Genomic DNA, 56,388 nt, shown 5'->3' on the forward strand with positions numbered 1-56,388 from the left:
AGGCCGGGGATGTCAACATATCTGGCGTTGACTTTTGGCACGCTGTTGAGTTCTCAAGGAACGGACGCTTCCTTCGAGCCGCCTTCCAGCAGGCCGTCCGGGCTTCGTTCTTCCGTGTTTCCAGCTTATCAGATGCTTTCCGCCCCGTTTTCCGGAGTTTCATTCATCGGATTCGCTTTCCGCTTTGCCGCCCCGGTCTCCCGCGGCGACTCCGGAACTGTACGGGGACCGGCCCGCCACATGCAAATCGTCCCGCCCTGCTGTCGCAGGGCGGGACGATCCGTTGTTCGAGCACCGTCAGGCGCGGCCCATCTCCTCGGCGATGGCCGCCGCGAAGGCGTCGATGTCGGCCTCCGTGGTGTCGAAGGCGCACATCCAGCGGACCTCGCCGGTGTGCTCGTTCCAGAAGTAGAAGCGGTAGCGCTTCTGCAGCCGCTCGCTCACCTCGCGCGGGAGGATCGCGAACACCGCGTTCGCCTGGACCGGGCGGACCACCTCGACGCCGTCGATCTTCCGGACCGCGGCCTCCAGGCGGCTGGCCATCGCGTTGGCGTGGCCGGCGTTGCGCAGGTAGAGGTCACCGGAGAGCAGGGCCTCGAACTGGACCGAGACGAAGCGCATCTTCGAGGCGAGCTGCATCGAGGTCTTGCGCAGGTACTTGATGTTGCGCACCCGCTCGGGGTTGAGCACCACCACGACCTCGCCGAGCAGCAGGCCGTTCTTCGTCCCGCCGAAGGAGAGCACGTCCACGCCCACGTCGGTGGTGAAGGCGCGCAGCGGCTGGCCGAGCGAGGCGGCCGCGTTGGCCAGGCGGGAGCCGTCCACGTGGACGAGCATGCCCAGCTGGTGGGCGTGCTCGGTGATCGCGCGGATCTCGTCGACGGTGTAGAGGGTGCCGAGCTCGGTGCTCTGGGTGATGGAGACCGCGAGCGGCTGCGCGCGGTGCTCGTCGCCGAAGCCCCAGGCCTGCTGGTCGAGCAGCTCGGGGGTGAGCTTGCCGTCCGGGGTGGGGACGGTGAGCAGCTTGATGCCGCCCATCTTCTCCGGGGCGCCGCCCTCGTCCACGTGGATGTGGGCGGACTCGGCGCAGACCACCGCGCCCCAGCGCGGGAGCAGCGACTGGAGGGCGACCACGTTGGCGCCGGTGCCGTTGAAGACGGGATAGGCCTCCGCCTTCTCGCCGAAGTGGCGGCGGAAGACGTCCTGGAGGTGGGCCGTGTAGTCGTCCTCGCCGTAGGCGATCTGGTGACCGCCGTTGGCGAGGGCTATCGCGGCGAGCACCTCCGGGTGCACGCCGGCGTAGTTGTCGCTGGCGAAGCCGCGGACGGCGGGGTCGTGCCGCCGTACCGCGTCCGTACGGTTGGAGTCGGTCATCGGGCTGTCAGCCACAGGTGCTGTCCGTTCAGTTCCGCTGCGGGGCGGTCCCAGAGGGCCGCCAGGTGTCCGGCGAGGTCGGCGGTGTCGGTGAAGCCGGCGAACTTCGCCTCCGGCTTCTCGGCCCGCATTTCGGGGCTGACCAACGCCTTGATGACCAGGATCGCAGCCGCCGCGGTGGGCTCGCCCTCGGGGTCGGTGGTCTCCTTCTTGAAGGAGTCGGCCATGGCGAGGGTCCACGCCTCGGTGGCGGCCTTGGCGGCCGCGTAGGCGGCGCCGCCGGCGGTGGGCTTGTGCGCGGCCGAGGCGGAGATCATCGCGTAGCGGCCGGCGGTGCTGCGGACCAGCGCGGGCTGGAAGGCCAGCGAGGTGTGCTGGAGGGTGCGCACGACGGTGTCGTGCAGGAAGTCCCAGTCGTCCAGCCGGGTGTCGAAGAAGGTCTTGCTGCCGCGCCAGCCGCCCACCAGGTGGAACAGGCCGTCGACGTGTCCGTGCTCGGACTCCAGGTGGTCGGCCCAGTCGTGGACCTCCTGCGGGTCGAGCAGGTCGATCACCTGGCCGCTGACCTTGGCCCCGCGGACGGCCACCCGGGTGGCGTCCAGGGCGGACTCCAGCCGCTGGGCGTCGATGTCGGCGCCGATCACGGTGGCGCCGTCGGCGGTGAGACGGCGCAGGACGGCGCGGCCGGCCGGGCCGCTGGCTCCGGCGACGGCGATGACCTTGCCGGCCAGCGGGGCGTTGGTGGAGGTGGTCACGCTGCGGCTCCCTGGGCGGTGTTACCGGTGATGCCGGTGGTGGAGGCGATGACGCCGCTCAGCTTCTTGTTGAGGGCCTCGTAGAACATGCTCAGCGGGAACTCGTCCGGGAGCACGGCGTCGCACAGGGCCTTGTTGAGGGCCTTGCCGTCGGTGATGCCGAGCGGGAGGGCCTCGGGGCCCTTCGCCCACGTCGAGGCGGGGTGCGGGGTGAGGTACCGGGAGACCAGCTCGTAGGCGGCGATCCAGTGGGCCGGCTTGGGCCGGTCGATGCCGTCGCGGTACAGCTTCTCGATCTCGCCGCAGAGCGCGTTGGTGACCTGCGGGGCGCGCTCCCAGTCGATGCTGAGGCGGTTGTCGCGCCAGCGCAGGGCGTCGTGCTTGTGCAGGTAGGCGAAGAGCAGCTGGCCGCCGAGGCCGTCGTAGTTGCGCACCCGGTCGCCGGAGACCGGGAAGCGGAACAGGCGGTCGAAGAGGATCGCGTACTGGACGTCGCGGGCGTGCGGGTTGCCCTCGGTCTCCAGCTTCACCGCCTCCTTGAAGGTGGTGAGGTCGCAGCGGAGCTCCTCCAGGCCGTACATCCAGAACGGGCTGCGCTGCTTGATCATGAAGGGGTCGAAGGGCAGGTCACCGTGGCTGTGGGTGCGGTCGTGGACCAGGTCCCACAGGACGAAGGTCTCCTGCGCGCGCTGCTGGTCCTGGAGCAGGCCCTCGGCGTCGGCCGGGATCTCCAGGCCGAGCTGCTGGACGGCGCTGGTGGACACCGCGCGGAAGCGGGCGGCCTCGCGGTCGCAGAAGATGCCGCCCCAGGTGAAGCGTTCCGGCGCCTTGCGCACGGCGACCGTCTCGGGGAAGAGCACGGCGGAGTTGGTGTCGTAGCCGGCGGTGAAGTCCGTGAAGGTGATCGGCACGAACATCGGGTTGTCGAAGCGGGTGCGCTCCAGCTCGGCCAGCCAGTCGGGCCACACGACGCGCAGCAGGACGGCTTCCAGGTTGCGGTCCGGGTTGCCGTTCTGGGTGTACATCGGGAAGACGACCAGGTGCTCCAGGCCGTCCTCGCGCTGGTCGGCGGGCTGGAAGGCGAGCAGCGAGTCCAGGAAGTCGGGCTCGCGGTAGCCGGTGTCGGCCCACTTGGCGAGGTCCGCGTCGACGGCGGCCAGGTAGGCGGCGTCGTGCGGGAAGTTCGGTGCGAGCTCCTCGACGGCGGCGCGGACGGTGGCGACCAGCGGGTCGACCGTGTGCCGCTGGACGGCGGACAGGTCGATCGAGCCGTCCTTGGACTGGAGCGGGCGCAGCGTCTCGACGGCCTCCTTCAGGCGCAGCCAGGCCGGGTGGCCGGCGAGGGTCGAGACCGGGGCGTCGGCCGCCACAGCGAGCCTTGGCGAAAGATTCTGCATCGGGGACTCACTTCGACAGGAGTTATTTCAACGGGAACACCATAAGTACGAAAGGTTCTCCCGTTCAAGAGGGCAAGGACCGGCAAAGCTCCGGCGCACCGCCCCTCCGACGCCGAAACCTTCGGCGGGAGACGGGTTGTCCGACATGTGGACACTGATCTGGATGTTCTGGACAGATGCGCCGTTCTGATGCGAACCTCCCCGCATGCTCCCGGCGGTGATCACGGTGGCCGTACGCCACGACAGCCCGTTCCGGGTGCCCTCCCGTCGGCAGGTGCGCCGTAGCTGTCGCGCGCGCGGCCTCCGCTGCCGCTGTCGCCGCTGTTGTTGACCGGTCCGCCGCCGACCCGGCTGCCGCCGATCCGACTCGGGGGGCACCGCGGACGCGGCCCCGTACGCCGACGATGCCGCGTGTGTTCCGGCGCCGCCACCGGGGGGAAGTGACCCGCCGGGACGCGGGCCGCCCCTCGCGGCCTCCCGTACCCCTCCTTCTCGTTCCACCGTCCCGCCGGTCCTTCCCTGGAGCCCCGTCATGACCCTCCGCAAGCCGTCCGCCGTACTGCCCGTCGCCGCGCTGGTCGCCGCCGCGGCCGTGCTCACCGCCTGCGCGCCGCAGGACTCGACGTCCGACGCCGCCTCCGGCGCCCCGGGCGCGGCCGGGTCGGCGGCGGGCTGCGCGCCGGGGGCGCTGGCCACGCGCACCGCCGGGACGCTGACCGTCGGCACGGACAAGCCGGCGTACGACCCGTGGTTCTCCGAGGACAAGCCGGAGAACGGCAAGGGCTTCGAGTCCGCCGTGGCCTACGCCGTCGCCGAGAAGCTCGGCTACCCCAAGGAGAAGGTCAGCTGGGTGGTCGCGCCGTTCAACAAGGCGACCGCGCCGGGCGCCAAGGACTTCGACTTCGACATCAACCAGGTGTCCGTCAGCGACGAGCGCAAGCAGGCGGTGGACTTCTCCTCCGGCTACTACGACGTGCGCCAGACCGTCATCGCGCTGAAGAACTCCAAGGCGGCCGGCGCCAGGAGCATCGCCGACCTCAAGGGCACCAAGCTCGGTGCGCAGGTCGGCACCACGAGCCTGGACACCATCACCGGCACCATCAAGCCGACCACCCAGCCGGCCGTCTTCGACTCCAACGACCTGGCCAAGGCCGCGCTGAAGAACGGCCAGATCGAAGCCCTGGTGGTGGACCTGCCGACCGCCTTCTACATCACCGGCGCCGAGGTGCCGGAGGCCCAGGTGGTCGGCCAGTTCGAGGCGACGGCGAAGGCCGAGCAGTTCGGCCTGGTGCTGGACAAGGGCTCCAAGCTGACCGGCTGCGTCTCGCAGGCGGTGGACGCGCTGCGCGCCGACGGCACGCTGGCGAAGCTGGAGAAGCAGTGGCTCTCCGACGCCGTCTCGGCACCGGTGCTGAAGTGAGCGCTGACCTGGGCCCCGAACCGAGCGGGGAGGCGTCGCAGGGCGCGGGTCCGGTGGAGCTCGCCAAGGCTCCGGGTGACCGGAACGACACGCCGGGCATGCGGACCGGAGGTCCTGACGCGGGCGCCGGGACGCCGGCACCGCGGTCCGGGACGGCGGCTTCGCCAACCGGCGCGCCGGTGGCGGAGGACGACTACCGCCCGTCCGAGCGGCGGCTGGCGCACGAGGCCTACCGGCGGGCCCGGGCCCGGCGCTCGGCGCTGATCGCCACCGCGTCGACCCTGGCCACGGCCGCCGTGCTCTACCTGCTGGTCGTCAACTCCCCGGGCTGGGAGGTGACCCGGCGGACCTTCTTCAACCTCGACTACGCCCGGCAGGCGCTGCCCGAGGTGCTGAGGGGGCTGCGGCTGAACCTGGAGCTGATGCTCGGCTGCGGGGCGCTGATCCTGGTGTTCGGACTGCTGCTGGCGGTGCTCCGGACGTTGCGCGGGCCGGTCTTCCTGCCGGTGCGGCTGCTGGCCACCGCGTACGTGGACTTCTTCCTCGGGCTGCCGATGATCATCTGCCTGCTGGTGATGATCACCGGGGTGCCCGCGCTGCGCCTGACCGGGGTGACCACCGATCCGCTGCTGCTGGGCGGGGCGGCCCTGGTGCTGACGTACTCGGCGTACGTGTCGGAGGTGTTCCGCTCCGGCATCGAGTCGGTGCACCCGAGCCAGCGGGCCGCGGCCCGGTCGCTGGGCCTGACCAACGCGCAGGCGATGCGTTACGTGGTGCTTCCGCAGGCCGTCCGCCGGGTGGTGCCGCCGCTGCTCAACAACCTGGTGAGCCTCCAGAAGGACACCGGGCTGGTCTCGATCGGCGGCGCGATCGACGCGGTGTACGCGGCGAAGATCATCGCGGCCCGGTCCTTCAACTTCACGCCGTACCTGGTGGCGGGGCTGGTGTTCATCGTGCTGACCATTCCACTGACCCGGTTCGCCGACTGGCTGACCACCCGGACGAACCGCCGCCAACTCCAGGGAGGTGCGGTGTGACCTCGAACGAGGTGCTCCGGCTGGAGTCGGTGCGCAAGACCTTCGGCGGCCACGTGGTGCTGCGCGACGTGGACCTCGCCGTGGCCGACCACTCGGTGACGGCGCTGATCGGGGCCTCCGGCTCCGGCAAGTCCACGCTGATGCGCTGCGTCAACCTGCTGGAGGGGATCGACGACGGGGCGATCTTCCTGGACGGCGAGGAGATCACCGATCCGCGCGCGGACGAGGACGCCGTGCGGCGCCGGATCGGCGTGGTGTTCCAGTCGTACAACCTGTTCCCGCATCTGACGGTGCTGGAGAACATCACGCTCGCGCCGCGCCGGGTGCACCGGGTCGCCCGGGGCGAGGCGGAGGCCCGGGCGCTGGAACTGCTCGACCGGCTCGGGCTGGCGGCCAAGGCGAAGGAGTACCCGGACCGGCTCTCCGGCGGACAGCAGCAGCGGGTCGCCATCGTGCGCGCGCTGGCCACCGGGCCGCGGCTGCTGCTCCTGGACGAGATCACCGCGGCCCTCGACCCGGTGCTGGTCGGCGAGGTGCTGTCGGTGGTGCGGGACCTCAAGGAGCAGGGGATGACGATGGTCCTCTCCACGCACGAGATGGGGTTCGCCCGCGAGGTCGCCGACCAGGTCTGCTTCCTGGACGGCGGGGTGGTGCTCGAACAGGGGCCGCCGGAGCAGGTGTTCGGCGATACGCAGGAGGAGCGGACCCGGCGGTTCCTCAGCCGGGTGGTCGCCTCCGGACGGCTCCAGGGCTGAGCCCGGCCCTCCGCCGACGGCGGGCGGGGAGGTGTCCTCGACCGGGCGTGCGGCCAGCCAGGCACATACGGCCGAGGCGTGCGGACGTGGCTTTCGCGACGACCGGCACCACTGTGCGCCCCTGTACGCGCCTGGCTGCGCCCGGCGGGGTGCGGTGATCGTGGAGCGGATGTCCGTCGCCGCGCGCGGGGGCGGCGAACAGGTGACAGCCGACGGCTAACAGATGACAGATGACAGATTTCATCATCTGTCATCTGTCCGCTGTTCGTCGCCCTCTGTCCGTCGTCACCTGTTCGCCTCCCCGGCGCCCACCCCCGGGAGGCCGCCGTTGCACGGACCCGTCCTGGTCAACTGGCTCCTCGCCCTCCTCGCCGCCGGCGCCGGCACCTCCTGCCTGGTCCGGCTGCGCCACTCCCCCTGCACCCCGGGCGGCACGCACGGACCGCTCACCCGCGAGTCCGACGCCGCCGAGGCGCTGATGGGGCTGGGGATGGCCGCGATGGCCGTCACCGGAGCGGCCGTTCCGCCCACCGTCTGGGCCGGCCTCTTCGGCCTCCCCGCCGCCGGCTTCCTGCTCGCCGCCGCCCACGCCCCGGCCGGGCGGACCCACCGGCTGCACCACGCCGTCGGCGCGCTCGCCATGACGTACATGGCCGTGGCGATGGCGGCCGCCTCCGGCCACGGGCACCACCGGGCCGCCGCCCTGGGCCTTCCGGCGCTGACCGGGGCGCTCCTCCTCTACTTCGGCGGGTACACCCTCTGGACCGGCAGCCGGCTGCTGCGCACCCCGGCGGGCACCCTCGCGATCGGCACCGCCGGGCTGCCGCAGGCCTGTCGGCTCACCATGGGCATCGGCATGTTCGCCATGCTCCTGACCATGTGACGGCCGGGCGGCCCCGCCCGGCACCGCCAAGGCGTTCGTCGGCACCCCAAGGCGCCTGCCCGGGCGTGGCGTTGGTCACTGGCCGGCCGAAAGCCGTTCCACCGCGCCTCGCCGGCACATAGGTTGGCAGGGAGCGCGTTGTCGCGTTCCGTGCGTACTCGGGGAGCCCATCGATGCCTGCCCTGATCGTCCTGCTGCTGCTCGGACTGCTGCTCTCGACCGTCGCGCCCCGGCTGCTGGCCCGGGCCCGCTGGGTGGAGCGCGAACCGGTGCTGGCGCTGCTGGTGTGGCAGTGCCTGGTGGTGGCCGTGCTGCTCTGCTGCGCGCTGGGACTCCTCCTGGCCGCCTCCGCCGCCCTGCCGGAGCTGCGCGCGATGGTGTTCGCCGGCGCACCGCACGGCGTGGAGGCGGCGTACGGCCTCCAGGGCGCCGAGGGCTGGGGCCGGCTGTGCGCCGCGGTGCTGGCCGCGGGCGGGGTGCAGACGGTGCTGGCGCTCACTCGGGAGGTCCGTACGGCCAAGGCGCTGCGCAGTCGGCGCCACGCCCAACTGGCCAGCCGCGCGCCGGAGTTGCCGGACACGATCGAGACGGCCCGGGCCCGCCGGGAGCGCCTGGTGGTGCTGGAGAACGTCCGCCCGGAGGCATGGTCGCTGCCCGGGCCGGACTCCCGGCTGGTGGTCACCACCGGCGCCCTCCAGCAGCTGACCGACCGGGAGCTGGCCGCCGTGCTGAGCCATGAGCGCGGCCACGTCCGGGCCCGTCACCACTGGCTCCAGCAGTTCGCCCAGGCGCTCGCCTCCGGCTTCCCCGGGGTCGGCGTGTTCAGCGCCTTCCGGGACCAGGTGGCGGAGCTGGTCGAGCTGGCCGCCGACGACCGGGCCGCCCGTCGGCACGGTCGGCACACCACCGCCCTCGCGCTGGCCGAACTCAACCTGAACCGCGGGGTGTTCGGCTCCTGCCCGCCCGGCCTGGCGCAGTCGCCGAAGCGGGTGGACCGGCTGCTCGCGGGCCGTCCGCGGCTCTCCGTCCCGCACCGGCTGCGGCTCACCGTCGCGGCACTCGCCACGCCCGCCGTGGTCGTCCTGCTGGCTGCCGCACCGGGACTGCGGACACTGTTCTGAGGCAACCCCGCACCGCTGCCGACCGGCTGGCGGACCGTCAGCCCGAGGAGGGCGGCCCGCCGACCGGGCCGAGGCCGTCGCCGAGGGTCAGGTCCAGCACCTCGCGGTGGAGCGGCCTGGCCTGCTCGTAGCGCTCCCGGCCGGCCTCGGTGAGGGTGAGCAGGACGCCCCGCCGATCGCTCTCGCACATCGCCCGGGTGACCAGTCCGGCCTTCTCCAGGCGGGCGATCAGCCGGGAGAGCGCACTCTGACTCAGGTGCACGGTGTGGGCCAGCTCGCTCACCCGCACCGCGTGCCCGCCGCCACCCCCGCACTCCTCGACGAGGCGCTCCAGCACCTCGAACTCGCTCATGCCCAGCCCGTACCGCTCGCCCAGCTCGCGGTCGAGCAGGCAGGCCGTGGCGGCATGCCGCGCCAGCAGCTCGCGCCACCGCGCGACGAGACCTGCCTCCGCCGGGGAGTCGAGTTCAGCCACGCCGCCACCCTAGCACGTGCATCGGCAATTATTGCGTTCACATCTAATTCACTTGCATTGGATGCACGTGCATGTACTGTCCTCCCCATGACCACCGCGACCGTCACGTCACCCGACGCCCCGTCAACCAGCGGGCCGCACTGGACTCCCCGCCTCTGGGGCACCCTGATCGTGCTCTGCGCCGCCATGTTCCTGGACGCCCTGGACGTCTCCATGGTGGGCGTCGCCCTTCCGTCCATCGGCTCCGACCTGCACCTGTCCACCTCCACCCTGCAGTGGGTGGTCTCCGGCTACGTGCTCGGCTACGGCGGCCTGCTGCTGCTCGGCGGACGCGCCGCCGACCTGCTCGGCCGCCGCCGGGTGTTCCTGGTGGCCCTGGGCGTCTTCGCCGCCGCCTCACTGGTCGGCGGTCTGGTCGACGACGGCGGCCTGCTGATCGCGGCCCGCTTCCTCAAGGGCGTCAGCGCCGCCTTCACCGCCCCGGCCGGCCTGTCGATCATCACCACGACCTTCGCGGAGGGCCCGGCCCGCAACCGCGCGCTGTCCATCTACACCACCTGCGGCGCCAGCGGCTTCTCGCTCGGCCTGGTGCTCAGCGGCCTGCTCACCTCGGTCGGCTGGCGCTGGACCTTCCTGATGCCCGTCCCGGTCGCGCTGCTCGCCCTGGCCTTCGCCGTCCGGCTGCTCCCCCGCCCGGTCGAGGAGCCCGCCAAGGGCGGCTACGACGTGCTGGGCGCGATCACCGGAACCGCGACCGTGCTGCTGCTGGTCTTCACCGTCACCGAGGCCCAGGGCGCCGGCTGGCTGAGCCCGCGCACCCTCGGCTCGCTGCTCGTCGTCGCCGTGCTGGCCGCCGCCTTCGTACGGGTGGAGAGCCGCACCGCGCACCCGCTGGTCCGGCTCGGCATCTTCCGCAACGGCTCCGTCGCCCGGGCCAACGTGGTCGCCTTCGCGATGACCGGCGCGTACGGCGGGTTCCAGTTCGTGGTCACCCTCTACCTCCAGCACCTGCTCGGCTGGTCGGCCCTGGAGATGGCCCTCGGACTGCTCCCGGCCGCGGCCCTCATCGCGCTCTCGGCGCCCTTCATGGGCCCGATCGTGGACCGCTTCGGCACCGGACGGCTGCTGCCGATCGGTCTGCTCTCGCTGGTCGCCGCCTTCGCGCTGTTCCTGCGGCTGGACGAGCACAGCTCGTACCCGGGCCTGGTGCTGCCCTCGATGCTGCTGCTCGGCGTGGGCTTCGCGTTCGCCTTCCCGTCGGTGAACATCGCCGCCACCGACGGCGTGGCCGACGAGGAACAGGGCCTGGCGTCGGGCCTGGTGAACACCGCCATCCAGGTCGGCACCGCGGTGGTGCTGGCCGGAGCGACCGCGATGATCACGGCTGGCAGCGCGGGCGGCGACAGCCCGCAGGCCCAGCTGGACGGCTACCGGCCGGCACTGCTGTTCGTCACGGTGGTGGCCCTGGTCGGCCTGGTGGTCGCGGCGGCGGGCGCCCTGGTGGACCGGCGCCGCAAGGCGACTCCCGTGCCCGTGCCGGATTACGACTACACGTCGGACGGATCGACCGCGGCCAGGACCGAGGTCCTGACCAAGCACTGACCGCCGGGCTCGTCGGACGGCCGACCGCGGAGAGCCGGCCGCCGAAGGGCAGCCCCCGGGCCGTCGGACCATGGCGCCGGCTCCACCAAACCCCCGTGTCGGTGGAGCCGGCCGTCTTCGTGGCGGCCGCCCGGGCCGCGCCCGTCGTCGGGGCGCGGTTCTCCGGTGCAGCTGTCGGCTCCACAAGTATATTGGCTCGGAGCCAACGAACGTTCGGAGCAGACACGATGGCACCCCGCGGGGATTCGGTCAATGAGGAGATGCGGCAACGCTCCCGTCGGCGCATCATGCGGGCCACCGTCGAGCTGGTCGACCAGCGAGGTTACGCGGGAACCACACTGACGGACATCGCCGAGCGGGCCGGGCTCGCCCGCGGGCTGCTCTCGTACTACTTCGACGGCAAACGGCTGCTGATGCAGTCCGCGACGCACCGGATGATGCACCAGGCGCTGGCCGGCGCGCTGGCGGAACTGGCACCCGGCTCCTCCCCCGACGCCCGGCTGGCCCGGGCGATCGACACCGTGCTCGGGCTGGCGCTGGACCACCCCCGGGTGATGCGCTCCCACCTGGCGCTGATCCTGGACCCGGACACCGGCGCCTTCGTCCAGGACCCGGAGCAGCAGCAGCTCGGCGCCATCCTCCAGGGACTGCTGCGGGACTGGGGCGCGCCCGACCCGGTCGCCGAGCACGCGGTGCTGCGCAGTGCGCTGATGGGCGGCTGCATCGGAGTGCTGCTGCCGGGCGCCGAGATCCCGCTGGCACCGATCCGGGCCGACCTCTTCCGCCGCTACGAGCTGGCCTGGGAGCTGGGCCGGCCGCCGCACCCGACCCCGCCGGAACGCGAACGGCCGCCGGCCCGCGGCTGACGGCGGGTGGGCGGCCTGGCGGGCCGCTACCGGGGGCCTCGCGAGGGAGGGGGCTCACAGGCCCCGGGCGGCAGCGGCTCAGCGTTCCTTCAGGATCGAGGCGAGCAGGTCTATCGTGCGCTCCGGCGTGAGGCTGTCCACGCAGAGCCGCTCCATGACCTGGATGTAGGCGTCGACGTCGTCGCGCTTGTCCAGGTAGAGCGCGCTGGTGAGCTGCTCCAGGTAGACCACGTCCGCGAGGTCCTGCTCCGGGAAGCGCAGGATCGTGAACGCCCCGGACTCGCCCGCGTGGGCGCCGAACCGGAACGGCATGACCTGGATCACCACGTTGGCCTGCTCGGCGACGTCGATCAGGTACTGCACCTGACCGCGCATCACCTTTGGCCCGCCGACCGGCCGGCGCAGCGCCGCCTCGTCGATGACCGCCCACAGGCGCGGGCTGGCGCCCTCGGTCAGCAGCTTCTGGCGCCGCAGCCGGAGGCTGACCCGCCGCTCGACCTCCTCCTCGCTGATGACCGGCCGACTTTGGCCGAAAACCGCCCGTGCGTACTCCTCGGACTGCAGCAGTCCGGGGATGAACTGCACCTCGTAGGTGCGGATCAGCTGGGCGGCCTCCTCCAGGCCGACGTAGGTCTGGAACCAGCCCGGCAGCACGTCGTTGAAGCTGTGCCACCAGCCGGACTTGTTGGCCTCGCGGACCAGGCCGAGCAGGGCTTCCCGCTCGATGCCGTCGTCCACGCCGTACAGACTGAGCAGGTCGGCGACGTCACGCTCCTTGAAGCTGACGCGGCCGAGCTCCATGCGGCTGATCTTGGACTCGGAGGCCCGGATCGCGTAGCCCGCGTCCTCGCGGGTGATGCCGCGCGCCTCGCGCAGGCGGCGAAGCTGCGAGCCGAGGAGGATCCGGCGGACCATCGAGCCGCCGCCCGGCTGAACTGTGGTCATGCGGTCGAAACCTCCACCTAGGGCAAACAGCGCACAGTCTGCCATCAGTTGAGCGCTCACGGTGCCGATACTGACGGATGTTCCTATCAGTTCCGTGCTCCGTGCACCAGGATGCACGTGCATTCGGCGCTTGCATATGCCAATAGTGCGACTGCACGTGAATCGACTCTTGCATCTGCAGTGAGCGCACACCACCATGGTGCACGTGCACCTGCACATCCCTGGCAATCCCGCGGGCTCCGCGTCGACCCCACGCGCGACTCCGTGCACCGACCCGACGGCGTCCCCCGCGTCATCGGGCGTCCGAGTGCGCGGGCGCCTGGTCGAGGGGGCGGCCGAGCGGCCGAGCGAGTCGGAGGTGACCGGCATGACCCCGGCGGGTCCAGCCGTGTCCGCCCCCTTATGGGAGGAGCTCTTCATGAGCACCGGTACGGCTTTGGCGGTTGACCCCCATGTGGTCACCTGTACGCTCGCTCCTCGCTTCGAAGCCGTCAGAACCGCGCGCGACTTCGCTCGGAGCACGCTCCAGCGCTGGAACCTGACGGAGCTGTTCGACGACGTCGCGCTGGTGGCCTCGGAACTCGTGACCAACGCCCTCCGGCACGCGATCGGCGCACGGCCCGATCAACCGGGCGGCATCCAGGGCGAGTACGACTTTCCCCTACAGCCGACCGCGGGCGGCCGGCTTCCGATCCGAATAAGCCTGGTGCACCGCGCACCCCAGGTGGTCTGCGCGGTGAGCGATCCGAGCAGCACCGGACCGGTCGCCCGGGAGGCCGACTTCGTCGCCGAGTCCGGTCGCGGACTGCACCTGGTGGAGTCGTTCAGCCGCTCCTGGGGCTGGCACCCGCTGGGCAGCGGCAAGGTGGTCTGGGCGATGTTCGAGGCGGAGGAGGTCGGCGGCTCCCCGTTGGACGGGCACCCCGGACTCGGCGGCCGCTCAGCGCTGGACGGCCCCGTCGACGTCGGCGGACGGCATCGGCGCTCGGCCTAGGAGGGGCTCCGCGTCCAGGACGGACGCCGCGCCCAGGGCGAAGCCCACCCCAGGACGGATCCCGCGCCGGACGGCGTGCGGCCGGTCGAGGGAAACCCCGGGAGGACCACACCCCGGGCCCTTCCCCCAGGCCCCGCCGCGGATTTCCGGTGCCATGGAGCGACCGGCGGATTCCGGGACGTGCTCCCCCGGTGGAGCGGCAGCCGGGGCGGCGACATCCGGAGCAGCGGTTTCGGGAACGACGATTCCCGGAGCGACGATTTCCGGAGCAGCGGCATCCGGAAGAGGGAAAGACAAAGGCCGTCGTGGTGTCGGCACCCACGACGGCCCCCCGATGATGGAGCACGGCAGTCGGTCAGACCGCCAGGTGGTCGAACTCCCCGTCCTTCGCCCCCAGCAGCAGGGCCGCGATCTCGGCCCGGGTGTAGATGAGGGCCGGACCGTCCGGGAACCGCGAGTTGCGCATCGCCACGTCGCCGCCCGGCAGGGCCGCGAACTCGACGCAGTTGCCCTGGGAGTTGCTGTGCCGGCTCTTCTGCCAGACCACCCCCCGGAGATCGGCCGCGGCCATCCCGTTGTAGGTGTCGTACGAGCCGTGCGTGTCCTGCGAGTCGTGCATAGAAATCTCCCGAAGAGCTCCGGAGTTGTCGTCCAGCGCGGCGCCCCCGGCACCGTCGGAACGAACGGGCCGGCCCCGTACCGGTCCGGCACAACGCCTCACTTGACGCGATGATAGCTGCAGTGCACGTGCATCAGCACGGGACGTTGCAGGTGCACCAGGCCTTTTACCCGCATCCGCCAACTCTTCACGGGCCTTCTTCTGACGGTACGTAAACGGACATAGCCGATGATTCACCGGGCTCGTGATAACCGGCCGTGAGCACCTCCCCGCTGAATGTTGATCTTCGAACGCCGGGAGTCGCGCACTCGTGACCCTCCGTCAAACCATTCACATGCTGTGAGACATCTCACGCACCCCGGGTGCAACGCCCGTCCCCGCGGTTCGCGTCGTGGCAACCACCGGCGGCCGTGCGGGGGTTGGGTGAAGAATGTCCGGATTGTAGGCAAAGCGCCCGGACCGGCGCCGGAGACGCACCGGGTTCGCGCGGGGTCCGCACCGTGACCGCGCGAATCCTGTCCGGCAGCCGACTGCAAGCCCGGCGGGCCGATGTCCTACGATCTCCGGCATGAGCACCGCAGCCATTCCGGGCGCGCCACTGCCCGTCCGCACTCCAGGCTCCCGTGCGCGGGGGCGCCACCGTCGTCCCGAGCGCCCCGAGATCCCGGCCGGCGCCCCGGCCCTGGTGCTCGCCGTGCCCGCGACCGCCGGGCCCGAGTCCCGCTCGGTCGTCGAGGAACTGCTCTCGATCGTCCGCACCGAGCAGAACGGCGTGCAGACCGCGGTCGGCTACCTCCCCGGGGGCGGCGCCGAGGTCGCGGGCGGCGAGGACCGCACGGTGGCCGAGCTGCTGGCCCTGGCCGCCGAGGCCGGGCTGCCGATGCCCGTCCTGGTGCCGCTGGTGCCCGGCCCGCACACCTTCCTAAGCGAGCTTCACGCGCTCGCCGCCGAGTACGGCGCCCCCATCACCGACCCGCTGGGCCCGCACCCGCTACTGGCCGAGGCCGTGCACGTCCGGCTGTCCGAGGCCGGGCTGGCCCGGGCCGACCGCGCCCGGCTGTTCGCCATCGCGACCGCCGCCGACGGCGTGGTGCTGACCACCGTCGGCGGCGAGGACGCGGCCGCCGCGGCCGGCATCACCGGTGTGCTGCTGGCCGCCCGACTGGCCGTGCCGGTCGTCGCCGCGGCGCTCGACGTGCCCGGGTCGGTGGCCGCGGCCGTCAACCACCTCAGGGACACCGGCTCGCAGCGCCCGGCGCTGGCCCCGCTGGTGATCGGCCCGGAGGCGGACTCCGAGCTGCTCGCCACCGCCGCCGAGGAGACCGGCTGCCCGTCGGCCGCGCCGCTGGGCGCCTACCCGTCGGTCGGCCAGCTGATCGCCTCCACCTACCTGGCCGCGCTGCCCGTGCCGTCCGCGGAGGACCTGGCGCGGGCCGAGGCGGAGGCCGCGGCCGCCGCCTCGGCCGAGGGGGCCCTGGAGGGCGTTCGCGGCGCCCACGCGGCCGCCGAGAAGCCCCTCGGGCAGTAGTCGACACCGCGCGCCGGTTCGCGCGCGCAGAAGGGCCCGGAACGGTTCGCGTTCCGGGCCCTTCGCATTGGCCCCCGCCGCATTGCCCGCCGGCATCGGCCCCCGCCCTGTCGGGCCGGGAATGGGATTGGCCCCTTCCGTGGCTGCCGCGGAAGGCCCCGTCCCGTACGGGGAGTCGGACGGCGATGAAGTGGAATGTCCGTTCTGGCGTCATTTGAAGGGAAATGGGGAGCGCGGCCCCGGGCACTTGAATCGAGGCCGCTCCCCCGGTCTTCGGAGCGCACTGTTCCGCGATTCGACGCTCCGTCACGTCACTTCTGAGGCGAAGCCAGTTGTCGCTTTCTGCAACGACATTGCTTGAAAACGATCATTTACGATCATGCTCGGCCGCAATTTTGGCAGTTTCCACTAAACCGTGATGTGCGTCACAGGCATTTGCGGTTGAACTTAAGTCTGATTAACGTGCTCCCCGTTCGTGACCACACGAACCCGGTCATCCGCAACGCCGAGTCCTGCCGTCGGATGTCCTGGCAGCGCGAAAACGCACCACGGCAGGAGCGGGGGAACCACAGGTAAGTCGCCCCGGACCGCTCTTCGGAACGGTCCAGGGCTAGGGGTGAAGCCGCGCTCACCGCGCGGCCGGGCAACTCCAGCCCGAATCCGACAGCTCACCTCGCAGGCGTGGGAGAGGACCGCGTCTTCATGCTGCCCACCAACGGCACCAGCCTGTCCAGCCGCACCCGCCGCGTGATCGCCGCCCTCGGCGTCGCGGGCGTCGGCCTCACCGTCCCCTGCCTCACCTCGGGCACCGCCTCCGCGGCCACCGTCGCCACCTGGGACAAGGTCGCCCAGTGCGAGAGCGGCGGCAACTGGAGCATCAACACCGGCAACGGCTTCTACGGCGGCCTCCAGTTCACCTCCAGCACCTGGTCCGCCTTCGGCGGCACCGCCTTCGCGGCGCGCGCCGACCTGGCCACCAAGGACCAGCAGATCGCCGTCGCCGAGAAGGTCCTCGCCTCGCAGGGCCCCGGCGCCTGGCCCGTCTGCTCCGTCAAGGCCGGCCTGACCAAGGGCGGCACCCCGGCCGCCGTCGACACCTCGGCGGGCTCCACCGCCGGCTCGACCACCGCCGCGCCCGCCCAGAGCGCCAAGCCGGCCGCTCCGGCCGCGAAGCCCGCCACCAAGCCCGCGCAGGCCCCGGCCGCCAAGCCCGCCGCGCCCGCTCAGGACGCTCAGGACGCCGGTGACTCCGCCGCCTCCGGCAGCCGCGGCGACTGGGCCCAGAAGCGCCAGCAGCAGGCCCAGGGCGGCGACTACACCGTGGTCGAGGGCGACTGGCTGTCCTCGATCGCCGACCGGCACAACGTGCAGGGCGGCTGGGAGCGGCTGTACGAGCTCAACCGCGGCACCCTGACCGACGGCCCTGACACCATCTACCCGGGCCAGCACCTGTCCTTCGACGGGTCGTCCGCCGACAAGTCCGGCGCGGACTTCACCTGGTTCGACCGCTCGCAGAAGTCCGGCCGGTCCGCGAACGGCGGCGCCGTGAACGCCCAGCCGACCGCCCAGTCCCAGGCCCCGGCCGCCAAGCCCGCTCCGCAGCCCCAGGCCCAGACTCCGGCTCCGGCTCCGGCTCCGGCCGCCACCGGCAGCATGGCCGCCGCGGTCTCCTTCGCCGAGTCGAAGGTCGGTCAGGCGTACGTCTATGGCGGCACCGGCAACGGCGGCTGGGACTGCTCCGGCCTGACCCAGGCCGCGCTGCGCGCCGCGGGCATCTCCGTCCCGCGCGTCGCCGCCGACCAGGCCGCCGCCAGCACCCACGTCTCGCTGGACAGCCTCCAGCCGGGCGACCTGCTGTTCTGGTCCAACAACGGCAAGGACTCCGGCGTCTACCACGTCGCGATCTACGTCGGCAACGGCAAGTACGTCGAGGCCGCGAACCCCAGCTCCGGCGTCCGCGAGCAGACCATCGCCAACTGGGCCCCGGACTTCGCCGGCCGGGTCTGAGGACGGCGAACGGCCGACAGCGTTCGGACGACGGCTGACAGATTTCAGCTGACAGATAACAGATAACAGATAACAGATTTCATCATCTGTCAGCTGTCAGTCATCGTCCGAACGCTGACCACCCGCCACCCCCGGGGAGAGTCTGGTCGCTCTCCCCGGGGGTTCCGGCGTTCCCGCCCGGACCGCCCGCCCTGCTCCCGTTCCGCGGATCCGCCGTATTCCGTGGTGGACACCTCCTCGCAACGGGCATGCTGCTGCTCTGCACCCGAGGAGGAGTCACATGGCCCAGGTCACCGTCACCCTCGACGCGAACCTCGCGATCGACGCGATGATGCTCTCCGGCACCAAGAACCCACAGGACGCCGTCGAGCTGATCCTGCGCGACTACCTGGCCCGCGGCCGCCGTACCGAGACCCGCACCGGCGAGGCCGCCGACGGACACCGGCTCACCGCCGACCGCCCGACGGCGCAGGAGGGCTGACCACCCGACGGCCGCCGAGCCGTCCGAACTCCGGCGGCCGGCCACCCCCGAACCCCGGGCGGCCGACCGCGCGCACGCCGAGGGGCCCCGGAGAGCAACCGCCCTCCGGGGCCCCTGCGTCGGCCGTGACGGCCGGGGCTCAGCGCGCGCAGGCCCCGGTGGACCCGCGCATCACCAGCTCCGGCTGGAACATGAACTCGCCGCGCTGGACGGCGTTCCCGCCGACCTCCTCCAGCAGCGCGTCCACCGCCGCCGTGGCCATCGCCTCGACCGGCTGCCGGATCGTGGTCAACGGCGGCTCGGTGAAGGCGATCAGCGGCGAGTCGTCGAAGCCGACCACCGACACGTCCTGCGGCACCGACAGCCCGCGCTGCCGCACCGCCCGGATCGCCCCGAGCGCCATCATGTCGCTCCCGCAGACGATCGCCGTGCAGCCCTTGTCGAGCAGGGCGCCGGCCGCGGCGTGCCCGCCCTCCACGCTGAACAGCGTGTGGTGGACGAGGCCCTCGGCCTCCTCCCGGGTGCGTCCGAGCACGTCGCACATCGCGGCCGTGAAGCCCTCGATCTTGCGAAGCACCGGCACGTACCGGCGCTGACCGACGGCCAACCCGATCCGCTCGTGCCCGAGTTCCGCCAGGTGCTGGACCGCCATCCACATCGCGGAGCGGTCGTCCGGCGAGATGAACGGCGCGTCGATCTTCTCGCTGTAGCCGTTGATCAGCACGAACGGCACCCTGCGCCCGGCCAGCCGGGCGTAGCGGTCGTGGTCCGCGGTGGTGTCGGCGTGCAGCCCGGAGACGAAGACGATGCCCGCCACCCCCCGGTCGACCAGCATCTCCACCAGTTCGTCCTCGGTGGACCCGCCCGGCGTCTGGGTGCACAGCACCGGCGTGAAGCCGTGCCGGCTGAGCACCTGTTCGATCACCTGGGCCAGCGCCGGGAAGATCGGGTTGCTCAGCTCCGGCGTGATCAGACCGATCAGCCCGGCGCTGCGCTGGCGGAGGCGGGTCGGCCGCTCGTAACCGAGCACGTCGAGCGCCGCCAGCACGGTCTGCCGGGTGGCGGCGGAAACGTTCGCCTTGCCGTTGAGCACGCGGGAGACGGTGGCTTCGCTGACCCCCGCCTGCGCCGCGATGTCTGAGAGTCGCGCCGTAGTCACGGTCCCAGAGCCTATTCCAACCACGTCAGACCGCCCACCAGCCGGTGGTGTCCGGAGCGAGCACCGTCTCGCCGCCGTCCACCACGAGGTCGGTCGAGGCCAGCAGCAGCGTGCCCGGGGCGGCGATCCGCACCGGCTCGCCGGTGGTGTTCACGGTGCAGACGAAGGCGCCGCGGCGGAACGCCAGGGTGCCCTCGGGGCTGTCCAGCCACTCGACCCCGGTGCCGGCGCCGAGGTCGGGCTGCGCCCGGCGGACGGCCAGCGCGCTGCGGTAGAGCTCCAGGGTGGACGTCGGGTCGCCGGTCTGCGCCTCGACGCTCAGCCCGGCCCACTCGGCCGGCTGCGGCAGCCAGGACGGTCCGCCGGCCACCGGGCCGAAGCCGTACGGGGCCTCGGTGCCGGACCACGGGATCGGGACGCGGCAGCCGTCGCGGTAGCCGTCCTGGCCGGCCTGGCGGAAGAAGGACGGGTCCTGGCGGACCTCGTCCGGCAGGTCGGTGACGTCCGGCAGGCCGAGCTCCTCGCCCTGGTAGACGTACGCGGAGCCGGGCAGCGCGAGCATCAGCAGGGTGGCGGCGCGGGCGCGGCGCAGGCCGAGTTCGCGGTCGCCGGGGGTGCGGATCTGGGTGCCGAGGCCGGGCTCGTTGGCGAACCGGGTGGCGTGCCGGGTGACGTCGTGGTTGGACAGCACCCAGGTGGTGGGGGCGTCGACCGGGCGCATCGAGTCGAGCGAGAGGTCGATCACCTCGCGCAGTGCGGCGGCGTCCCAATCGGTGCCCAGGTACTGGAAGTTGAAGGCCTGGTGCAGCTCGTCGGGGCGGACGTAGTTGGCGGTGCGCTGGACGGTCGGGGTCCAGGCCTCGGCGACGCCGATCCGCTGCCCCGGGTACTCGTCGAGGATCTTGCGCCAGCTGCGGTAGATCTCGTGCACGCCGTCCTGGTCGAAGAACGGCATGACGTCGTTGCCGAGCAGCTTGAGCTGGTCGGCGCCGCCGAGGTCGGGCAGGCCGGGGGCCTTGACCAGGCCGTGGGCGACGTCGATGCGGAAGCCGTCCACGCCCATGTCGAGCCAGAACCGCAGGATCGAGCGGAACTCGTCGGCGACGGCCGGGTTCTCCCAGTTGAAGTCGGGCTGCTCCGGGGCGAACAGGTGCAGGTACCAGTCGCCGGGGGTGCCGTCCGGGTTCTCGGTGCGGGTCCAGGCCGGGCCGCCGAAGATGGACTCCCAGTCGTTGGGCGGCAGTTCGCCCTGCTCGCCCTTGCCGGGGCGGAAGTGGTAGCGCTCGCGCAGCGGGGAGCCGGGGCCCTCGCGCAGCGCGCGCTGGAACCACTCGTGCTGGTCCGAGGAGTGGTTGGGCACGAGGTCGACGATGATCCGCAGGCCCAGGTCGTGGGCGTCCCGGATGAGTGCGTCCGCGTCCAGCAGGGTGCCGAACATCGGGTCCACCGCGCGGTAGTCGGCGACGTCGTAGCCGGCGTCCGCCTGCGGCGAGGCGTAGAACGGCGAGAGCCAGACCGCGTCCACGCCGAGGTCGCGCAGGTAGGGCAGGCGGCTGCGGATGCCGGGCAGGTCACCCATGCCGTCGCCGTTGGAGTCGGCGAAGCTGCGCGGGTACACCTGGTAGATGACCGCGTCCCGCCACCAGCCTCTGGACGCGCTGACGGTCGCCTCGTGAGCGGTGTCGGCGGCAGGCCGGGAGGTGTCGGCCAGGTTCTGGGTCATGGACGGTATCCCTTGGGGACTAGAGGAGAGCGGACGGCGCCGGGACGTGGAGGCGCGGGACGACGTGGTGGGCGCGCTGCGGCGCGGCGGCGCGCTACGACTTGGAGGCACCGGCGGTCAGGCCGGTCACCAGGTGGCGCTGCACCAGGTAGAAGAAGGCCGCGGACGGGATCGCGATCAGCACGGCGGTCGCGGCCATCAGGTTCCACTGGGCGTCGTGCTCGCTGACGAAGGTCTGGAGTCCTACCGCCAGCGTGTACTTGTCGGAGCTGAGCATGAAGGTGGAGGCGAACGGCACCTCGGCCCAGTAGGTGAGGAAGGAGTAGAAGGCGGCCACCGCCAGGCCCGGGCGGGCGAGCGGCAGCACCAGCCGCCAGAAGGTGCCGAACGGGGAGAGCCCGTCGACCCGGCCGGCCTCGTCGATCTCCACCGGGATGGTGTCGAAGTAGCCCTTCAGCAGCCAGGCGCAGTACGGCACCGTGGTGGTCGAGTAGACCAGGATCAGGCCGACGTAGCTGTCCAGCAGGCCGAGTTCGGAGAGCATCGTGTACATCGGCACGATCAGCACCGCGATCGGGAACATCTGGGTGACCAGCAGCGACCACATCAGCGGCTTGTGCCCGGGGAACTTCATCCGGGAGACGGCGTAGCCGGTGGTGGCGGCGACCAGCACGCCGAACACGGTGGTGACGCCGGAGACCAGCAGGGCGTTGCCGAACCAGGTGAAGAAGTCGGTGTCGGACAGCACGTGCTGGTAGTTCGACAGCGTGAGCTTGTCGAGGATCTGCCCGGGGTGGAGGTAGTCGGTCTTGTCCGGGCCGAGCGAGACGAACAGGATCCACGCGACCGGGAACAGCGCGATCAGGCCGGCCAGGATCAGGGTGCCGTGGGACAGCGCCCGGGCCAGCGGGCTGCGCTCGCCGCGGCGGCGGACCCCGGCGGGCCGGGCGGCCGGGGCCGGCGCCGTCGCGCGGGCCGGGAGTTCGGTGGTGGTGCTCATCGGGTTACCTGCCTTCGTGGGTCAACTGGGTCCGGGGCCTCAGCCGTTGGCCTGCTCGTTGCGGGCGAGCCAGCGCCGGTAGAAGGCGGTGAAGACGATCAGGATGGACAGCAGGATCACGCCGTAGGCGGCGGACTGCGCGTAGTCCCGGGGGATCTGGCCGAAGCCGAGCCGGTACGCCCAGGTGACCAGCAGCTGGGCGTCGGGGGCGCCGGAGCCGAACAGCAGGAAGATCACGTTGAACTGGTTGAACGTCCAGATCACGCCGAGCAGCACGACGGTGGAGGAGACGGAGCGCAGCCCGGGCAGGGTGACGTACCGGAAGCGCTGCCAGGCGGAGGCGCCGTCCATCTCGGCGGCCTCGTACAGCTCGGCCGGGATCGACTGGAGGCCGCCGAGCAGCGAGATCATCATGAACGGCACGCCGGCCCAGGTGTTCACCATGACCGCGGCCGCCTTCTGCGCCCACGGGTCGGTGAGCCAGCCCGGTTCGGGCAGGTGCAGGAAGGAGAGGGCGCTGTTGACGACGCCGCCGTCGGCGAGCATCAGGCGCCAGGAGAACACGGTGACGAAGGTCGGTACGGCCCAGGGCAGGATGAGCAGCATCCGGTAGGCGGCGCGGCCGCGGAGCTTCTGGTTGAGCAGCAGGGCGAGGCCGAGGCCGAGGGTGTAGTGCAGGAAGACGCAGACGGCCGTCCAGGCGATGGTCCAGACGAAGTGCGACCAGAAGCGGTCGTACGAGCCGGGGCCCCACAGGATGTCGGCGTAGTTGTGGAAGCCGACGAACTCGTAGCTCGCCGGGATCTCGTTGACGCCGATCTTGCGGGCCACGTTGAGGCTGTTGGCGTCGGTGAGGGTGAGCCAGAGGCCCTCGACGAGCGGGTAGATCACCAGCGCGCCGAGCACCAGCACGACCGGGGCGATCATCGCGTAGGCGTACCAGTGCTTGGTGTAGGAGCGCTTGACGCGTTCCAGCAGGCCCGGACGCTGCTCGCGCTCCCGGCTGCCCTTGCCGGTGGCGCCCTGCACGGCGACTGACATCGTTCACACCTTCTCGGGGGGAATTCTCGGGGGGAGCCGACGGCCCGGCCCACCGGGGCGACGGGTGACAGGCGGGGACGGGCAGCGCTGCTGCTCGTCCGCCGTCATCCGTCGGTCGGCGGGCCGGACACAGGGACTACTTGGCGAAGCCCGGCAGGAGCTTGGCGTAGTCGGTGGAGACGGTGTTCAGCGCGTCCTGGGTGCCCGTGCCCTGGACGGCCTTGCCCAGGTTGGTGCCGAGCGAGGCGAACAGCGAGCTGTACTCGGGCAGTTCGGGACGCGGCTTGGCGCTGCTCAGCACGGCCTGGAAGCCGGCGATGCCCGGGTCGGCCTTGACGTCGGCGGTGAAGGCGTCGGAGCGGGTGGGCAGGGTGGAGTTCTTCTGGGCGATGAACGCCTGGCTCTCGGCCGAGGTCATGAAGGCCGCGAACTTCTCGGCGGCGGCCTTGTGGGCCTTGTCCGCGCCGGCGTAGACCGAGATGTTGTGGCCGCCGGTGGGGGCGCCGCCCTTGCCGGCGGAGCCGCTCGGGACGGCCGCGATGCCGAGGTTGTTCTTGTCGGCGAAGGCGGAGCCCTTGTAGATGTTGGTGATCTCCCAGGGGCCCTGGATGATCGCCGCGACCTTGCCGCTGTTGAAGGCGTCCATCATGTGCGCGTAGGCGTCGGTGGTGACGTCGGCCTTGACGGTGCCGGGCGCGGTGAACATCGACTTGTAGGTCTCGACGGCCTTGACGGCCTCCGGCGAGGCGATGGTGATCTTCTTGCCGGCGGCGTCGACGGTGTCGGTGCCCTCGCCGAACAGGAACGGCATCGCGTAGTAGCCGTCCGCGGCCTTCAGCCAGAAGCCGTCCACGCCGGCCTTCTCCTTGACGGCGGCGGCGTCGGCCTTCAGCTCGTCCCAGGTCTTCGGCGCCTCGGTGATGCCGGCCTTGGTGAACAGCTCCTTGTTGTAGAGCAGGCCGAGGGTGTCGGTCACCAGCGGCACGCCGTACAGCTTGCCCTCGTACTTGGCCTGCTGGATCAGGCTCGGCTGGAAGGCGGAGGTGTCGGCGACGGCCGGGGTGCCGTCCAGCGGCTCCAGGTAGCCGGCCTTCGCGAAGGCGGCGGTCCAGCCGACCTCGGAGCGGAACACGTCCGGAGCGCCCTTGGCCCCCATGGCGGTCTGGAGCTTGTTCTGCGCCTGGTCGAACGGCACGTTGACGAAGTCGACCTTGACGTTCGGGTTGGCGGCCTCGAACTTCTTGACGAGCTCCTGGTAGTTCGGCGCCTCGTTGGTGGCGTTCGAGGTGTCCCAGTACGTGAGGGTGACCGGCCCGTCGGCCTTGCCGTCGGAGCTGGAGCCGCTGCTGCTACAGGCAGCCATCGAGACCGCGAGGGCCACAACGAGGGCAGAGGCCGCGATGCCACGCCGCATGAGAACTCCTTGGGAGGGTGGGGGTGCCCGAGATGTTCGGAGGCAGGCGCATAATGGCTGCCTCGTGCCGACCGCACCGTTGCTGCCGTCGGGCTCGGGAAGGAAGTTAACAGCGGCGCAAGACGGACGGAAAGTCCTTGCAGAAAGTTTCTGCAAGAAACGGCGATCGTTACGCCCACGTGTCCTGGACGTTGCCGCACGGTAGTTGACAGCCGCGCCGATTGCCCCGGTACGCCCGATTCACCCATCCAGGGGCCGGCCGACGGAACCACCGTGCGTGGCCGAAAGCGGTCTGCAGCAGACTGGACGCATGCGAATCAGAGCCGTCACCAGGGACGAACTTCCACTGCTCGCCGAGCTGGAGCGGGCCGCCGGCGCACCCTTCGCCGCGATCGGCATGCCGGAGATCGCCGAGGACGAACCCCCGGCCCCGGAGGAGCTGGCGCACTACCTGGAGCGGGGCGTCGCCCTGCTCGCCGAGGCCCCCGACGGGAGCGTCGCCGCCTACCTGCTGGCCGAGCCGGTGGACGGCGCGCTGCACATCGAGCAGGTCTCCGTGCACCCCGACCACGCCCGCCGGGGCATCGGCCGGGCGCTGATCGAGCACCTCGCCGACACCACCGACGCCCCCGCGCTCACCCTCACCACCTTCGCCGACGTCCCCTGGAACGCCCCCTACTACGCCCGCTGCGGCTTCCGCCCGCTGGCCGGGGACGAGCTCACCCCCGGTCTGCGCGAGATCCGCCGCAAGGAGGCCGAGCACGGCCTGGACCGCTGGCCCCGGCTCTGCATGCGCCGGGACCTGGACACGCCCTAGTCGATCCCCAGCCGGAGCACCGTCGTCGAGCGGAACTCCTCCCCCGGACGCAGCTCCGTGCTGGGGAACGCCGGGTGGTGCGGGGAGTCCGGGAAGTGCTGGGTCTCCAGCGCGATCCCGGCGAACGGCCCGTACGGGACGCCGCTCGCGCCGGTGACCGCGCCCTGGAACTTGTTCGCCGTGTAGACCTGGATGCCCGGCTCGGTGGTCAGCACCTCCAGGGTGCGGCCGCTGACCGGGTCCTCCAGCAGCGCGGCCCGCGCCGGGCCGCCGTCCGCGGGCCGGGCCCGCAGCACCCAGTTGTGGTCGTAGCCGCCGGGCCCGGTCAGCTGGGGGTGCTCGTCGTGCACCGACTTGCCGATCGGGGTGGCCACCGTGAAGTCGAACGGCGTGCCGGCCACCGGCTCGGTCCGCCCGCACGGGATCTGCCGCTCGTCGGCCGGGGTGTACGCGTCGGCGTCCAGGGTGAGCAGGTGGCCGAGGACGTCGCCGCTGCCCTCACCCGCGAGGTTGAAGTAGGCGTGGTTGGTCAGGTTGACGACGGTCGGCCTGCTGGTGACGGCGCGGTAGGCGATCACCAGCTCGCCGGAGGCGTCCAGGGTGTAGGTGACGGTGACGTCCAGCGCGCCCGGGAAGCCCTGGTCACCGTCCGGGCTGTGCAGCGCCAGCCGTACCCCGCCGTCGACCGGCTCGGCCGTCCACATCCGGTGCGCGAAGCCGTCCGGGCCGCCGTGGATGGTCATGCCGCCGCCGGTCGGGGCGAGCTGGTGCTCCACGCCGTCGAGGGTGACCGACGAGCCGTCGATCCGGTTGGCGTACCGGCCCACCACCGTGCCGTAGTGCCGGGCCGGGCCGAGGATCTCGGACAACCGGTCGGTGGCGAGCAGCAGTTGGGCGGAGCGGCCGGAGCGGTCCGGTGCGCTCAGGGTGTGCAGGGTCGCGCCGAGGGTGAGCACGCTCGCCTCGTACGGACCGGCCGTGAGCGTCCAGCGCTCGATCGCGGCACCGGCGCCCGAGGGCTCCAGGGGTTCGTGCCGCACGCTGGTGGCCTCGTTCGCCATTGGCCTGCTCCTCACTGGCGGCCGCGTCGCACCGCGGGCGCCCGGTTCCGGGTCCGTCGAGGGGGCGCCGCGGCGGCCCCGTGTTCGTCAGCCTAGCGACGGCGGTGGCAGCGGGGGCGCTTCTGCGGACCTGCGCGCCGCCCGCCGCCCCCGGGCGCTCTCCACGACCGCCGGCCGCCGGGCGGCCGTGGAGGGCGCCGGGCGGCCGTGGAAGGCGCCCGGCGTCCCGTCCTGCGCCCGGCACCTGACACCGCACCCGGCGGCGACCGGTCCTTCAGTCCTCCGGGTCCTCCAGCGGGCCCGCGTCCCGCTGCTGCTGCGGCAGCCCGAGCGCCGAGGCCAGGCCGTCCGGCCCGCTGCCCGCCTTGCGGTAGACCGCCGCCAGCCGGCGGTTGACCAGGCCGATCGGCACCCCGAGCTCGTCGGCGATCCGCTGCGGCGGCACGCCCTGCACGGCCCGCTTGGCGACGTCCCACTCCGCGCTGCTGAGCGTGTCGATGGTCTCCCCGAAGTCGCGCAGTCCCAGCCGGTTGGGCCGCAGGCCGTAGTTGGCCAGCTCTCGCCGGGCCCGGTCGACCAGCCCCTCCGCGGAGCAGTGCTGGGCCAGCTCGATGCCCTGGTACAGGTACTCCTGGGCGTCGTCCAGGCGTCCGACCCGGCGCAGCGCGGCGCCGAGGTCGACCAGCGCGACGGCGTGCTCGTAGCCGGCCGGGGACTGCCCGAGGTGCGCCACGGCGTCCTCCAGCAGTTCGACCGCCGCCTGGCCGTCCTCGATCCGGGCCTGCAGGCGCAGCGCGCTGCCGATCGCCGAGGCGGTGCCGAAGGCGCGGGCGTCCCGGACCGCCCGCTGGGCGTATTCGCGGGCGCGCTCGGGCTCGTCGCTCGCGATCGCGATGCCGAGGTGGCCGGCCCAGGGCGCCCAGACGGTGTTGTGCCAGCCCCGGGCCCCCAGCTGGGCGCCGGCCTCGGTGAGCGCGGCGGCCGCGCCCGCGTACTTCTCCTTGGCGACCAGCAGCTTGCCGTACAGCGAGGCCGCGTCCGGCAGCACCATGGCCGTCGAGTGGTACGGCGGGTGGAAGCCGAACTCGTTGGCCAGGTTCCAGGCCTCGTCGACCCGGCCGCGGGCGATCAGGGTGTCGACCAGCACGCCGATCGCGTCCCAGGCCAGCGGCAGCTTCTCCCCGATCCGCTCGGAGATGCGGTACGCCCGGCGCAGGAAGTCCTCGGCCTCGGCGAGCAGGCCGCGGCGGAACCGGGCCAGGCCCATCAGGAAGTAGGCGAAGCCCCGGTGGGCGCCGCTCCAACCGGCGATCTCGAACTGGATGATGGCGTCCGCGGCCAGCCGTTCGGCCTGGGCGATGCGGTCGTTGTAGATGTACGTCAGGCCGAGCATCGAGGGCAGTTCGAAGCCCCAGGTGGTGTCGGTCCAGCCGAGGCCCTTGGGCAGTCGGCCGCCGTCCAGGACCTCGTCGGCGAGCGCGAGCGCGTCGGCGGAGGGCGCGCCGCGCAGGGTGAGGTCCCAGGCGCGCATGGCGAGCACGGCCCGGTCGGCGGCCTCCCGTCCGCGCAGGCTCCGGCACATCTCGCCGAGCCGGGCGGAGCGGCCGGGGCCGTCCTCCTCGGACTTGCGGAAGGCGTGCCACATGAACGAGGCGGCCTGGAGCCGCTGGCGCCCGGCCGGGTCGGCGGTCTGCCGGGCCTCCTCCTCGCAGACCACGGCCGCCTGGCCCAGCTCGCCGCTGTGGGCGAGGACCTCGGAGAGCCGGAAGGTGGCGTCCACGCGCAGTTCGGGGCGCAGCGGCACCTCGTCGGGGTCGAGGGCCAGCTTGAGCTGGTTGACGGTGGCGACCGGGTCGGTGAGCAGTGCGGAGCAGCCGAGTTCGTACAGCACCTCGGCCTTGACCTCGTCGGCGGGCGGCTCGTTGAGCGCGCGGTGCAGACAGCGCTGGGCGGCTTCGGGGGCGCCGATCAGCTGGTGTTCGACGGCGGCGCGGCGCAGCTTCTTGACGATCCGGTCGTCGCCCTCGCCGGAGTGGGTCTCGACCAGGTGGCGGGAGGCGGCGAGCAGGCCGAGTCCGGCGTTCTCGATCTCGGCCGCGGCGATGCCGTGCATGCCGAGGCGGGTGGCGTCCGGCATGGTGTTGTAGATGGAGCTGGCGATCAGCGGGTGGACGAACTCCAGGTTCCCGTTGGGGGTCTGGGTCAGCACGCGCTGCTTGCGCAGCTGCTTGATGGAGTCGCGGGCGCCCTCGGTGCTCTGGGTGGAGATCCGGGTGGCGAGGTCGACCCGGATGTCGGTGCCCAGCATCGCGCAGGCCCAGGCGAACCGCAGGGTGCTGGCGCCGAGCCGGTCCAGCCAGCTCTTGAGGGTCATCCCGGTGGCGTCGACGGCGAGTTCGCGCAGCTGCCGGGAGTTCTCCTCGACCGGTTCGAGCTCCTGGTCGCGGACCTGGTCGAGCAGGGCGTTGGCCTCGAACGGGTTGCCGTTGACGACGTTCCAGAACTCGTAGCAGAACGCGTCCTCGGCCTTGTCGCCGAGTTCGGCGCGGATCATGTCGGTGACGGAGCTGAGGGTGAGCCGGTTGAGTTCGTGCTTGCGGCCCTTGAGGTCCAGGACGTCCCGGCGGAACTCCTGGGTCTCGGTGGGCCAGTCGTTCTCGTCCTCGCGGAAGGCGAAGACGAGCAGGACGGGAAGTTCACTCGATCGGATGGCGAACTTGGTCAGCCAGGAGAGTGACTCCCCGTCCGCCCAGTGCAGGTCGTCGACGATCATCACCATCGGCGCGCGGCGGGGTGCGAGCTGGGTGAGGACGTAGTCGAGGCCGTCGCGCACGCCCTGCGGGTCGAGGCGGCGGGCGCCGGCCTTGGGCTGCTTGAGGCCCATGGCCGGTCCGACGACCTCCTCCCAGGTGCCCATGACCTGGCTGAACACCTCGGGCTGGAGGTCGCTCAGTACGGGCTGGAGCAGTTGGCGCAGGACGTGGTACGGCTCCTTGAACTGCCGTTCACCGCCTCGGGCGAAGAGCACGGTGGCGCCGTCGCGGAGCTTGGCGAGCCGCCGGACCTCGTGCAGCAGGCTGGTCTTGCCGATGCCGGGGCGGCCGGAGAAGGTGAGCAGGTCGCCGATCTCGGTGCCGCCTGCGGCGAAACCGCGGCAGAGCCGGTCCACGGCGGCCTCCACCGAGCGCAGTTCGGCGTCGCGGTCGCGCAGCCGGACCCGTGGCGCGGTGCCGTCGCCGTCGCGGACGGAACCAGAACCCGCCCGAATTGCGTTCTCCTGCTCGGTCACCGTCGCGCCTCCGCCTCGCCCACTCGCGTCACAGCTCCATCACTGCGTGGAGCCGAGGGTAGCGCCGCTCGGGCCTCCCCGTGGGGCATTCGTGCAGGCTGGGGCGGACGGTGAGGGTTTGGAGGGCCTGCCACGGGCAATTGCCCTATATCCCTAACGTCCGATCATTACATCAGATACCCTACGGCCTTCGAGGCGCAGATGATCTTGCGAAAACCACCGCCCCTGTCCGCGTCTCGCCGCGTCAACTCCCCCCACCGAAAGTGCTCGAACAAAAAGCGCCCCCACCCTCCGCTGCACCGGGAGTCCGATGTCTGACGACACCTCACTTCAGATTCCGTTCCCGCACCGCCGCAGTCCGCACGGACCGCGCGCCACCGCACTGCACAGGGACTGGCTGATCCGCCACCCGCTGCTGCCCGACGCCGACCACCCCGGCTACGCGCACTGGGAGGTGGTGGACCTCGCCGCGCTCGGCTATCCGGACGCCGGCCCGGACGAACTCGCCCTGGCAGCCGACCTGATGGGGTTCTACTTCCTCTTCGACGACCAGTTCGACGGCCCGCTCGGCCGCTGCCCCACCGAAGTCGCCCCGATCTGCGAACGCCTGATCGCCGTCCTGCACGGCGCCCGCCCCGACCAGGGATCCGCGGTCGAGACCGCGTTCGCCGACCTGTGGAACCGCAGCGTGCAGGGCATGCCGGCCCGCTGGCAGGCCCGCGCCGCCTACAACTGGGAGTACTACTTCGCCAGCCACCCGGCCGAGGCGGCCGGGCGGATCTCCACCCGGCCACCGGACCGGGACGGCTACCTGGAACTCCGCCGGGGCACCGCGGCGATGGAGACCATCTTCGACATGGTCGAACGCCTGGGCCAGTTCGAGGTCCCGGCCGCCGTGCTGCACCACCCGGTGCTGCGCCAACTCCGCCAGCTGGCGGCCGACATACCGTCACTCAGCAACGACGTGCGCTCCTACCCGCTGGAGGCACCGCGCGGGGACGTGAACAACCTGGTCATGATCGTCCAGCGGGAGCGGCGCTGCTCGGCCGAGGAGGCCTGCGCGGCGGTCATCGCCGAGGCCCAGCTGATGGTCGACCGCTGCGCCGAGCTGCGCGACCGACTCCCGGACGTGCACCGCGAGTTGGGCCTCTCGCGGATCGAACGGACGATCGCCGAGCGGTACGCGGACGGGCTGCTCACCTGGCTGGCCGGCTACCTCAGCTGGGAAGCCCGCACCGGCCGGTACCACGCGGTCTGACCGGAGCGCGTCCGCCAGTCGCGCGCCCGGGCGCGCGGCGGCGCGCCCCGAGTGTGCCGCCCCGGTCACGCGGCGGCGTGCGGCGGCACGCCGCGGGGGCCGTCCGGCCGACGCACTGCGGCGCGCGGCGGCATTTCCCGGGAGCGGCCCCGGCCGGTGCACGGCGGCGCGCGGCGGCACGCCGCGGGGACGCGGCCGCACCGCGCGCCCCGCAGTGATCCGGCCCCGGCGCACCCGCGGCGATCCGGGCCCTGCGTACCCGCGGTGGCCGAACCGGGACACCCGCGGCAGCACCTCCGGACGTCCAGCGGTGCGCCCCGGAACGGCGGGAAAGGCACCCTCCGTACGGGGACGGCGTACGGACCGTAGCCGCGCCCGGCGCCCGAGGGCTATCGTGCTCGGCGGCGGGCGCCCCCACGGGCGCCGGTCCGATTGCGTGTCCGACCCCTCCCGCCGGACCGCCCCAGGCCGGGCGGTCCGGCGCGCCGCCCGTGGCCCCGGCCGTACCGGGTGGCGCCCGACGCAGCGAGGAGACACCGAGCATGACGGTCTACCAGCCCCCCGGCACCCCCGGCAGCATCGTCGCCTACCGCTCCCGGTACGAGCACTGGATCGGCGGCGGATGGACGCCCCCGGTGCGCGGCGAGTACTTCGGCAACCCGACCCCGGTCACCGGCGAGGTCTTCACCGAGGTCGCCCGCGGCACCGCCGAGGACATCGAGGCCGCCCTGGACGCGGCCCACGCCGCCGCCCCCGCCTGGGGCCGCACCCCGGCGGCCGAGCGGGCGCAGGTCCTGCTGCGGATCGCCGACCGGATCGAGGCCAACCTGGAGCAACTGGCCGTCGCGGAGAGCTGGGAGAACGGCAAGCCGGTGCGCGAGACGCTGGCCGCCGACCTCCCGCTCGCCGTCGACCACCTGCGCTACTTCGCCGGGGCGCTGCGCGCCCAGGAGGGCGGCATCTCCCAGCTGGACGAGGACACCGTGGCGTACCACTTCCACGAGCCGCTGGGCGTGGTCGGCCAGATCATCCCGTGGAACTTCCCGATCCTGATGGCGGTCTGGAAGCTCGCCCCGGCGCTCGCGGCCGGCAACGCGGTGGTGCTCAAGCCCGCCGAGCAGACCCCGGCCTCGGTGCTGCTGCTCGCCGAGCTGACCGCCGACCTGCTGCCGCCCGGCGTGGTCAACATCGTCACCGGCTTCGGCGAGGAGGCCGGCGCCCCGCTCGCCGCCAGCACCCGGGTCCGCAAGGTCTCCTTCACCGGCGAGACCACCACCGGCCGGCTGATCGCCCGCGCGGCGGCCGACAACCTGATCCCGGTCACGCTGGAGCTCGGCGGCAAGAGCCCCAACCTGTTCTTCGGGGACGTCGCCGCCGCCTCGGACGCCTTCTACGACAAGGCCGTCGAGGGCTTCGCGATGTTCGCCCTCAACCAGGGCGAGGTCTGCACCTGCCCCAGCCGCGCGCTGATCGACTCCGCGGTCTACGAGCGGCTGCTCGCCGACGGCCTGGAGCGGGTGCGGGCGATGCGCCAGGGCGACCCGCTGGACACCGACACCCAGGTCGGCGCCCAGGCCAGTGTCGAGCAGCTGAAGAAGATCCTCTCCTACTTCGAGATCGGCCGGGACGAGGGCGCCAAGGTCCTGGTGGGCGGCGAGCGGGCCGACCTCGGCGGCGCGCTCGCCGGCGGGTACTACGTGACGCCGACGGTCTTCGAGGGCGACAACTCGATGCGGGTCTTCCAGGAGGAGATCTTCGGCCCGGTCGTCTCGGTCACCCGCTTCGACGGCTTCGACCAGGCCGTCGCCCTCGCCAACGACACCCAGTACGGGCTCGGCGCGGGCGTCTGGACCCGCGACCTGAACACCGCCCACCGGGCCGGACGCGCCATCCAGGCGGGCCGGGTCTGGACGAACTGCTACCACGCCTACCCGGCCCACGCGGCCTTCGGCGGCTACAAGAACTCCGGCATCGGACGGGAGAACCACAAGTCGCTGCTGGAGCACTACCAGCAGACCAAGAACCTGCTGGTCAGCTACTCCCCCGACGCGGTCGGCTTCTTCTAGGCCCGGCTCCGGACCGGATTCCCGGGGCAGCCGCTCCGAGCCCGGTACCAGCCCCGGCTCCAGGCGCCGGAAGCGGAGCGGGAGGCCCACCAGGACCTCCCGCTCCTCGCCACTCCCCGTGGCGGGCTCCGGGGCGATTCGCCTGTCCCGGGGATCAAAGCACATCAATGCGGCCAATTCCCCGACGCGCCGCCGACATGCCCGGACGGCCCGCGCGAAAGCCGTAGACAGGACTCCCCGACCCTCTCCTCAACAGGGAGTCCCGCGTGACCATCGCCCCCGCGAAACTCAGCGACCCGACCGTCCGCGCCTTCGTCACCGCGATCAACGCGGGCGACCGCGAGGCCTTCTTCGCGCTGCTCACCCCGGACGCGACCATGTCCGACGACGGGTCCGAGCGCGACCTGGCGGACTGGGTCGACCGGGAGATCTTCGGCCCGAACGGCCGGATCGCCGTCCAGACCGAGTCGAACGGCGGCCACGGGCTGGTCGCCGAGTTCACCAACGACACCTGGGGCACGATGCGCACCGCCTGGCGCTTCACCGTCGACGGCGGGAGGATCCACCGCTTCGAGACCGGCCAGGCCTGAGCCGTTCAGGACCGGCCAGGCCTCAGCCGTTCGAACCCGGCCGGGCCCGGGCTACCGGTCCAGCCCCAGGCACCCCCGCACCGCGCGGATCAGGTTCCGCGAACGGACGTCCCCGGTGACGCCCGGCTGCATGCCGTTGGTGACGTAGCCGAAGCCCAGCCCGAGGTCGGGGTCGGCGAAGCCCAGCGAACCGCCCCGGCCCGGGTGGCCGAAGCTCGCCGGGGAGGCCATCGGCGCGGTCGGGCCGTGCCGCCAGAAGCCCAGGCCGAAGGTCGAGTTGACGACCAGCACCCGGTCCGGCCCGATCACCGCCGGCCCGACCGCGCGCGCCAGCACCTCGGGGCCGAGCAGCGGCGGCAGCAGCGCGCCGGAGCCGTCCGGGCGGTCGGCCGCACCGATCAGCGCCGCGTAGAACCGGGCCAGCGACCGGGCGGTGCCGATGCCGCCGGCACCGGGGATCTCGGCGGCCTGCACCGCCGGGTCGTTGAGGTCCACGCCGGGGCGCACCGAGGCGAAGGACCGGGCGGTCAGCGAGGCCGGGTCCTGGTAGGCGTCCCGGACGGCCTGCTTGGGCCGCAGCCGCAGTCCGCTCGGACCGGTCCTGGCGGCCTCCGGGGCCGGCAGGTCGACCAGCTTGCCGACCCTGGAAGCGGCGCCGGCCGGCAACCCGATCCACAGGTCCAGCCCGAGCGGCCGGGCGATCTCCTCGGCGAAGTACTGGCCCGTCGTCCGGTCGCTCACCCGCCGCACCACCTCGCCGACCAACCAGCCGAAGGTGTACGGGTGGTAGCCGTGCGCGGTGCCGGGTTCCCAGGCGGGAGCCTGGGCCGCGACGGCGGCCGCCGCACGCTCCCAGGTGAGCACGTCCTCCAGCCGCAGCGGCACGTCCAGCGCGGGCACCCCGGCCTGGTGCGAGAGCAGCCAGCTCACCGGCACCCGGCCCTTGCCGGCCGCCGCGAACTCCGGCCAGTAGGACGCCGCCGGGGCGTCCAGGTCGAGCAGGCCGCGTTCGGCCAGCAGCAGTGCGGTGGCCGCGGTCAGGCCCTTGGTGACCGAACGCAGCACCTGCGCGGTGTCCGCCGTCCACGGCACCGCGGGCGCAGGCCGGCCGCCGACCTCCGGCCGGGCGTCGCCGCCCCAGAGGTCGACCACCTTGCGGCCGCGCACGTACAGGGCGAAGGCCGCGCCGAGTTCGCCGTAGTCGGTGAAGTTCCGTGCGAAGGCCGCCCGCACCGGCTCGAACCCTTCGGCCGTCTCGCCCCAGATCTCCACCACTGCGCGCCGTCCTCGACCAGTTCCGCTACGTCTCGTGCCACTCGTGTTCGCCGTTGATCTTCTTCGATCGAATCCGTTCGAATCAAGCCTCGAAACCCTAACCTGTCCCCCATGACCAACCCTGCCGAGGAACTGCTGGACATCGTCGACGAGCACGACCGCGTGATCGGGACCGCCCTGCGCGGCGAGGTGTACCGGCGCGGACTCACCCACCGCTGCGTCTTCATCCTGGTCCGCGACCCGTCCGGGCGGATCTTCGTCCACCGCCGCACCGACACCAAGCTGTTCGCCCCCGGCGCGTACGACATGTTCGTCGGCGGCGTGGTCGGCTCCGGCGAGACCTACCCCGAGGCCGCCGTCCGCGAGGCCGAGGAGGAGCTCGGCGTCCACGGCATCGCCCCACGCCCCCTGTTCAAGTTCCTCTTCGAGCAGGACCGGCTCTCCTGGTGGTGCGACCTGTACGAGGCCGAGTGGAACGGCCCGGTCTCCCCCCAGGAGTCCGAGGTCGCCTGGCACGCCTGGCTCACCCCCGCCGAACTCGCCGACCGGCTCACCCGCGACGCCTTCGTCCCCGACGGCGTCGAGGCCTACCGCCGCTACCTGGACTTCCGGTCCGCGTAGGGCCCGTCCCGCGGACCGCTCCCCGGGTCCGCGACCTCGGGCTTCGCGGCCCGCCGTGGCCCCGGCCACGGCGGGCCCCTGGCTCCACCGGCGGGCCCTCGACGAACTAGGGTGGCGCGCATGGCCTCCCGTACGCCGCCTTCGACGGCCGACCCCGCAGCACGGACCTCCGCATCCGCCCGGGCGGCGGGCGAGAAGCCGCGGCGGCGGCTGAGCGTGGACGAGCGGCGGGAGCAACTGATCGCCGTGGCGCTGGAGCTGTTCAGCCGGCGGCCGCCGGAGGAGGTGTCGATCGACGACATCGCCGCCGCCGCGGGTGCCTCCCGGCCGCTGGTGTACCACTACTTCCCCGGCAAGCAGGCGCTGTACGAGGAGTCGCTGCGGCGGGCCGGGCAGGAGCTGTCGGCCCGGTTCGAGGAGCCCCTGGAGGGGCCGCTCTCGGAGCGGCTGCACCGGGTGATGGGCCGCTACCTGGACTTCGTGCAGAGCCACGGGCCGGGCTTCGCCGCACTGCTGCGCGGCGGCTCGGTGTCGGCCAGCGCGGACACCACGGCGGTGATCGACGAGGTGCGCCGGGCCGCCCAGGCTCAGATCCTGACCCACCTGGCGATCCCCGCGCCGAGCATCGGGCTGCGGCTGACCGTCCGGGCCTGGATCGCCAACGCCGAGATCACCTCGCTGGAGTGGCTGGCCGACCGCTCGGTACCGCTGGAGGAGCTCCAGCTGCACCTGGTGCAGGAGTTCGTCGCGGCGCTCACCCTCACCGCCGCCCGTGAGCCGGCCCTCGCGACCGAACTGGCCTCCTTCCTGGCCGACGAGCACCCGGACGGCCCGACCGGACGCCTGGTGCGGGACCTAGCGGGGCTGTTCGCCGTACCGGGGATCGTCGAGGCGGTCACCGCGCTCGCCGCCGGCGGCTCTGACGACGGGGCCGCGCAGGCCGACGGTGCCGCACAGGCCGCCGGGGCCGCCACCGAGTGACCGGCGCGGTCGACGGGGCGGTCACCGGGCGGTCGTCCGAGCGCCGCCGATGTCACCGCCGCGGCGGGCGTCCGAGTGATCATCGGGTGATCCTGCGGTTCGGTGAGGACGGTGGGCTCTGATAGGAATGAGCCGGGATCTGACGGCACGCCGCCGCGGCCGGGCCGGTCCCACCCGAACCACCGACGGCAGACGGAGCAGAGCGGGGGGCTCACCAGGTGACCCAGGACGTCCAGTTCAGCGTGGAGGCCAATCCCTTCGCGGCAGCGGAGCAGGTCTGCGCGACCCTCGGCACCCTCACCGACGCCCTCTTCGACGAGCACACCTCGCGTCACCCGGCGGCCTCGCTGAGCGCCCTGCGGGCGGTCGGACACCCCTCCGCCGAGGCGCTGTTCAGCCTGCCGCTGGCCCCCAACGGACCGGTGCACACCGCGCTCGACCGGCTCGGCACGGTGACCACCGCGGGCACCGCCCGACCGGGCACCGGCGCGCGGCTCACCGACCGGGTGGTCACCGCGCTCCAGACCCGGTACGGCGGCGGCGCGGTGCGCGGTGCCGTCGCCGACCGGGGCACCACCTCGGCCGCGCTGTTCCAGCTCCCGGTGACCGGCGAGTTCGCCGACGCCAAGCTGCGCCCCCCGTTCGCCCCCGCGCTGGCCGCGCTGGCGGCCGGGCAGCAGACCCGGCAGCCGGTCGAACTGCCCACGGGCGCGGGCGCCGAGGTCCGACTGGTCGTACCGCCGGGCTTCCACGCGCTGACCTCCCCCGGCGGTCCGCCCGGCGTCTCCGCCCGTGCGGTGCCCCCGCTGCCCGAGGGCGCGGAGCGGGGCGACGGCGCCGCCCCGGCCACCGTGGCGGCCGCCGAGGAGCTGGCCCGGCACCTGGCCGAGGTCGCCGAGGAACTGTTCAGCGCCACCGGTCCGGAGCCGCGGCGCGACTTCGCGGTGATCTCCGCCACCCTGTCCGACCTGATCCGCGACGCGGGCGTCGTGTACGCCGGGGTCTGCGCCCTGGAACTGGACGACCGCACCTCGGACGCCGCCCTCGTCGTCTCGCTCGCCCGGCACCCGCTGCCGATCACCGCGCTCGCCACCGAACTGGCCACCGTCCGGCGGCACGCCGAGGTGTGGACCGTCCTGCTGCCGGCCGGGCCGGCCGCCGTCCTGGTCGAGGGCCGGACCGTCCCGGTCCCCGGACCGCTGGCCGCCGACGGGCAGCGGCGCTGGGTGGTCACCTCGGCCGTCCAGGCCTTCGTACCGCTGCCGGACGGCGGGACGGTGCTGTGCGTCCAGCTCTCCACGGCGCGGCCGGAGGACTGGGAGCTGTACACGGAGGCGTTCGCGGAACTGCTGAAGAGCATCCAGTTCGGCTGGGACGGCGTGCCGGCTCCGGGCGCTGTCGCAGCCGCAGCCGCCGTTCCGGTCGCCCCGCCGAGCACCGTCCCGGCCCAGGCGCCCGCTCCGGCCCCGACTGCGCCTCCCGCGCCGACGCAGGCTCCGGCCGCCGTCGAGGAGGACCCGCAGGAGGTGCCGGTACACCTGCGCGGCACTCCGGTACGGATACCGCCCGCGGACTTCAACCCCTTCGCGCCGGTCGCCGAGGTCCCCGCCGCCGGTGGGGACGACGCGGCGCCCGATGCCGCGGACGGCCCCAAGGGCACCCCGGTGATGGTCCCGCCGCCGGACTTCAACCCCTTCTCCATGGAAGGCATCCCGGACGTGTCGGGCGACGCGCCGGCGACCGAGCCCGCCTCGGCCGCTCCGGTCGCCGACCCGTTCGGCACCACGGTCACGGCCGAGCAGAAGGCCGACCCGTTCGGCACCACCCTGCCCGCCCAGGGCCCGGCCGTCCCGCCGCCACCTTCGACCCCGCCCACCATCCCGGCCCAGGCCCCGCCCGTCGCGGCGGAAGCTGCGGCGCAGGGTCCGGAGCGGCAGGGGGACGCGGAGGAGCCGACCCCGAGCAAGGGCACCCCGGTGATGGTCCCGCCGCCGGACTTCAACCCCTTCTCCATGGAAGGCATCCCGGACCTGCCGGCGGACGAGCCGGAGGCGGCGGACGAGGCGGAGGCCGAGCCGACGAGCCGCCCGTTCGGCTGAGCCGGAGTCGGGGAGCTGCTGCGCGCCTGGACCGTGGCGAACAGGTGACAGCTGACAGATTTCAGATTTCAGCGAACGAAATCTGAAATCTGTTACCTGTCAGCTGTCAGCTGTCAGCTGTCAGTCGTCCCCTGTCACTTGTTCGCCGAGCCCGCCAGCCCGCCGCCCCCACCGCCCCGCTGCTCGATCAGCAGCCCGATCCCGTCCAGCATCCGCGCCATCCCGAATTCGAACAGCGCCTCCAGTCCCAGGTCGATCTCCGGCCCCCGGTTCAGCGCGTCGAACATCGGGAACCGCTCCGGATCCGCCATCAGCCGCTCGTGGTCCTCGCCCTCCACCCGGTCCATCCACTCCTCCGCGGACAGCCCGCTGTCCTGTTCGGCCTGCGCCTCCCGCTCGAAGTGGACGGCCAGCCCGCACACGAACGCCGCCAGGGCGACGGACGCCTGGGCCATCTCCTCCCAGCTCAGCCCCCGCCCCGCCAGAACGGCGATCGACCGCTCGGTGTGCAGCGCGGCGTCCGGCGCCAGCACCGGCCGGGTGAAGGACATCGTGGAAGCCAGCCACGGGTGCCGCCGGTAGATCCGCCACTGCACGCGCGCGACCGTCTCCAGCCCCTCCCGCCAGTCCGACGCCGGCGGCTCGGGCAGTGGCTGCTCGCCGAACGCCACGTCCATCATGAGGCGCAACAGGTCGTCCTTGCCCGGCACATGACGGTAGAGCGACATCGTCGCGACGCCGAGATCGGTCGCGACCCGGCGCATCGACAGCGCCGCCAGCCCCTCCTGGTCGGCCACCCGGACGGCCGTCGCCACGATCCGCTCCCGGGTGAGGTCGCGCTCGCCGCCCGCCCGGACCCGCCGCACCCCGGTCGACTCCGCCTCCGGCCGCGCCTCCCGCCGCGACGCAGGCTCCGGAGCCTGCTCCGGCATCCGCTCGGCCGTCCGCTGCGACGCCCGCGGCGACACCCGCCGGGATTCCCGGGACCGTCCGGCCGCCGGAGCCGGCTCCCCGGCCACCACCGTGCCCACCCCGGGCACGGCCCGTACCAGCCCCTCGTCCCGGAGCCGGTTCAGCACCTTGGTCGCGGTGGCCATCGCGACGCCCCACTCCCGGGTGATCCGCCGGGTGGACGGCACCCGCGCCCCCGGGGTCAACTCCCCCGCCACGATGCGCCGTCGGAGCTCGGCCGCGATCCGCTCCGAGGGGCTCCCGCTCCCAGCCACCAACCCCACCACCCACCTGCCGCTCAACTGCCCCAGTGACGACGGGCGTTGAGGCGCATCGCACCAGCCACCGGCCGTCGCCGCCCAATTCGACCGCGATCCGGTCGAACCCGGCCCGATCCGCCCGGTCCGCCCGATCCGGATCCGCCCTCAGCCCGCCCGCCGGGCCAGGTGCACCACGTCCGGCACACCCCGGGCCACCGGGACCTCGTGGGTCACCACGTCCGAGAACCCCACCGCCCGCAGCGCCTCCTCGAAGGCCGACGACGGCTGCGCACTCCACACCGCCAGCACTCCGCCCGGCCGCAACCGGCGCCACAGCACCGCGAGCCCGTCCGCGCCGTACAGCCCGTCGTTGGACTCGGTGACGGTCCAGTCCGGCCCGTTGTCGATGTCCAGGCAGAGCGCGTCGTAGCGCTCGCCGTCCGTCGCCGCGAGGTACTCCAGCAGGTCGGTGTGGAGCACCTCGACCCGCTCGTCGTCCAGCGCACCGCCGGAGAAGGCGCCGAGCGGGCCGGTCCGGTGCCAGTCGATGATCGCGGTCTCCCGCTCGACGACGGCGATCCGTCCCCAGCGCGGCTCGGCCGCCGCGTACGCCAGCGAGAAGCCGACCCCCAGGCCCCCGATCAGCACCGACGGCCGCCCGACCCGGCCGTCCTGCGCAGCCCCGCCGGCCGTACGGTCAAGTTCGTCCAGCGCCGCCTGGATCAGCAGCCGCTCCGAGCGCCCGTCGGCGGTGTCCATCAGGAAGCAGCCGTTGGCGATGATCTCGAAGTCCCGACCGCGTTGCCGGAGCACCACCTCGCCGTACGGGCCCTCCCGTCGGTCGAGCGTGACGACGGCCTCCTGGCCGTCGCGTTCGGGCAGTGCGGTGATCATCCGTCCCCCTTGGCGGACTCGGGCGAACCCGGGCGAACTCGGCTGTGGGCCGCCGCCCCCGTACGGGCGGGCGGGCACCCGCCCGACAATAGCCGAGTCCGCCTTCCGGTCCGTCAGGTCGTGACCAGCACCCCCGCGTACGAGACACCCGCGACGACCACCCAGGATCCGAGCCCGAGCAGGGCGATCCGCCCGCCGGTACGGGCCATGGTCGGCAGGTGCACCGCACTGCCGAGGCCGAACAGCGCCGCGGCCAGCAGCAGTCCCTGGGCGTCCGCGGCCAGCGAGAGCACCCGCTCGGGCAGCACCCCGGTGGTCCGCAGGACGATCATCGCGAGGAACCCCGCCACGAACAGCGGCACGATCGGCGGACGGCTGCCGGCCCTCACCGCCTTCCCGCCCGACGCCGAACCCGCCCCGCCCGACGCCGAACCCGCATCCGCGGCCCCCGTCGGATCCTCCACCGGCCCCGCCGCCGAAGCCGCCGGCCGCGCCGCCCGCAGGTTCCGCCGCACCGCCACGGCCACCCCCGCGACCAGCGGCGCCAGCAGCACCACGCGCATCAGCTTGACCAGCACCGCCTCCCGCAGCGCCCCGGCCCCGCCGGTCTGCGCGGTGGCGACCACCTGCCCGACGTCGTGCACGCTCGCCCCGACCCAGCGCCCGAACTCCAGCTCGCCGAGCCCCAGCGGCTGCTGGAGCAGCGGCAGCACGGCGATCGCCAGCGTCCCGCACAGGGTGACCAGCGCCACCGAGGCCGCGACGTCCTCCTCCTCACTGCCCGCCGCCTGGCTGACCGCGCCGATCGCCGAGGCCCCGCAGATCGAGTAGCCGGTGGCGACCAGCAGCGGCTGGTCCCCCGGCAGGCCGAGCCGCCGGCCCAGCCAGAGCGTGCCCCCGAAGGTGGCCGCGACCACCGCGAGCACCATGGCGACGGTGGCCCAGCCGAGGCCGAGCACGTCGTCCAGGCTGAGTTTGAGCCCGAGCAGCACGATCCCGAGCCGCATCAGCCGCTTCCCGGCCGTGGACAGTCCCGGCCGGGCGACCCCGCGGACCACCGGGCGCAGCCCTGGCAGGTGGGCCGCGACCATGCCGAGCACGACGGCGGCGGTGAGTTCGGGCACGGCCGGCACCAGCGCGTGGATGCCGAGTGCGGCGGCCACCCCGAGGGCCGCGAGCAGCAGCCCGGGGGCGTCCCCGCGCATCGGGGGCAGGGAGCGGGTACGGGCGGCGCGGTGCCGGAGGGTCAGTGCCACGCCGCGCTCACTGCTGCTGGTCGGCGGGCAGCCGGTAGACCCGCCGGATGCTGGTGCCGAGCCGCGAGACGTCCGCGCCGTAGACGTGGATGGAGATCGCCGTGCTGCTGCAGGAGTTGCGCACCAGGTGGATGTCGCCGGGCGGGGCGAAGGCGGCCACGGTACCGGCCGGGCCGACCACGTGCTCGGTCTCGACCAGCCGGGCGGTGGAGCCGTCGGAGACCAGCCGGTAGCGGGTCTCGCTCTCCTGCCCCTGGTGGACGCCGGCCACGCACCACGAGACGTGGTCGTGGATCGGGGTCTGCTGCCCGGGCAGCCAGACCAGGGCGACGACCGAGAAGCTGCCGTCCTCCTCGGCGTGCAGGACGTGCTGGCGGTAGCGCTGCGGGTCGCCCTCGCGATGGGCGGGCGCGAGCAGCGCGTCGGGCCCGTCCTGGTCTGCGTGCAGGTACGGGGCGAGGCGCTCGCCGACCAGGTAGGCGGTGAGCTCCGGCGGGAGCCCGCGGTCCACGACGGCGCGGATCTCACTGATCAGCGCGGTCATCCGCTCGGTGAGCCGGTCGGTGCCGACCGTGGCTGAGGGTGTCATGCCATCAGGTTCGAACCTACCGACCTATCAGGTCCAAGGAGGGTTCCTAAGCGACCTCCCCACTCACGCTTATACGTCAGCGTCGGGTCAGCCCCCAGCCGTCGCCGGATCAGCGCCCCGGCCGTCGCCGGTCAGCCCCCAGCCGTCCTCGGTCAGCCCCCAGGCCGTCGACCGTCAGCACCCGACCCGGCTCGCCGCCGCCTGCCGCAGATGGTCCAGCACCAGCCCGGTGGCCGGGATCCGGCGGTGCTCGCGCAGCACGTACGCGCTCACCTGCCGCCGCAGGTGCGGTTCGGCGGCCCGCCCGGTGACCTTGCGGTGGCACATGAAGGAGAGCACCAGCGCCGGCATCAGCGCGATCCCGACCCCGGCGGCGACCAACGACTGCACCGCGAGGTTGTCGTCCGTGGAGAACACGATGTCCGGCGCGAAGCCCTCCTCCGCGCAGACGTGCAGCAGGTTGGCCCGGCAGCGCGGACAGCCGGCGATCCAGCGTTCGCCGCCGAGGTCGGCCAGCCGGACGGCGTGCCGGCGGCCGAGCGGGTGCCCGACCGGCAGCAGCACCGTGAGCAGGTCCTCCATCAGCGGGATCTCGTCGAGGCCCTCCGGCACCTCGGTGGCCCCGCCCGGGTACCGGAAGGCCAGCGCGATGTCGCACTCCCCGCGCAGCAACCGCTGGACGGAGTCCGGCGGCTCGGCCTCCAGCAGCTCGACCCGCACACCGGGGTGCTCGGCCAGCAGCCGGGCCATCGCCTGGGGGATCAGGGTGGCGTTGGCGCTGGGGAAGGCACAGACCCGCACCCGTCCGGCGCGCAGCCTGGCGAGTGCGGCGAGCTGCTGCTGGGCGGCGGACATGCTGCCGAGGATCAGCTCGGCGTGCCGGGAGAGCGCCTCCCCCGCCTCGGTGAGCCGCAGTCCGCGCCCCGCCCGGGTGAAGAGCGGGACGCCGACGGTGCGTTCGAGCGCCTTCATCTGCTGGGTGATGGCGGGCTGGGTGTAGCCGAGCTCGCGGGCGGCGGCCGAGTAGGAGCCGGCCCGGACCACCTCGTGGAACGTCCTGATGTGCCGTGAATCGAACACCGGTTCCATGATCCCTCCCGTCGGTGCACCCTCGACAGCCCCGCGTCGGCCTCGCCCGGGCGTCCGAGAATCATAAGAGGAATTTGGGGGTACCGACCCCGACCCCACCCGCACCTATGGTTCAGCCTCGAACCATCCTTCTCATCCCTGCGCCGACGGCGGCAGTCCCATCGACACCCCCGCCTCGGCCACCGGCGCCCCGCCGCGCACGCTCGGGCTGCGCCGGCTGCGCCGCTCCACGAAGCGGGCGAGCCAGGAGAGCAGCAGACACATGCCGATGTAGATCGGCGCGATCACGATCACCACCGGGATGAACGGCAGGTCGTAGTCCAGGTTGGTGGCGATCAGCTTGCCCGCGTGCAGGAACTCCTCGTAGGTGATCAGGAAGCCCAGCGAGGTGTCCTTGAGCGCGACCACCAGCTGGCTGATGATCGCCGGCAGCATCGACCGGACGGCCTGCGGCACCAGGACGTACGTCATCACCTGGGTCTTGCGCATGCCCAGCGCGTACGCCGCCTCCCGCTGCCCCTTGGGCACCGCGAGCACGCCGGCCCGGAACACCTCGGCCAGCACCGAGCCGTTGTAGAACACCAGCCCGGCCACCAGCGCCCAGAGCGGCTGCACCTTGAGCGCGACGAAGATGAAGAAGATCATCACCAGCAGCGGCATGGCCCGGAAGAACTCCACCACCAGCGTGGCGAGCCAGCGCACCACCCGGTGGTCGGAGAGCCGCCCGGCCGCGAACAGCGCGCCGAAGGGCAGCGCGAACAGCACCGCCCAGCCGAAGGCCTTCAGGGTGTTGCCGAGCCCGCGCAGCAGCAGGTCCTGCACGCCCCGGTACTCGAAGGGCTGCCACTTGGCGTACGTGAACTGGTGGGTGTGGAACAGCATGTAGACCACCCAGCCGATCAGCGCCGCGATCACCAGCAGCGCGATCCCGCCGTACAGCCGGTGCCGGGAGAGCGCCTTCGGGCCGGGGATGTCGTACAGCGCCGAGGATTCAACGGTCATCGGGACACCGCCACTCGTCGTTCCAGCAGGTTGAAGACGGCGCTGATGGCCAGGGTGATGATCAGGTAGCCGACGGCGATCCAGACGAAGGTCCAGATGATGCTGTAGCCGAGTTCGTTGATGGTCCGGTAGGTGCCCAGCAGCTCGGTGACGCTGAACGACCCGGCGATCGCCGTGTTCTTCGCCAGCGCGATCAGCACGCTGCCGAGCGGCGCCACCACCGAGCGGTACGCCTGCGGCAGCACCACCAGGCCCATCGTCTGCCCGAAGCTCATCCCGAGGCTGCGGGCCGCCTCGCCCTGCCCGGTCGGCACCGTGTTGATGCCCGAGCGCATCGACTCGCAGACGAAAGCCGAGGTGTAGCAGCCGAGCGCGAGCACCGCGAAGGTGTAGAAGGGCAGGGTGATGTCGAACCGGGGCAGGCCCAGCACCACGATGAAGAACAGCAGGGTCAGCGGTGTGTTGCGCAGCACCGTCACCCAGAGCGTGCCGAACACCCGCAGCGGCTTCACCGGCGACACCCGGAAGCCCGCGATCAGCACGCCCAGCACCAGCGAGAGCACGGCGCTCACCGCGAACAGCGAGAGCGTGCCGAGGAACCCGTCCCAGTAGGTCGACCAGTTGTCGGTCAGCGTTTTCACGGCGCGGCCCTCTCAGTACCGGACGATCTGCGGCGGGGTCGGCGCCGGCTCCCCGGAGAGTCCGAGGGTCGCCTCGAAGGCCCTCTGCCAGTCGCCGTTGCGGATGTGGTGCTCCAGCGCGTCGTCGATCGCACCGCGCAGCACGGTGTCGTTCTTCGGCACCCCGATCCCGTACGGCTCGGTCGAGAACAGCGGGCCGACCACCTTGAGCTCGTCCGGCGCCTTGGCCGCGAAGCCGAGCAGGATCGCGTTGTCCGTGGTCACCGCGTCGACCTGGTCGGTGATCAGGTTGTCCACGCAGGCCGAGTAGGTGTCGTAGCCGATCAGCTTGGCCTTGGGGTACTTCGACTGGATGCGCTGGTACGGGGTCGAGCCGGCCGCCGAGCAGACCTTCTTGCCGTCCAGGTCCTCCGGACCGTGGATGGTGGTGTTGTTCTTGCGCACCAGCAGCGACTGCCCGGCGACGAAGTACGGCCCGGCGAAGCCGACCAGCTTCTTCCGGTTGTCGTTGATGGTGTAGGTGCCGACGTAGTAGTCCACCTGGCCGTTCTGCAGGGCGGTCTCGCGGTTGGCCGAGGCGATGGTCCGGAACTGGATCCGGTCCGTCGGGAAGCCCAGCGAGGCGCCCACCATCCTGGCGATCTCGATGTCGAAGCCGGAGTACTCGCCGGTGGCCGGGTTCTTCTGGCCCAGGTACGGCTGGTCCTCCTTGGCTCCGACCACCAGGTGGCCCCGGCCGCGGGCGGCGTCCAGGGTCGGCGAGCCGGTGATCGCGGAGGCGTCCTGCACCTGGTAGGTGGGCAGGGCACTGGGCTGCGGGCCCTTGGGCGGCGGGGTGCCGGGCTTGCCGCAGCCCGTCGCCAGCGCGGTGAGCAGCAGGACGGCGGCGATCAGTCGCCGCCCCGCCCGCGAAACGGGCCGCACCCCCGCCCGTACGACGGGCCGCGCCCTCGTCGTCGTGGCAGTGGTCCCGGACGCCGGCGCGGCAGTCGCGGGCACCGGCACGGTGGTCACGCGCGTCGCCGGGGACGTCGTCTCGTGGTTCACGGCGCCGCCTCAGTGCTTCAGGATCTTGGACAGGAAGTCCTTGGCGCGATCGCTCTCCGGGGCGCCGAAGAAGTCCTCCGGGGCGCGGTCCTCGACGATCCGGCCGTCGGCCATGAACACCACCCGGTTCGCGGACGCCCGGGCGAAGCCCATCTCGTGGGTGACCACGACCATCGTCATGCCCTCGCTCGCGAGCTGGCGCATGACGTCCAGCACCTCGTTGATCATCTCGGGGTCGAGCGCCGAGGTGGGCTCGTCGAACAGCAGCGCCTTGGGCTCCATCGCCAGCGCGCGGGCGATCGCGACCCGCTGCTGCTGCCCGCCGGAGAGCTGCGCCGGGTACTTGGCGGCCTGGTCGGCCAGGCCCACCCGTTCCAGCAGTGCGCGGGACTTGGCGTCCGCCTCCGCCTTGGGCCGGCCGCGCACCTTGATCTGCGCCAGCGAGACGTTCTGCAGCACGGTCTTGTGCGCGAACAGGTTGAAGGACTGGAACACCATGCCGACCTCGGCGCGCAGCCGGGCCAGGCCCTTGCCCTCCGCGGGCAGCGGCTCGCCGTCGATCAGGATGCTGCCGTTCTCGATCGGTTCCAGCCGGTTGATCGCCCGGCACAGGGTGGACTTGCCGGAGCCGGACGGGCCGATGACCACGACGACCTCCCCGCGCCCCACCGTCAGCTCGATGTCCCGCAGCACGTGCAGGTCCCCGAAGTGCTTGTTGACCCCGCGCATCTCGATCAGCGGGGTGAAGGGCGAGGCGCCGGTCGGGGCCGGCCCGGGGGCGGTGGTCACCGGGTGCGCCGTCCCTTCAGCAGCCAGCCCAGCACGGCGCCCGCGATCAGGGTGGCCAGCAGCGCGATCCAGAGCGGCGCGGTGACGGTGAAGACCCAGAACTGGATCTTCACCTTGTCGAGGTTGGCGAACAGGAACCACACGGCGAGGACGACGATGGCGCCGATCCCGATGTAGCGCGTGGGAATCCCGCCGATCTCACCGCGTGAGGAGCGGGACGAACCGTCTGAAATCTTGGTCACCGGAGCAGTCTGCGGGCCGAAAGGTCGATTTGCCCGGTTACGCGCCCTTCCGGGCCAGGGAGTAACCCGTACGGGGTAATCGGACCCCGTACGGGTTTGAGACCTCCGCTGCCCGGACGACCGGCTACCGCTCGTCCCGCCAGGACCGCCAGAGCGCCGCGTACGGCCCGCCCGCCGCGACCAGGTCCGGATGGCTGCCGTACTCGCTGATCCGACCGCCCTCGACCACCGCGATCACGTCCGCATCGTGCGCGGTGTGCAGCCGGTGGGCGATGGCGATGACCGTCCGGCCCTCCAGCACCCGGGAGAGCGAGCGCTCCAGGTGGCGGGCGGCCCGCGGGTCCAGCAGCGAGGTGGCCTCGTCCAGCACCAGGGTGTGCGGGTCGGCCAGCACCAGCCGGGCCAGTGCCAGCTGCTGGGCCTGCGGCGGCGTCAGCGAGGTGCCGCCGGAGCCGACCTCGGTGTCCAGGCCCTCCGGCAGGGCGTCCACCCAGACCCCGGCGTCCACCGCGTCCAGCGCGGCCCGCAGCTCGGTGTCGTCCGCGTCGGGCGCGGCCAGCAGCAGGTTGTCCCGCAGGGTGCCGACGAAGACGTGGTGCTCCTGGTTCACCAGGGCCACCTCCGCACGCACCCGCTCGGCCGGCATCCGCGCCAGCGCCGCCCCGCCGAGGGTCACGCTGCCGCGGCCGGGGGTGTAGATCCCGGCCAGCAGCCGGCCGAGGGTGGACTTGCCGGCGCCGGACGGCCCGACCAGCGCGACCCGGCTGCCCGGGGCGACGTCCAGGCTGATCCCGTGCAGCACGTCGGCGCCCTCGCGGTAGCCGAACCGGACGTCCTTCGCCTCGACCCGACGGCCGTCCGGCCGGGCGGACTCGTCGCCCTCGTGCTCGGGCACCTCGCGCACGCCGACCAGCCGGGCCAGCGAGGCCTGGCCGATCTGCAGCTCGTCGTACCAGCGCAGGATCAGGTCCACCGGGCCGGTCAGCATCTGCGCGTAGAGCACGCCGGTGGTCAACTGGCCCACGGTGATCCAGCCCTGGACGGTGAACAGCCCGCCGAGCACCATGGTGGCGAGCACCGCCGCGGTGTAGACCGCGTCGATGGTCGGGAACCAGACCGAGCGCAGCCACAGCGTGTACCGCTCCCAGGCCAGCCACTCGCGCAGCTTGCGGTCGGTCAGCCGGACCCGCTGGTCGCCCAGCCGCAGCGCCTCGACCGTCCGCCCGGCGTCCACCGTCTCGGCCAGCACGTTGCTCACCGCCGCGTACCCGGCCGACTCGCTGCGGTAGGACTGCGGCGCGCGCCGGAAGTACCAGCGGGAGCTGACCAGCAGCAGCGGCAGCCCGACCAGCGAGGTCAGCGCGAGCAGCGGCGAGGTGACCAGCAGCGCGCCGAGCACCAACAGCAACGAGACCACGGCGACGGCGAGTTCGGGGACCGCCTCGCGCACCGACTTGTCCAGCCGGTCGACATCGGTGGTGCCCCGGGAGACCAGGTCCCCGGTGCCGGCCCGCTCCAGCACGCCGGTCGGCAGGGCCACCGAGCGCACCAGGAAGTCCTCGCGCAGGTCGGCCAGCACCCGCTCGCCGAGCACCGCGCCGCGCATCCGCGACCAACCGGTGAACGCCGCCTGCACCACCAGCGCCAGCAGGTACCAGGCGACCGCCACCGCGATGGTGGACCCGGCGGTGCCGGTGGCCAGCGACTCGACCAGGCGGCCCAGCACCCAGGGGCCGACCAGCCCGGCCACCGTGGCCGTCGAGTGCAGCGACACCACCGCGGAGAACCCGGCGCGGTGCCGCCGCGCGAGCAGCATCAGGTACTCGCGCACGGCGGCCGGGGAGCCGACCGGCAGGGTGGCTGCCGGTTCCCGTTCCTCCTGGACGGGAGGCTTCATGACGTTCTCCTCGCGTGCGTGGCAGGGAAGTTGACGGCTGAGCTCATACGGCCCCACCCACCGGACGGGCCGCTTCCTCGTCGCGGGTCACCACGGCCCGGTAGGCCGGCTCGGTCCGCATCAGTTCGCGGTGCCGCCCGGCGGCGGCCACCCGGCCGTCCCGCAGCAGCACCACCCGGTCCGCCCGGTCGAGCAGCAGCGGGCTGGTCGCGAACACCACGGTGGTGCGGCCCGCCCGGGTGTCCCGCAGCCCGGAGGCGATCCTCGACTCGGTGTGGGCGTCCACCGCGCTGGTGGGCTCGTCCAGGACCAGCACCGGCGGGTCCACCAGCAGGGCCCGGGCCAGCGCGAGCCGCTGGCGCTGCCCGCCCGAGAGCGAGCGTCCGCGCTCGGTGATCCGGGCGCGCATCGGGTCTCCCCCGCACTCCGGCGAGCCGTCCACCAGGGCCTCCAGCACGTCCTCGGAGCGGGCCGCCGCCAGCGCCTCGGCGGCCGGGACCCGTCCCGAGGACGGGATGTCGAACAGCTCGGCCAGCGTGCCGGAGAGCAGCACCGGCTCCTTGTCGTGGACCAGCACCGCCGCCCTGGCCTCGGCCAGCGGCACCGCGTCCAGCTCCGTGCCGCCGAGCCGCACCGAGGCCTGCGCCCGTTCGCCCTCGGCCAGCGGGACGTGGCCGCCGAGCCGTTCGGCCAGCGCTCCGGCGAAGTCCGGATCCCCGCAGACCACCGCGGTCAGCTCGCCGGCCCGCGCGGTCAGCCCGCTCGCCGGGTCGTGCAGGTCCGCCTTGTCCGGCCTGGCCAGCGAGGCCTCGTCCGCGCCGGCGGTCCGGGTGAGCGAGAGCACCCGCACGGCCCGCCCGGCGGAGACCCGGGCCACGCTCCAGGCGTGCGCCGCCTCGCCCAGGATGCGCAGCGGAGCGGCCAGGAAGGCCGTCGCGCCGTACACCGCGATCAGGGTGCCGACGGCGAGCTCGCCGGAGGCCACCAGCCGGGCGCCGTACCAGGTGACCCCGACCACGAACAGGCCGGGCAGCAGCACCTGCTGCGCCTGCATCAGCGACCAGATCCGGGCCGAACGGACGGCCGCCGCCCGGACCTTCTGGGAGGCCGCGCGGTACCGCTCCAGGAACAGCTCCTCGCCGCCGATGCCGCGCAGCACCCGCAGCCCCGCGACCGTGTCGGCCGCCAGCTCGGTGGCCTTGCCGCCGAGGGTGCGCTGCTGCTCGTAGCGCCGCTCGAACGGCCCGATCAGCGGCCAGACCGAGGCCGCCAGCACCGGGACGCCGAGCAGCACTCCGGTCCCGAGCACCGGATGGACCAGCAGCACCGCCGTGCTGACGGCCAGCCAGACCGTCACCGCGGACCGGACCCGGGCGACCAGTTCGACGTACCAGCCGATCCGTTCGACGTCCCCGCTGCCGACCGCGACGACCTCGCCGGTGGCGATCCGCCGGGACAGACCGGCCCCGAGGTGCGAGGCCTGCCGGGCCACCAACTGCCGTACGTGGGTGGCCGCGTGGATCCAGTTCCAGACGGCCTGCCGGTGCGCCAGCACGGTGCCGAGCGCGGCGCCCGCGCCCAGCAGGACCAGGAGTCCGCCGGCCCGCCAGATCCCGCCGGCGTCACCGTCCACGGCGGCCTGCACGCCGAAGCCGAGCGGTACCGGCAGGGCGGCCTGGCACCCCATCTCGATCAGCGTCCAGACGGTGGCGAGCAGCTGCCCGCGCCGCTGGCTGCGCTGCAGCCATCGCAGGAAGGCGAGGGGTGAGGAGAGATCGGGACTGCCGGGATCGGCCAGCGGCAGGGGGATGAGCAGCATGACACTCCGATACGGGCGGTGCGCGGGCGCGGTAGCGCGGGCGCACAGGGGTACGGGGGAGCTACGGGAGGACGGGGAACAGGGCGCACGGAACGCCTCGACGAGGTGCGCACAGCACGGTCGGAAGCCGAACGGCAGGACGGCGGGACGGCCCGAACCGACGGGCGAAGGACGCGCGGGGCGTCAGCACGGCGGCGGCGCGGCTTCGGTGACGCGTCCGGGGGAGATACCGGACGGGGATGGGATGGGCACGAAGGGCCCGGGAGTCAGGAGGTCATGGCCGCGAGCCTGCCAACGTCCACGTGATCCACGCAACAGGTTTTTCGCCGCGGCCCGCCGCCCGACCGGCCCGCCGGATCCGCGCGCCCCCGTACGCCCCCCGCACGCCGGCTCCGCGCGCTCCTGCGCACCGGCCCCCCACGCTGCCCGCACATCCCGCCGCACGTCCCTCACCAGGGCGGTCTCCGTCCCGCCCCCGGCGGGCCGACCGCCCCGGGCAAACCCCCGCAAAGCTTCACCCGGGATTCGCCCGTTCGGCGGGAACAATCACACCGGGACACCAGTTGCCCCCACTGGAACCACAGGACAATCAGGAGGGCACCCCTTCCCGTGAGCACCATCCCCACCGTCACCCTCAACGACGGCGCGCAGATCCCGCAGCTCGGCTTCGGCGTGTGGCAGGTCCCGGACGCCGAGGCCACCCCGGCCGTCCGCGCCGCGATCGAGGCGGGCTACCGCTCCATCGACACCGCGGCCATCTACGAGAACGAGACCGGCACCGGTGCGGCGATCGCCGAGGCGCTGGCCGGCGGCGTGGCCCGCGCGGACCTCTACGTCACCACCAAGCTGTGGAACTCGGGCACCCGCGACTGGTCCGGCGAGCAGGGCCGCGACGCGGTGCGGCGCGAGTTCGACGCCTCGCTGGCCAAGCTCGGCCTCGACTACCTCGACCTGTACCTGATCCACTGGCCGCGCCCGATGCACGGCGACAGCTACCTGAACATCTGGAAGGCCTTCGAGCAGCTGAAGGAGGAGGGCCGGGTCAAGTCGATCGGCGTCTCCAACTTCGGCACCGAGCAGCTGACCCGCCTGCTGGACGAGGCCTCCGTCGCCCCGGTCCTGAACCAGGTCGAGCTGCACCCGTACTTCCCGCAGACGGAGCTGCGCGCCTTCCACGCCGAGCACGGCATCGCCACCGAGGCGTGGAGCCCGCTGGGCCAGGGCAAGGAGCTGCTCGCCGAGCCCGCGCTGGTGGAGATCGCCGAGAAGCACGGCCGCACGGTCGCCCAGGTGGTGCTGCGCTGGCACCTCCAGAGCGGCGTGATCGCGATCCCGAAGTCGGTCACCCCGTCCCGGATCCGCGAGAACCTGGACGTCGCCGGCTTCGAGCTGGACGCCGAGGACCTCGCGGCGATCGCCGCCGTGGCCACCGGCAAGCGGATCGGCCCGGACCCGCAGGAGTTCGACTGGAACTGAGGCCCGGTTCGGGGGCCCGGCCCCCGAGCCCCCGAACCGCCTGACGGCAGGACACACGAAGACCGCCCGCACCCCAGGGGAGCGGGCGGCCTTCGGCATGCCGATCCACCAAAGCCCATGGCCATGGGCCCTCAGCTTTTGGCGAATCGTTTTGGCTACTGCGGCGAAGATTTGACCTAGAGTCTGGCCGCCTTCGCGATGAGGGCGAGTCCGGCCTCGTGCTCGCTCTCCTCCAGCGGGGCCAGCAGCAGCCGCTGGACCTCGGCCACCCCAGCGGCCGAGCGGTGCAGCAGGTCCTGTCCCGCCGGTGAGAGCGAGAGCAGGTTGCGCCGTCCGTCCGAGGGGTCGCGCCGGCGCTGCACCAGACCGCGGCGCACCAGTCGGCTGACCATCTCGGCCATCGTGGCCTTGTCCAGCGAGGCCAGCTCGCCGACCGTGCGCTGGTCGGCGCCCGGTTCCAGCTCCAGCGCGTCCAGCACCGCGTACTGCGGAGCCGTCAGCTCGGCGCCCACGTGCTCCGACCAGAGCTTGGTGTGCACCTGCTGGCTCACCCTGATCAGGTAGCCGATCGCCCGCTGGGCGTCCAGTATCGGCCGCGCGTCGGCGATGACGGCGACCGCCGCGGGCTCCAGCCTGGCTATCTTGGCCATCACCCGGACGATCTCGACCTGTTCCTCCGCCGAGAGCGGCTCGAACAGGACGCGCTGCACGCGGACCACGCCGCCGGTGGCCTCGCGCACCGCCTGGGCACCGCTCTGCGAGAGCGCCAGCAGCTTGCGCCGGCCGTCGGCCGGGTCGCGCCTGCGCAGCACCAGGCCGCGACGGACCAGCCGCGCGACCATCTCCGCCATCGTGGCCTTGTCGAGCGAGGCCCGCTCGCCGACCGTCCGCTGGTCCGCACCCGGTTCAAGGGCCAGGACCAGCAGCACGGCGAACTGCGGAGCCGTGAGATCGGCTCCGACGTGTTCGGACCACAAGCGGGTGTGGACCTGCTGTGCCACGCGAATGAGGTGTCCGGGCGACTGCTGCAGTCGCGCAGACACGCGGGTTGTCGGGATCTCCCCCAGCACCATGTATCCGTCCCGATGTCACACCCGGTGTGTGTGGGACACCCGGGTGGGGCAGTAACGGCGAGTGGGCGTCCAGCTATGAGGGAGGGCGCTCCAGCCGTGCAGCCGGTGGCTGCTGGCGGACACTATACAAACGGCGGGCCCTTGCTGGCAGGCAGGGGCGGATAGTAGACGCAGGTTCGGCAACATTGGCATATTTACGCGCTGCGAAGCCCTTGCAGTAACGCGTTCTCAGCAGAAAGCCGACCGGTCGGTCCTTACCCACCGTCACCTGGTGTCTCACCGCTCTGGCCGCCCTCCTTACCCGCCGGTAGGGTGTGGCCACCCTCGCCGGGGGCTCTCCCCGGGAGGCAACCCAGAGAGAGACGAGAGCGCGCATGACCGAGCAGAGCACCGCCCCCCGGGTCGCCGTCGTCACCGGTGCCGCCCGCGGCCTGGGCGCCGCCACCGCCGTCCGGCTGGCCGCCGACGGCTACGCGGTCGCCGTCCTGGACCTGGACGAGGCGGCCGGCAAGGAGACGGTCGACCGGATCACCGCCGCCGGCGGCACGGCACTGGCCGTCGGCGCCGACGTCTCGGACGCCGCGCAGGTCCAGGCCGCCGTCGACCGGGTGGCCGCCGAGCTCGGCGCGCCGGTCGTCCTGGTGAACAACGCGGGCGTGCTCCGCGACAACCTGCTCTTCAAGATGTCCGAGTCCGACTGGGACACGGTCATGAACGTTCACCTCCGCGGCGCCTTCCTGATGACCCGCGCGGTGCAGAAGCACATGGTCGACGCCGGTTTCGGCCGCATCGTCAACCTGTCCTCGTCCTCGGCCCAGGGCAACCGCGGCCAGGCCAACTACTCGACCGCCAAGGCCGGACTCCAGGGCTTCACCAAGACTTTGGCCATCGAGCTGGGCAAGTTCGGCATCACGGCCAACGCGGTCGCCCCCGGCTTTATCGCCACGGACATGACAGCGGCCACCGCCGCCCGGGTCGGCATGGACTTCGAAGACTTCAAGCGGGCCGCGGCCTCTCAGATCCCGGTCCAGCGGGTCGGCGTGCCTGAGGACGTCGCCCACACCATCTCCTTCCTCACGAGCGAGGGCGCCGGCTTCGTCTCCGGCCAGGTGATCTACGTCGCGGGCGGCCCCCTCGACTGAGCACGGAACCTACACAGGGTTACCACGGAGTGGGAAGGCGGGAGCACCCGGCCTCCCACTCCGTTTGCCTTACCGGGCAATTTGCAGAATCATTCGACGACCACACTGGCTTTCGATCCTGGAATCGCCGAAATCACCCCACGGACCGCCCCTCATCGACCCAATTGTCGATTTCACGGGAAAATGACAATTACCACCGGAATAGCCCTGTCCGGCTGGGTAAGGTCACCCCGTGCAATCCAGAAGTACCCCCGCTCCCTTTCCGCGCCAGGGGCCGGAGCGCCGCACCCCCGACACCGGCCGCCGGGAACGCGCCGCCGCCTCCGGGCACACCCCCGTCCTCCGCGACGCCCGCGCGCCCGGCTGGCCGCCGAGCGGCCGACGACAGGCCGCCCTGCTCGCCGTCACCCTCGCCGGCTACCTGCTGGTACTGGCCGGGGTCCTGCTCAACACCGCGCTGGTCGACCTCGACTGGTCGGTCCGGCTGCTGCGCCCCTACGAGCGGTGGCCCCGACTGGAGCCGCTGCTGGACACCTGGGTGGTCGCCGGCCAGCGCGGCCCCTCCGCGATCGCCGCCTTCCTCTGGCTCGGCTGGCGGGCCCACCGCCTCGGCCGGGTGCGTCCGCTGCTGGTCATGGGCATCGCGCTGCTGTTGCTCAACGTCACCGTCGGCGCGGTCAAGATCGTCACCGGTCGGCTCGGCCCGCACTACGCCCAGTACGTCGGCTCGCCCGAGCTCTTCTCCGGCGGCACCATCTTCCCCTCCGGCCACACCGCCAACGCGGTGGTCACCTGGGGCGTGCTCGCCTACCTCGCGGTCCGCTGGCGCCGCACCGGCGCGCTGATCGCCGCCGCCACGGCCTGCTCGATCGGCCTGACCACGGTCTACCTGGGCACCCACTGGGTCACCGACGTCCTGGCCGGCTGGGCCGCCGGACTGCTCGTCCTGCTCTCCCTGCCGCTGCTGGAACCCCTGGTCGCCACCGCCGAGCAGCGACTCCACCGGCGCTTCGCCCGCCGGCACCTGCCCTACTGACCCCCCGCCGCGACGAGCCCGACCCCCACCGACCCGAACCCGACGAGCCCGGCCCCGTCACCCCCGAGCCGCACCGGGGCGCCGGACCTACCCCTCCCAGCTGCGCTCGACCACCCCGTCGCGCACCGCGAGGTTGAGCCGCCCCTGCCGGTACTCCATGGTCATCAGGTCCCCCGGCTCCAGCACCCGGACCGTCGCCCAGCCGTGCCGCCGGGCCAGCTCCCGGGCCCGCTCGATCCGCAGCCCCGCGTACCCCTCGCCGTCCTGGCCCGCCGCACCCGAACCCGGGCCCGAACCCGGGCCCACCTCGTCCGATCCCGACATCGTGCCCTCCCCGGCTCGTCTCCTCGGACGTACGCTGGAATCGTAGCCCGACCCGCGCGGTCCGGAGGTGAACGGCATGCCCACCACCACACCGCGGCGGTGGCGCAGCGGCACCGAGCCGGCCACCGCCCGCAGCGCCCTCAAGCTCCGTTACCTGCTGTCGCTCACCTTCACACCGCTGTTCGCGCTGGCAACGGTCGGCTTCGCC

Annotated in this window: 50 protein-coding genes and 1 riboswitch (1 of these 51 only partly in view); of the genes, 22 read left to right on the forward strand and 28 right to left on the reverse strand. The window is 72.7% G+C overall.

Annotated elements, in window-relative coordinates:
• Positions 1-297: 297 nt before the first annotated feature.
• From ACIQI7_RS24325 to ACIQI7_RS24335, 3 genes are read right to left on the reverse strand one after another with little or no spacing between them, the layout of a single operon-like run.
• Complete coding sequence (locus tag ACIQI7_RS24325; RefSeq protein ID WP_387756815.1) at positions 298-1,374, reverse strand: threonine aldolase family protein; 1,077 nt, start codon at positions 1,372-1,374, stop codon at positions 298-300.
• Positions 1,371-2,129 (reverse strand): SDR family NAD(P)-dependent oxidoreductase, encoded by a 759-nt coding sequence (locus ACIQI7_RS24330; protein WP_387756615.1) that lies wholly within the window; start codon positions 2,127-2,129, stop codon positions 1,371-1,373. The genes ACIQI7_RS24325 and ACIQI7_RS24330 overlap by 4 nt, the downstream gene beginning before the upstream one ends.
• On the reverse strand, positions 2,126-3,526 hold the full coding sequence (locus ACIQI7_RS24335; protein ID WP_401113259.1) for a DUF6421 family protein: 1,401 nt from the start codon (positions 3,524-3,526) through the stop codon (positions 2,126-2,128). Before ACIQI7_RS24335 ends, ACIQI7_RS24330 begins: the two co-directional genes overlap by 4 nt.
• 532 nt (positions 3,527-4,058) lie before the next feature.
• Here ACIQI7_RS24335 and ACIQI7_RS24340 point away from each other — a divergent pair.
• From ACIQI7_RS24340 to ACIQI7_RS24360, 5 genes are all read left to right on the forward strand, one after another.
• Positions 4,059-4,946, forward strand: a complete 888-nt coding sequence (locus tag ACIQI7_RS24340; protein WP_401113261.1) for an ABC transporter substrate-binding protein — start codon at positions 4,059-4,061, stop codon at positions 4,944-4,946.
• A 98-nt stretch (positions 4,947-5,044) separates the two neighbouring features.
• Complete coding sequence (locus ACIQI7_RS24345; protein ID WP_401113582.1) at positions 5,045-5,983, forward strand: amino acid ABC transporter permease; 939 nt, start codon at positions 5,045-5,047, stop codon at positions 5,981-5,983.
• Positions 5,980-6,738 (forward strand): amino acid ABC transporter ATP-binding protein, encoded by a 759-nt coding sequence (locus ACIQI7_RS24350; RefSeq protein WP_401113262.1) that lies wholly within the window; start codon positions 5,980-5,982, stop codon positions 6,736-6,738. The genes ACIQI7_RS24345 and ACIQI7_RS24350 overlap by 4 nt, the downstream gene beginning before the upstream one ends.
• Positions 6,739-7,066: 328 nt before the next feature.
• Positions 7,067-7,621 carry a DUF5134 domain-containing protein gene (locus tag ACIQI7_RS24355; RefSeq protein ID WP_401113264.1) on the forward strand — a complete coding sequence of 185 codons (555 nt, stop codon included), beginning with the start codon at positions 7,067-7,069 and terminating at the stop codon, positions 7,619-7,621.
• Between the two features lie 173 nt (positions 7,622-7,794).
• Positions 7,795-8,742: a M56 family metallopeptidase gene (locus tag ACIQI7_RS24360; protein ID WP_401113266.1), complete on the forward strand. Its 948-nt coding sequence runs from the start codon at positions 7,795-7,797 to the stop codon at positions 8,740-8,742.
• Between the two features lie 37 nt (positions 8,743-8,779).
• On the opposite strand, the gene ACIQI7_RS24365 is transcribed toward ACIQI7_RS24360, so the two are convergent.
• Positions 8,780-9,217 carry a MarR family winged helix-turn-helix transcriptional regulator gene (locus ACIQI7_RS24365; RefSeq protein ID WP_401113267.1) on the reverse strand — a complete coding sequence of 146 codons (438 nt, stop codon included), beginning with the start codon at positions 9,215-9,217 and terminating at the stop codon, positions 8,780-8,782.
• Positions 9,218-9,304: 87 nt separating this feature from the next.
• On the opposite strand from ACIQI7_RS24365, the gene ACIQI7_RS24370 reads away from it, so the two are divergent.
• Both ACIQI7_RS24370 and ACIQI7_RS24375 read left to right on the forward strand, forming a co-directional pair.
• Positions 9,305-10,819 (forward strand): MFS transporter, encoded by a 1,515-nt coding sequence (locus ACIQI7_RS24370; protein WP_401113269.1) that lies wholly within the window; start codon positions 9,305-9,307, stop codon positions 10,817-10,819.
• Positions 10,820-11,079: 260 nt separating this feature from the next.
• On the forward strand, positions 11,080-11,685 hold the full coding sequence (locus ACIQI7_RS24375) for a TetR/AcrR family transcriptional regulator (RefSeq protein ID WP_387756623.1): 606 nt from the start codon (positions 11,080-11,082) through the stop codon (positions 11,683-11,685).
• A gap of 78 nt (positions 11,686-11,763) precedes the next feature.
• Here the strand turns inward: ACIQI7_RS24375 and ACIQI7_RS24380 are convergent, their stop codons facing one another.
• Positions 11,764-12,630, reverse strand: coding sequence for a helix-turn-helix transcriptional regulator (locus ACIQI7_RS24380; RefSeq protein ID WP_350524265.1), 867 nt, complete (start codon positions 12,628-12,630; stop codon positions 11,764-11,766).
• A 418-nt stretch (positions 12,631-13,048) separates the two neighbouring features.
• On the opposite strand from ACIQI7_RS24380, the gene ACIQI7_RS24385 reads away from it, so the two are divergent.
• Positions 13,049-13,624 carry an ATP-binding protein gene (locus tag ACIQI7_RS24385; RefSeq protein ID WP_401113272.1) on the forward strand — a complete coding sequence of 192 codons (576 nt, stop codon included), beginning with the start codon at positions 13,049-13,051 and terminating at the stop codon, positions 13,622-13,624.
• 355 nt (positions 13,625-13,979) lie between these two features.
• Here ACIQI7_RS24385 and ACIQI7_RS24390 read toward each other — a convergent pair whose 3' ends face one another.
• Positions 13,980-14,243 (reverse strand): DUF397 domain-containing protein, encoded by a 264-nt coding sequence (locus tag ACIQI7_RS24390; RefSeq protein WP_316525231.1) that lies wholly within the window; start codon positions 14,241-14,243, stop codon positions 13,980-13,982.
• Between the two features lie 568 nt (positions 14,244-14,811).
• Here ACIQI7_RS24390 and ACIQI7_RS24395 point away from each other — a divergent pair.
• From ACIQI7_RS24395 to ACIQI7_RS24405, 3 genes are all read left to right on the forward strand, one after another.
• Positions 14,812-15,771, forward strand: a complete 960-nt coding sequence (locus tag ACIQI7_RS24395; RefSeq protein ID WP_401113274.1) for a hypothetical protein — start codon at positions 14,812-14,814, stop codon at positions 15,769-15,771.
• A gap of 493 nt (positions 15,772-16,264) precedes the next feature.
• Positions 16,265-16,466: riboswitch (cyclic di-AMP (ydaO/yuaA leader) on the forward strand.
• Complete coding sequence (locus ACIQI7_RS24400) at positions 16,453-17,778, forward strand: transglycosylase family protein (protein ID WP_401113276.1); 1,326 nt, start codon at positions 16,453-16,455, stop codon at positions 17,776-17,778. Its footprint overlaps the riboswitch before it by 14 nt.
• Before the next feature lie 280 nt (positions 17,779-18,058).
• Positions 18,059-18,259, forward strand: coding sequence for a hypothetical protein (locus ACIQI7_RS24405; protein WP_401113278.1), 201 nt, complete (start codon positions 18,059-18,061; stop codon positions 18,257-18,259).
• A 139-nt stretch (positions 18,260-18,398) separates the two neighbouring features.
• Here the strand turns inward: ACIQI7_RS24405 and ACIQI7_RS24410 are convergent, their stop codons facing one another.
• The 5 genes from ACIQI7_RS24410 to ACIQI7_RS24430 all read right to left on the reverse strand — a co-directional run bounded on the left by ACIQI7_RS24410 (position 18,399) and on the right by ACIQI7_RS24430 (position 24,596).
• Positions 18,399-19,418, reverse strand: a complete 1,020-nt coding sequence (locus ACIQI7_RS24410; RefSeq protein WP_401113280.1) for a LacI family DNA-binding transcriptional regulator — start codon at positions 19,416-19,418, stop codon at positions 18,399-18,401.
• A gap of 25 nt (positions 19,419-19,443) precedes the next feature.
• Entirely contained in the window at positions 19,444-21,141 is a 1,698-nt protein-coding gene (locus ACIQI7_RS24415) for a glycoside hydrolase family 13 protein (protein ID WP_401113282.1), read from the reverse strand.
• A 94-nt stretch (positions 21,142-21,235) separates the two neighbouring features.
• Positions 21,236-22,141 (reverse strand): sugar ABC transporter permease, encoded by a 906-nt coding sequence (locus tag ACIQI7_RS24420; protein ID WP_387756630.1) that lies wholly within the window; start codon positions 22,139-22,141, stop codon positions 21,236-21,238.
• Positions 22,142-22,180: 39 nt separating this feature from the next.
• A complete protein-coding gene (locus tag ACIQI7_RS24425) occupies positions 22,181-23,182 on the reverse strand; it encodes a carbohydrate ABC transporter permease (protein WP_401113284.1) in 1,002 nt (333 codons plus the stop codon).
• 136 nt (positions 23,183-23,318) lie between these two features.
• Positions 23,319-24,596, reverse strand: coding sequence for an extracellular solute-binding protein (locus ACIQI7_RS24430; protein WP_401113287.1), 1,278 nt, complete (start codon positions 24,594-24,596; stop codon positions 23,319-23,321).
• A 310-nt stretch (positions 24,597-24,906) separates the two neighbouring features.
• Between ACIQI7_RS24430 and ACIQI7_RS24435 the strand changes: the two genes are divergently transcribed.
• A complete protein-coding gene (locus ACIQI7_RS24435; protein ID WP_401113289.1) occupies positions 24,907-25,413 on the forward strand; it encodes a GNAT family N-acetyltransferase in 507 nt (168 codons plus the stop codon).
• Here the strand turns inward: ACIQI7_RS24435 and ACIQI7_RS24440 are convergent.
• Positions 25,410-26,474 carry an aldose epimerase family protein gene (locus ACIQI7_RS24440; protein WP_401113291.1) on the reverse strand — a complete coding sequence of 355 codons (1,065 nt, stop codon included), beginning with the start codon at positions 26,472-26,474 and terminating at the stop codon, positions 25,410-25,412. The two genes, ACIQI7_RS24435 and ACIQI7_RS24440, sit on opposite strands and share 4 nt — an antisense overlap.
• Before the next feature lie 274 nt (positions 26,475-26,748).
• Positions 26,749-29,763, reverse strand: a complete 3,015-nt coding sequence (locus tag ACIQI7_RS24445; protein WP_401113293.1) for an ATP-binding protein — start codon at positions 29,761-29,763, stop codon at positions 26,749-26,751.
• Positions 29,764-30,073: 310 nt separating this feature from the next.
• Here ACIQI7_RS24445 and ACIQI7_RS24450 point away from each other — a divergent pair, with 310 nt between their 5' ends.
• From ACIQI7_RS24450 to ACIQI7_RS24460, 3 genes are all read left to right on the forward strand, one after another.
• Positions 30,074-31,021, forward strand: a complete 948-nt coding sequence (locus tag ACIQI7_RS24450; protein WP_387756636.1) for a terpene cyclase — start codon at positions 30,074-30,076, stop codon at positions 31,019-31,021.
• 542 nt (positions 31,022-31,563) lie between these two features.
• Positions 31,564-33,087 (forward strand): aldehyde dehydrogenase family protein, encoded by a 1,524-nt coding sequence (locus ACIQI7_RS24455; RefSeq protein WP_401113294.1) that lies wholly within the window; start codon positions 31,564-31,566, stop codon positions 33,085-33,087.
• Between the two features lie 266 nt (positions 33,088-33,353).
• Complete coding sequence (locus ACIQI7_RS24460; RefSeq protein WP_401113296.1) at positions 33,354-33,677, forward strand: nuclear transport factor 2 family protein; 324 nt, start codon at positions 33,354-33,356, stop codon at positions 33,675-33,677.
• A 51-nt stretch (positions 33,678-33,728) separates the two neighbouring features.
• Here the strand turns inward: ACIQI7_RS24460 and ACIQI7_RS24465 are convergent, their stop codons facing one another.
• Positions 33,729-34,952 (reverse strand): serine hydrolase domain-containing protein, encoded by a 1,224-nt coding sequence (locus tag ACIQI7_RS24465; RefSeq protein ID WP_401113298.1) that lies wholly within the window; start codon positions 34,950-34,952, stop codon positions 33,729-33,731.
• A gap of 111 nt (positions 34,953-35,063) precedes the next feature.
• Between ACIQI7_RS24465 and ACIQI7_RS24470 the strand changes: the two genes are divergently transcribed.
• From ACIQI7_RS24470 to ACIQI7_RS24480, 3 genes are all read left to right on the forward strand, one after another.
• Positions 35,064-35,573 (forward strand): NUDIX hydrolase, encoded by a 510-nt coding sequence (locus ACIQI7_RS24470; RefSeq protein WP_401113300.1) that lies wholly within the window; start codon positions 35,064-35,066, stop codon positions 35,571-35,573.
• Between the two features lie 120 nt (positions 35,574-35,693).
• A complete protein-coding gene (locus ACIQI7_RS24475; RefSeq protein WP_401113301.1) occupies positions 35,694-36,554 on the forward strand; it encodes a TetR/AcrR family transcriptional regulator in 861 nt (286 codons plus the stop codon).
• 218 nt (positions 36,555-36,772) lie between these two features.
• Entirely contained in the window at positions 36,773-38,653 is a 1,881-nt protein-coding gene (locus ACIQI7_RS24480) for a hypothetical protein (protein WP_401113303.1), read from the forward strand.
• Between the two features lie 134 nt (positions 38,654-38,787).
• Here the strand turns inward: ACIQI7_RS24480 and ACIQI7_RS24485 are convergent, their stop codons facing one another.
• The 12 genes from ACIQI7_RS24485 to ACIQI7_RS24540 all read right to left on the reverse strand — a co-directional run bounded on the left by ACIQI7_RS24485 (position 38,788) and on the right by ACIQI7_RS24540 (position 51,129).
• A complete protein-coding gene (locus tag ACIQI7_RS24485; RefSeq protein ID WP_401113305.1) occupies positions 38,788-39,879 on the reverse strand; it encodes a TetR/AcrR family transcriptional regulator C-terminal domain-containing protein in 1,092 nt (363 codons plus the stop codon).
• Positions 39,880-40,029: 150 nt separating this feature from the next.
• A complete protein-coding gene (locus ACIQI7_RS24490) occupies positions 40,030-40,758 on the reverse strand; it encodes a spermidine synthase (RefSeq protein WP_401113307.1) in 729 nt (242 codons plus the stop codon).
• Between the two features lie 113 nt (positions 40,759-40,871).
• Positions 40,872-41,963 (reverse strand): YeiH family protein, encoded by a 1,092-nt coding sequence (locus ACIQI7_RS24495; protein WP_401113585.1) that lies wholly within the window; start codon positions 41,961-41,963, stop codon positions 40,872-40,874.
• A 58-nt stretch (positions 41,964-42,021) separates the two neighbouring features.
• On the reverse strand, positions 42,022-42,603 hold the full coding sequence (locus ACIQI7_RS24500) for a cysteine dioxygenase (protein WP_401113309.1): 582 nt from the start codon (positions 42,601-42,603) through the stop codon (positions 42,022-42,024).
• Positions 42,604-42,777: 174 nt separating this feature from the next.
• On the reverse strand, positions 42,778-43,683 hold the full coding sequence (locus tag ACIQI7_RS24505; protein WP_355254602.1) for a LysR family transcriptional regulator: 906 nt from the start codon (positions 43,681-43,683) through the stop codon (positions 42,778-42,780).
• Between the two features lie 141 nt (positions 43,684-43,824).
• Positions 43,825-44,694, reverse strand: a complete 870-nt coding sequence (locus ACIQI7_RS24510; RefSeq protein WP_401113310.1) for an amino acid ABC transporter permease — start codon at positions 44,692-44,694, stop codon at positions 43,825-43,827.
• Complete coding sequence (locus ACIQI7_RS24515) at positions 44,691-45,335, reverse strand: amino acid ABC transporter permease (protein ID WP_401113312.1); 645 nt, start codon at positions 45,333-45,335, stop codon at positions 44,691-44,693. Before ACIQI7_RS24515 ends, ACIQI7_RS24510 begins: the two co-directional genes overlap by 4 nt.
• Positions 45,336-45,347: 12 nt before the next feature.
• Positions 45,348-46,259, reverse strand: coding sequence for a glutamate ABC transporter substrate-binding protein (locus tag ACIQI7_RS24520; RefSeq protein ID WP_401113314.1), 912 nt, complete (start codon positions 46,257-46,259; stop codon positions 45,348-45,350).
• Between the two features lie 132 nt (positions 46,260-46,391).
• Positions 46,392-47,111 (reverse strand): amino acid ABC transporter ATP-binding protein, encoded by a 720-nt coding sequence (locus tag ACIQI7_RS24525; protein WP_387756819.1) that lies wholly within the window; start codon positions 47,109-47,111, stop codon positions 46,392-46,394.
• A 56-nt stretch (positions 47,112-47,167) separates the two neighbouring features.
• On the reverse strand, positions 47,168-47,413 hold the full coding sequence (locus tag ACIQI7_RS24530; RefSeq protein ID WP_401113316.1) for a lipopolysaccharide assembly protein LapA domain-containing protein: 246 nt from the start codon (positions 47,411-47,413) through the stop codon (positions 47,168-47,170).
• Between the two features lie 124 nt (positions 47,414-47,537).
• Positions 47,538-49,310, reverse strand: coding sequence for an ABC transporter ATP-binding protein (locus tag ACIQI7_RS24535; RefSeq protein WP_401113318.1), 1,773 nt, complete (start codon positions 49,308-49,310; stop codon positions 47,538-47,540).
• Between the two features lie 43 nt (positions 49,311-49,353).
• The gene (locus tag ACIQI7_RS24540; RefSeq protein ID WP_401113320.1) at positions 49,354-51,129 is read right to left on the reverse strand and encodes an ABC transporter transmembrane domain-containing protein; all 1,776 of its coding nucleotides are present in this window, start codon (positions 51,127-51,129) and stop codon (positions 49,354-49,356) included.
• Between the two features lie 609 nt (positions 51,130-51,738).
• Between ACIQI7_RS24540 and ACIQI7_RS24545 the strand changes: the two genes are divergently transcribed.
• Positions 51,739-52,605 carry an aldo/keto reductase gene (locus tag ACIQI7_RS24545; RefSeq protein ID WP_401113322.1) on the forward strand — a complete coding sequence of 289 codons (867 nt, stop codon included), beginning with the start codon at positions 51,739-51,741 and terminating at the stop codon, positions 52,603-52,605.
• A gap of 176 nt (positions 52,606-52,781) precedes the next feature.
• On the opposite strand, the gene ACIQI7_RS24550 is transcribed toward ACIQI7_RS24545, so the two are convergent.
• Positions 52,782-53,606: a MarR family winged helix-turn-helix transcriptional regulator gene (locus ACIQI7_RS24550; protein WP_387756652.1), complete on the reverse strand. Its 825-nt coding sequence runs from the start codon at positions 53,604-53,606 to the stop codon at positions 52,782-52,784.
• A 446-nt stretch (positions 53,607-54,052) separates the two neighbouring features.
• On the opposite strand from ACIQI7_RS24550, the gene fabG reads away from it, so the two are divergent.
• On the forward strand, positions 54,053-54,820 hold the full coding sequence (fabG, locus tag ACIQI7_RS24555; protein ID WP_401113323.1) for a 3-oxoacyl-ACP reductase FabG: 768 nt from the start codon (positions 54,053-54,055) through the stop codon (positions 54,818-54,820).
• Between the two features lie 232 nt (positions 54,821-55,052).
• Positions 55,053-55,856, forward strand: coding sequence for a phosphatase PAP2 family protein (locus ACIQI7_RS24560; RefSeq protein WP_401113324.1), 804 nt, complete (start codon positions 55,053-55,055; stop codon positions 55,854-55,856).
• An 87-nt stretch (positions 55,857-55,943) separates the two neighbouring features.
• Here ACIQI7_RS24560 and ACIQI7_RS24565 read toward each other — a convergent pair whose 3' ends face one another.
• Positions 55,944-56,180 (reverse strand): I78 family peptidase inhibitor, encoded by a 237-nt coding sequence (locus ACIQI7_RS24565; RefSeq protein WP_401113326.1) that lies wholly within the window; start codon positions 56,178-56,180, stop codon positions 55,944-55,946.
• 76 nt (positions 56,181-56,256) lie between these two features.
• Between ACIQI7_RS24565 and ACIQI7_RS24570 the strand changes: the two genes are divergently transcribed.
• Positions 56,257-56,388: the start of a DUF6343 family protein gene (locus tag ACIQI7_RS24570; RefSeq protein ID WP_401113328.1), read on the forward strand. 141 nt of this gene lie beyond the right edge of the window; the window shows 132 of its 273 coding nt (coding positions 1-132); the start codon lies at positions 56,257-56,259; its stop codon lies off the right edge, out of view.

Source organism: Kitasatospora sp. NPDC092039 (genome assembly GCF_044756065.1).
GTDB lineage: Bacteria > Actinomycetota > Actinomycetes > Streptomycetales > Streptomycetaceae > Kitasatospora.

Bases quoted from the DNA above. Each gene is read 5' to 3' on its own strand.
- ACIQI7_RS24325 (WP_387756815.1), bottom strand. From the start codon at position 1,374: ATGACCGACTCCAACCGTACGGACGCGGTACGGCGGCACGACCCCGCC.
- ACIQI7_RS24335 (WP_401113259.1), bottom strand. From the start codon at position 3,526: ATGCAGAATCTTTCGCCAAGGCTCGCTGTGGCGGCCGACGCCCCGGTC.
- ACIQI7_RS24340 (WP_401113261.1), top strand. From the start codon at position 4,059: ATGACCCTCCGCAAGCCGTCCGCCGTACTGCCCGTCGCCGCGCTGGTC.
- ACIQI7_RS24345 (WP_401113582.1), top strand. From the start codon at position 5,045: ATGCGGACCGGAGGTCCTGACGCGGGCGCCGGGACGCCGGCACCGCGG.
- ACIQI7_RS24360 (WP_401113266.1), top strand. From the start codon at position 7,795: ATGCCTGCCCTGATCGTCCTGCTGCTGCTCGGACTGCTGCTCTCGACC.
- ACIQI7_RS24370 (WP_401113269.1), top strand. From the start codon at position 9,305: ATGACCACCGCGACCGTCACGTCACCCGACGCCCCGTCAACCAGCGGG.
- ACIQI7_RS24375 (WP_387756623.1), top strand. From the start codon at position 11,080: ATGCGGCAACGCTCCCGTCGGCGCATCATGCGGGCCACCGTCGAGCTG.
- ACIQI7_RS24380 (WP_350524265.1), bottom strand. From the start codon at position 12,630: ATGACCACAGTTCAGCCGGGCGGCGGCTCGATGGTCCGCCGGATCCTC.
- ACIQI7_RS24385 (WP_401113272.1), top strand. From the start codon at position 13,049: ATGAGCACCGGTACGGCTTTGGCGGTTGACCCCCATGTGGTCACCTGT.
- ACIQI7_RS24390 (WP_316525231.1), bottom strand. From the start codon at position 14,243: ATGCACGACTCGCAGGACACGCACGGCTCGTACGACACCTACAACGGG.
- ACIQI7_RS24395 (WP_401113274.1), top strand. From the start codon at position 14,812: ATGAGCACCGCAGCCATTCCGGGCGCGCCACTGCCCGTCCGCACTCCA.
- ACIQI7_RS24405 (WP_401113278.1), top strand. From the start codon at position 18,059: ATGGCCCAGGTCACCGTCACCCTCGACGCGAACCTCGCGATCGACGCG.
- ACIQI7_RS24415 (WP_401113282.1), bottom strand. From the start codon at position 21,141: ATGACCCAGAACCTGGCCGACACCTCCCGGCCTGCCGCCGACACCGCT.
- ACIQI7_RS24420 (WP_387756630.1), bottom strand. From the start codon at position 22,141: ATGAGCACCACCACCGAACTCCCGGCCCGCGCGACGGCGCCGGCCCCG.
- ACIQI7_RS24425 (WP_401113284.1), bottom strand. From the start codon at position 23,182: ATGTCAGTCGCCGTGCAGGGCGCCACCGGCAAGGGCAGCCGGGAGCGC.
- ACIQI7_RS24430 (WP_401113287.1), bottom strand. From the start codon at position 24,596: ATGCGGCGTGGCATCGCGGCCTCTGCCCTCGTTGTGGCCCTCGCGGTC.
- ACIQI7_RS24435 (WP_401113289.1), top strand. From the start codon at position 24,907: ATGCGAATCAGAGCCGTCACCAGGGACGAACTTCCACTGCTCGCCGAG.
- ACIQI7_RS24440 (WP_401113291.1), bottom strand. From the start codon at position 26,474: ATGGCGAACGAGGCCACCAGCGTGCGGCACGAACCCCTGGAGCCCTCG.
- ACIQI7_RS24450 (WP_387756636.1), top strand. From the start codon at position 30,074: ATGTCTGACGACACCTCACTTCAGATTCCGTTCCCGCACCGCCGCAGT.
- ACIQI7_RS24455 (WP_401113294.1), top strand. From the start codon at position 31,564: ATGACGGTCTACCAGCCCCCCGGCACCCCCGGCAGCATCGTCGCCTAC.
- ACIQI7_RS24470 (WP_401113300.1), top strand. From the start codon at position 35,064: ATGACCAACCCTGCCGAGGAACTGCTGGACATCGTCGACGAGCACGAC.
- ACIQI7_RS24475 (WP_401113301.1), top strand. From the start codon at position 35,694: ATGGCCTCCCGTACGCCGCCTTCGACGGCCGACCCCGCAGCACGGACC.
- ACIQI7_RS24490 (WP_401113307.1), bottom strand. From the start codon at position 40,758: ATGATCACCGCACTGCCCGAACGCGACGGCCAGGAGGCCGTCGTCACG.
- ACIQI7_RS24495 (WP_401113585.1), bottom strand. From the start codon at position 41,963: ATGCGCGGGGACGCCCCCGGGCTGCTGCTCGCGGCCCTCGGGGTGGCC.
- ACIQI7_RS24500 (WP_401113309.1), bottom strand. From the start codon at position 42,603: ATGACACCCTCAGCCACGGTCGGCACCGACCGGCTCACCGAGCGGATG.
- ACIQI7_RS24510 (WP_401113310.1), bottom strand. From the start codon at position 44,694: ATGACCGTTGAATCCTCGGCGCTGTACGACATCCCCGGCCCGAAGGCG.
- ACIQI7_RS24525 (WP_387756819.1), bottom strand. From the start codon at position 47,111: ATGCGCGGGGTCAACAAGCACTTCGGGGACCTGCACGTGCTGCGGGAC.
- ACIQI7_RS24535 (WP_401113318.1), bottom strand. From the start codon at position 49,310: ATGAAGCCTCCCGTCCAGGAGGAACGGGAACCGGCAGCCACCCTGCCG.
- ACIQI7_RS24540 (WP_401113320.1), bottom strand. From the start codon at position 51,129: ATGCTGCTCATCCCCCTGCCGCTGGCCGATCCCGGCAGTCCCGATCTC.
- fabG (WP_401113323.1), top strand. From the start codon at position 54,053: ATGACCGAGCAGAGCACCGCCCCCCGGGTCGCCGTCGTCACCGGTGCC.
- ACIQI7_RS24565 (WP_401113326.1), bottom strand. From the start codon at position 56,180: ATGTCGGGATCGGACGAGGTGGGCCCGGGTTCGGGCCCGGGTTCGGGT.